Here is a 57,671-nt window from a genome sequence, read left to right on the forward strand (position 1 = left end):
CGTCGTCGACGTCAGGGACCGCGACGACGACGTGGTCTTCGCGGCGTGGTGGATGGTGGTGTTCTACGAGGCGCCGAGATCGCCGATGCGCAACCTCGCGCTGTTCGACGGGCTCGACCGGGTCTCCGACGTGGGCTGGCAGCAGGTCGAGCTCTCGGGCTTCAAGGTGCCCGACGCCGGCTTCGTGGCGAAGCTGGGCATCGTCGCGTTCGAGGGCGACAACTCGAGCTCTGGCGACAGCGTGTTCTTCAATCCCAAGAACCCTGGGAAGCCCGACGTGGCCGAGGCGCTGAGCGACGCGCTCAACCCTGCGGACAACTTCTTCAACAGCACCCGATCGGCCCTCGGAGAGCCGGTGTCGGTGGAGGGCGATCTCCCGAGGATCGCGGGCACGCCCCAGAGCATGTCGGGGGTCGACATCGACATCGTGGATGTCAGCTCGAAGCTCACGCCTGGGGACGATCGGGCGACGCTCGTCGCCACGAGCACGGACGAGCTGTACTTCCTCGCGGGGTGGGTGACGTCGATCTCCAACTTCGGGCCCGACTTCAGCAAGTCGACCAAGGTGGCGACCGACGTCGGCGGGCTGCCGACGTACCGCGGCGACGCCATCGAATACCGCATCACGGCGACGAACACCGGCAACGACGACGCCGTGGGCGCGGTGCTGACCGACGTGCTGCCGCCCGGCGTGACGTTCGTCCCGGGCTCGCTCTCGATCGTCGAGGGGCCGAACGCCGGTCCTCAGACGGACAGCCCTGGAGACGATCTCGGCGAGTACGATCCGCAGACGCGGACCGTCACGTTCCGGCTGGGCGAGGGGGCGGACGGCGCGAAGGGCGGCGGCATCCCTGTCGACGGGAGCGTCACGGTGCGCTTCGAGGTCACGGTCGACGCGGACGCGCCGAACGTCATCAAGAACCAGGCGCGGATCGCCGCGGCGGGCGCGCTCGGCGCGCCGGTGAGCGACGACCCGACGGACGGCAACGGCGCCGCCGCCGGCGCGCCGCCGACCGAGGTCGCGGTGGAGCCGGAGGATTTCTACGCCGCGGGGAGCGGCATGATCGGCCCTTGCGCGACCAGCCCGGGAGGCGGGGATGGCAGCGCCGGCTGGCTCGCGGGGCTCGCGCTGGCGGGGCTCCTCCGCAGGCGGCGCCGCGCGTAGCGCGAGGGGCGCGGCGTCAGCGGAAATGACATCGAGCGGTGCCGCGCAATTGCGGCAAGGGAATGCATGTCATCGCTCAATCGTCATTCACACGCGCGCCTGCGCTGCTCGCCCAGCGGTAGTGCTCAAATTTGCCCGGAGAGAGTTCACATGAAGGCGGGAAAGCAGGAAGATCATTGATCTTTTCTTCCCGCCTTCCCGCCTTCATGTTCAATTTTGAGCACTGCCCGCCCAGCTGGGTGGGCTGCGGGGTGGGCGCGGGCTGGTGTTTGAGCCCAATGGACGTCCTGTTTCCGGCGTGCGCAGCACGACGGGCACAGGGCATCTAAGGCGAGCTCAGCCCGCGCCCACCCCGCGCGACGAACCCCCTCTCCGGGGGCCGGGCGGCTCGGCGAGACCTGCGTGCCCGAGAGGAACCAGGAACGCGAGACCGGCTCGAGACGAGCTTCAGTTGATGGTGAACGACTTGCTGACCGAGACCGGCCCGCCGCCGAAGGCAGGCACGCGCGCGCCGCGGAACAACCGCGCCACGCAGCCGCCGACGCTCGTCCCGGCGAAGGGCGCGCCCTGCACCTCGGCCGACGTGACGTTGCCGCTCGGCGCGAAGGTGACCTTGACCTTGCCGGTGCCCGTCGGCCCCCCGGCCTTCTTGCAGCTCTTGGCGGACCCAGCCGCCGCGCCGAGCGCCGAGCTCGCGGCGCCGCGGTTGAACTCGCCGCCGCCGCCGGAAGGCGCCGGCTCCGCCGCGGGCTTCGGCGCCGCCGGCTTGTCCGCCGCTGCAGCAGGCGCAGGCGCGGACGACGGCCGCCCCTTGTCCGCCGGCTTCTCGGCCGCCGCGCTGGGCGCCGGCTGATCCGGGGCCGCCGCCGACGCGGCAGGCTCCTCGGCGGCCGGCGCCGCCGTCTCCGCGGGCGGCGGCGTGGCGGCCGCCGCCGTCTCGGTCGGCGTCGGCGCGGGCTCCGGCGTCGCCGCCGGGCTCGGCGCCTCTGCAGGGGCAGCGTTCGTCTGCTCCGGCGTGGTCGTGGACGTGTCCTCCTTCGGCGACTGCATGAAGAAGAAGGCGACGCCGCCGATCAGCACGACCGCGGCGACCGCGGCGGCGATCACGCCCAGGCGGCCCTTCTTGGCCGCGGGCTCCGGCGCCGCCATCGGGGAGAGCGGCAGGAGCGGCGGGGGCGGCACCGACGACTTGGCCGAGGCCGACAGCGACGGCGGCGGCCGCGAGTCCGTCACCGGCGCGAGCAGGGGCGGGGGCGCGAGCATCGGCGCGGAGGCGATCGCGCCGCCGCCGAGGTTCAGCAGGTCGTCGTAGCCGGTGCGCCCGTTGTTCTTCGCGGGGCGGCTCGACAAACGCCGGCCGGCCGGGGTCTCCTCTTGCTTCTCTTTGGCCGCGTTCTCGGTCGCGGTGAGCGCCGAGAGCGAGAAGAGGACGGAGTTCTCGTTGCGCTCGCCCACCTGACGATCGCCGCCGGGCGGCGGGGCCGACGGTGCCGGCTCGGTGGCCCGCTCGGCGGCGGCGGCGCTGAAAACGTCGACCGCGGCCCCGCGGCCCGGGCGGCGCGCCGCCGTGGCAGGCGCAGCAGCGGCAGGCGCGCCCGCGGCCGCGCCGCCGTCGGCGGCCGGCGCAACCGCGGCAGCTCCCGCGGACGCCGCCGCGGCAGCTCCCGCGGACGCCGCCGCGGCAGCTCCCGCGGACGCCGCCGCGGCAGCCCCCGCAGACGCCGCCGGCACCGGCGCGCGCTTCGCCTCCTTCATGACCACGGTCCCCTCGGGGCCGAACCTGAGCCCGGCCGGCGCCGGCGCCACGGGGACCGGCGCAGCAGCCGCCGCGGGCACCGCCGCAGGCGTCGGCACCGCCGCAGCCGCGGGCACGGCGGCAGGCGCCGGCGCGGGTGTGGCGGCAGGCGCAGGCACCGCCGCGGGCGCCGCCGCAGCAGCAGGCGCAGGCGTCGCGACCGCAGCGGCCGCCGCATCCGCCGCCGGCGCCGCATCGTCCCGGGAGGAAAATCGCTCCTTGAGCTCGGGGACGCTGGCGATCGGGAGCCAGTCGCTCATCCCCTCTTTCCAGACGTACGTGTCGTTGCTCAGCGCTCCGCGCCCGTACTCGGTCACGAGCTGGGCGGTCGTCATGGTCCGCTCGTCGCCCTCGGCGACGTTGACGGTCCACTCGTCGGCCGCCGCCGTCGAGGGCGCGCCGCCGGCGTCGGCCACGAGCTTCGCGTCGGCGTCCTCCGCGAGGTCGCCCTGCTGCCCCACGGTGGCGTCCTGCGACGGGGCCGAGGCAGCCTCACTCGCGCCGTGGACGACCATCGCGTGGTTGCATTTTTTGCATTTGATCTTGACCGTCTTGCCGACGACCTTCTCGTCCGCAATCGTGTACTTCGCCTGGCACGACTCACACGTAATCTTCATGCGACTGTCGCCCTTCCCGTTCCGGCCTGCGGGCATGGGTTCAACGACCACACACGCGCACAATCACGCGGCCCGGTCGGTTGACGGAGGATAGCGGGACCGCGCGAGACCGATCAAGGAGCCGGCCTTTTTTGTGTCCACCGCGGCGCGGTGCAGCGAGATGACGCAGCGCGTGTCCGTGCCCCGCGCGACGCGCGAAGGGCGCCGCGCTCAGTTGAGCAAGACCAGCTGCGTGCCGTCTTTGCCGCAGAACATCGCCTCGCCCGGATAACGGTCGCCGCAGGTAGGGCAGATCTTTCCACGAGCGCGCGGCGTCGGCCCGACCGGCCCCGCGCCGTCCGCGGCCGGCGCCGCGAGCGCGGCCCCGGAGGACGCCGGCGCATCGTCCGCCCCGGCGCCGCCGCGCTCGCCGAGGTCGCCGCCCGTCGAGGCGGGGCCTTCGAGCTCGCCGGCGCGCCGGCGGCCGCGGCGGAGCAGGATCAACCCCGCGAAGCCGAGGCAGGCGGCGACCCCGCCCACGATGGCGACGAACAGGTTCTTGCGCTCGCGCCCGACGTCCTCGCCCGAGGTCGTGCGCCCGCCGATGGTGCCGGCCGCGATCACCGCGACGGCGGCCTGATCGCTCTCGCCGGCCTCGTTGAGGCCGCTCGTGGCGAGGAGCGCGTCGTACCGATCGGGGCTCGTCACCTCGATCGCGACGGTCACGCCCTTGCCGGCGACGGACGCCACGAGGCCGAGCGACCCCTCGCCCGCGTCCGCGCCGAGCGAGAGGGCGCCCGTCGCGTCGACCGTCGCGGCGGACGCGAGCGGCCCCGGCGCGATCGACCACGCGGGTCTGGTCGGGAGCGCGCACCCCGCGGCGTCCATGACCAGCGCGCGAAACTGGAAGCGCTCGCCCGGCCGCATGAGCTTGCGCGACGGCGTGACCTCGAGGCGCGCGGGCTCGCCGGGGGCGTCGCAGGTGCGCGGAGGAGCGGGCTTCTTCTCGGAGGCGGCGGGCGGCGCGCTCGCCGCGGGCGGCGCGCTCGCCACGGGCGGCGGCGCGCTCGCCGCGGGGGGCGCTTCGCCCTCGCGCCGGACGAGCGTGTAGGTCCGCGTCCTCGTCACGGAGGCGCTGCAGGTCGTGTCCTGGATGATGAACTGGTACTGCCCCGTCTCCACCATGCGGACGCTGGCGTCGGTCGCCTGCGTCGTCGTGGTGACCACGGCCCGGCGGGGGTCGTTCGGCGGGGTCGTGCAGCGCGTCTGCCAGGAGCGCGCATCGCCGGAGGCCGAGTGCTTGCTGCGCGCGAGCCCGGGCATCTGCTCCCAGCACTCGGCGGTGCTCCACGACCGGCCGGCGCCCGAGATGGAGAGCTCCGAGCCGTGCTGCTGGATCTGCACGGCGCCGCCCGGGGCGCCCTGCGGGCGCGGCCTGGGCCCGCACGCCTCCCCCCACGCGTCGATGGACCACTGCTCGGAGAGCGCGCTCGCGGTCCAGGCCCCGCTCAGCGTCGGCTGTCCCTGCGCGGCGCTCGTGCCCGAAACCGCGAGCGACGCGAGCGACGCGAGCGACGCGAGGAGCAGGGCCGTCGAGGCGAGCAGCGGGCGTCCCACGGCCGAACCCTAGCAGCGCCCGCGCGCGCGCGGCAGCCGGCAGGCTCGGGGGCCCCCGCCCGCGCGGGCGCCCCGCGCGAGAGCCCAGGCGTGAGCGGGTTCGCTCGCTCCGTGGCTCCTTCGCGCGCCCTCGTCCAGGGCGGCGCGGGCGAAGCGCGGCAGCGCCCGCGCCGCCCTGGACGAGGGCGCCGGCGCCGCTCGTGCCCCTCTCGACGAGGACGGCGAGGCGGCGGGCGGCGAGGCGGCGAGGCGGCGAGGAAGGCCCCAGGCCGGCGCAACGCCAGCGCGAGCCCGGCGGGCGGCGGGTGTGGGCCTCTGCGGCAGGCGGTGGACAACCGGCGCCCGCCTCCCTCGCTCAAGCCGTAGGCCAAAGCACTCAATCAAGCACAAAACGCATCGCGCCCCGAAAAACGATCTAGACACGCGACGCGGAGATTCGTTATCTTGAAAAATGGTCTCGTGCGCACTCTGCATCAAATCTCGTCGGGCACTCCCGCGTGCATGATCCGATCGTGCTCGGCCCTGGGCCGAGCGCGATCGACGATCGGAGATCGAAGAAGCGTTGCCGCGGAGCCCGCTCGTCCCTGCGCTCCTCTTCGTAGGACGCAAACGGCCCAAAAGCGTCACCGCACGACCCAAGCACGACCCAAAATCGTCACTTCGCACCTCGGTGTTTTTTTGGCGCCTCCCCGAAAAAAGATCTGGACACTTCAAGGACCGAGTTGCAAGTTTGAACACTGTCCCTTTGCGCATCCGCTCTCCGATCGAAGCCAAAGCACCCGCGCACCTGATCTGATCCAGATCGGCCCGCGGGGCTCAGTCCGATAGGAGCCCGCGAAACCGACCTCGCCTGGCCCGTGCGCCATGGCGCCTGCTATTCGGATGACGCTCCCGCAATGGTTCACCCGTGAGGACCTCAAGGAGCTACCAATGAAGCAGATCGCAATCGCCTCCTCCGCCGCGCTCGCCACCCTGTTCATCACCGCGACCAGCCTCGCCAACACCGCTGCGCCGTCCCCCACGTGCACCGTGATCAAGCGGGGTGTCCTGGGCGACATCTACAACGCCGAGATCTGGAGCCTCGCCCCGAGCTACCACGTCCCGTCCCCCCATGAAGTCAACACCGGGTACTCCAGCACCGTCGGCGAGAAGCGCGCCCTCTTCCGCTTCGATCTGAGCCCCATCCCCGCCGGCTCGCTCGTCACGTCGGCCAAGTTCTACGCCCTGACCTACACGAGCACGGCCAAGACCGTGTACGTCCACCAGGTGCTCGCCCCCTGGGACGAGTCGCTGGTCACCTGGAACAACCTCGGCGCCATCGACCCCGCCTCGTTCACCTCGTTCGTGCCCAACGTCACGGGGTGGAGCTCGGTCGATCTCACCGGGCTCGTGCAGGACTGGGTGAGCGGCGTCTCACCGAGCTACGGCATCCTCCTCGAGGAGGGCTCCTCCGGAAAGACGTCTTATAAAGGCAGCGCCCACACCGACCTCTCCTACCGCCCGCTCCTCGAGGTCTGTTACACGGCGCCGAAGGGCACGATCGGCGACAAGGTGTGGTTCGACGCGAACGCCGACGGCGTCGAGGACGCCTCCGAGCTCGGCATCTCCGGCGTCGTCGTCGACCTCTTCGCCGACACGAACTGCGACGGATCCGCCGACGGCGCCGCCGTCCAGACGACCGCGACCGGCGCGAACGGCGTCTACCGCTTCAGCGAGCTCGAGGCGGGCTGTTACGTCGTCAGCGTCGACGACGCGACGCTGCCGCTCGGGCACCTCCTGACCACCGACGACGAGCCGATCGTCGTGTCCCTCGGCGCGGGCGAGAACGTGACCGACGCCGACTTCGGCTACGTGACGTACTCGTCGATCGGCGACACGGTCTGGCTCGACAGCGACGCCGACGGGCTCTACGAGCCGGAGACCGGCGAGCTCGGCGTCAACGGCGTCCGCGTCGAGCTCTTCCAGGGGGGCCAGATGCTCGACTTCACCGTCACCGGCAACAGCCCCTACACCGGCCAGCCCGGCTTCTACCTCTTCGACACGCTCCCGGCGGGCACCTACTCGGTGGTCATCACCGCCGACAACTTCATGACGAGCGGCCCGCTCGCCGGGCAGGAGCCGACGGCCGATCCGGACGGCGGGCTCGACAACGTGGGCACGGTCTCGCTCGGCTGGGCCCAGGACCTGCTCGACGCGGACTTCGGCTACCAGATCTCCTGCGGCAACGGCGTCTGCGGCGGCGACGAGAGCTGCTCCACCTGCGCCGTCGACTGCGGCATCTGCCCGCCCACGTGCGGCAACGGCACCTGCGAGGCCGGCGAGGACTGCGGCAGCTGCAGCGCCGACTGCGACGTCTGCCCGCCCGTCTGCGGCGACGGCACCTGCGACGCGAGCGAGAGCTGCGGGAGCTGCGCGGACGACTGCGGCGCCTGCCCGCCCGTGTGCGGCAACGGCACCTGCGAGGCCGGCGAGGACTGCGGCACCTGCTCGGACGACTGCGGCGCCTGCCCCGCGGTCTGCGGCAACAACGTCTGCGAGACCGGCGAGGACTGCGCGAACTGCGCCGGCGACTGCGGCGCTTGCCCCGCGGTCTGCGGCAACGACCGCTGCGAGGCGGGCGAGAACTGCTTCGAGTGCCCGAGCGACTGCGGCATCTGCCCGCCGGTCTGCGGCAGCGGCGTCTGCGAGGCCGGCGAGACCTGCGGGAGCTGCGCGGCCGACTGCGGCGAGTGCCCGCCGGTCTGCGGCGATGGCGTCTGCAAGGCGGGCTCCGAGGACTGCTCGAGCTGCGCGGCCGACTGCGGCGTCTGCCAGAGCGCGTCGCCCGGCACCGGCACCCCCGGCTACTGGAAGAACCACCCGAGCGCGTGGAAGGTCTCGCAGCTGACCATCGGCGGCAAGACGTACACGAAGGACCAGCTCCTCGACATCATCAGCCGCCCGACGAAGGGCGACGTCACGTACATCATCGCGAAGCACCTCATCGTCGCCAAGCTCAACGTCGGTATCGGCAACCAGTCGAGCTGCATCGAGAGCACCATCGCCGCGGCCGACGCCTGGCTCAAGAAGTACCCGCTCGGCAGCAACGTGAAGGAGGGCGGCAAGAACTCGCCCTGGACGACGGGCCAGCCCCTCGCCGAGACGCTCGACGACTACAACAACGGTCGCCTCTGCGCGCCGCACCGTGACTGACCGATGATCGATCGGTAAACCCGACCGGCAAAACGAGAGCCGCAGGCCAGCGCCCACCGCGAGCGAACCACCGCGAGCGCGACCGGCGCTGGCCCCCTCCTCCGCGCCTCCACGCATCCTCTCCAAGCATCTCCCTCCCCCGCTGCTCCACCGGACGATCTCGTCCTCAAAAGGCAGCCTCATCGCTGTACAGGCTCCTCGAGCACCGCGGCCGTTCCGGCTGTTCCAAGGTCGCTGACCCCTCCGGTGAGCGGCCTCCCAGGCGCGGGTCGATCGCCGCGCCCGCGATGCCCGACCGCCGCCGCCCCCCTGGAACGCCCCGGCGCGCGGCGACGAATCGCGAGCGCACAGCGATAGCCCGCCCCCCGCCGGGCAGGGCGCACGGAAGTGCCCCACGCGGGTGGGCGTGATCTGCCCCTTGCGCGGCAAATTGCCCCTACCGCCCGGAAGGTGGCTCCTGTCGACACTGCCTACGCCGCGGACAGCGGCCCGCGCGCGGCGCGACTCCATCGTCGAGCCCGCTCCATCGCAAAGCAGGACAGCGTGGCACGGGCGCTGCAAATCCTGCGGGGCTGAGCGCCGAGGACCGCGGTGAACGGCCCGAGGACGCATCCCGGGGCGGGCGAGAAGAAGGAGAAGCTGCCATGAACCTGACGGAAAGCTGGATTGGCGACAAGCCCTTGGTCCCGCCTTGCGGCCTGTTCGGCAAAGGCAAGCATATCGTCCTGGCCGAAGACGACGACGACATGCGCTCCACGCTCGCGCTGGCACTCCGCCGCGACGGGTTCGAGGTCTCCGAGGCGCGCAACGGCCTCGAGCTGCTCGACAAGGTGGCGCCCTGGCTCGGTGGCAAAGAGCCCCCAGAGCCGATCGACGTGATCGTCAGCGACATCCAGATGCCCTGCTTCTCGGGGATGGAGATCCTGGAGGGCCTCGCCGAGCTGAGGCGCCGGCCACCGGTCATCCTGATCACGGCCTTCGGCGATCCGCACCTCCACGCGGCCGCGCGCAGCCTGGGCGCCTCCGCGGTCTTCGAGAAGCCGTTCGAGCTGGATGATCTCCGCAGCGTCCTGTTCAACCTGAAGGACGCCCCCGGCTTCGACGGCGGCTACTGACGCCGCCGACGAGGTGCGCCGCCGGACGCCCGCGGCGCCCTGCGCGCGCCCCCGGACGGCCGCGCGTCGCCGCACGGCCGCGCGTCGCCGGACGCCGCTCAGCCGTCCGGACGCGGGAGCGGCGTCGCCTCGGCCCAGCGCGCGACGCAGATCCGCTCCTCCTCGGTCATCTCCAGCATGCTCGCCACCACGCCGTCCAGGTGGCGCCGGGCCTCCGCAGGCAGGCCCGCGTTCGCCGGGCCGAGCTCCCGCCCGAGCGCGTCGAGCGCGCCGATCAGGTCGGCGCGCGCCGGCGGGGGCGCCGGGATCGCCCGCAGGTGCGCGATCTTCACCTGCGGCATGCCCTCGCGCGCGTCTCGGTGTCGGGTGTAATGCCACCAGCGCACAGGAGAGGAGTTGAGGTAGCAGAGCAGCGCGAACTCGCTCCACGTGGCGTCGCAGAAGCCGGCCAGGATCGAGTTGCGGAACGGCAGGCCGTCGCTCAGCGCGACGATCGGGTAGCGGGCGGTCTGGCGGATGAGCAGCCGCACCGCCTTCCAGTCCTCGTCCTTGCGAAAGCGGCCCTTCACGCCCGCGCGATCGACGTGATGGCGCGGCGCGCGCGCGATGAGCTCGCCGACGTCGGTGCCCTCGCGGATGGGGCAGGTGTACGGCGGCACGGGGACGTCCGCGCGCCGGATGCGCTCGGCGTCCTCGGCGGTCGTCTGGAAGCCGCGCTCCCCGAACAGCGCGGCCGGCAGCGGGCGGAGCGCGCCGAGCCGATCGAGGAGCCGCCGGGACACGCCGTCGAGATCGGAGCGCGCGAGCGGCCAGGGAGCCGTCGCCGCGGGCCGGGGCGACGCGGGCGGGAGGCGGGTCGAGAGGAGGCCCATGCACGGCTGGAACACGCCCTCGAACGCGTCGGCACCGAAGCTCGGGAGATCGGGGTCGACGGCGCAGAGCGCGTCGTGCGCGCGCCGCGTTGGGCCGTAGCCATCGAGGTCCGACACCGAGGTGGGGATGACGAGGCCGAGCCGCCCGCCCGGCCGGAGCAGCGACGCGGCCCGGTGCACGAACAGACCGTGCAGCGAGCGGTAGCCGTGGAAGGCCGGGTTCCTCCGGAGATAGAGGTTGAAGACCTCGGGCGCGATCGGCTGCGCGGCCCGGCCGACGTACGCGACCCAGGGCGGGTTGCCGATCACGGCGTCGAAGCCGGGCTCCGGGCGATCGAAGGCGGCGGGGAACGCGAGCTCCCAGTGCAGGAACCGGCGCTCCTCGGCGATGCGGCGCGACAGCGCCGCCCGCGGGTCGGCCGGATCGCGCGCCGCGGTCATGTAGCGCGCGAACGTGGCCGGCCCCGGCGCCAGGGCCGCGAGCTCGCCCTCGGACGGCCAGAACCACAGGGCCATCCAGGCGTCGAGCGCCGCCTCATCGGCGTCCCCGTCGCGCTCCGGCGCATCGTGCGTCGCCCCCGCGGCGCGCGCCAGCTCCTCGCGCGTCGCCCCCTCGGCGAGCGCCGGCGTCCGGCGCGCTGGAGCCCGCCGCGACAGGGCCCGCCGGCCGCTGCGCTCCACCGCGGCGTCCGCGGGCCCGCCGCGCGACCACGCCGCGGCCGGGAAGGCGCCGACGTCCGCGCGCTCGGCGCCGATGAGGCTGTCGCCGCAGCGGAGCTTCGCGTCGACGAAGCTCGGCGGAACGCGCGCGTCCTGCACGACGAGCCAGAGGGAGATCCGGGCGAGATCGACCGCGAGCGGGTCGAGGTCGACGCCGTACAGGCAACGCTCGGCCACGAGCGCCATCGCGCGGCGGAGCGGCGGCTCCTCCGGGGCGAGCCCCGGCGTCGCGCCGGCGCGCTGCCAGGCGGCGACGAGGTGCGCGGCGAGCTGACGGCACGCCTCCACCAGGAACGCGCCAGAGCCCATCGCGGGATCGCACACCGCGAGCGAGAGGATCTCGTCCGGCGCCGGCGGGCGGCCGGCCCTCGCGAGCAGCGGCGACAGCGTGCGCTCGACGACGTGGCGCGTGATGTCCCGCGGCGTGTAGTAGGAGCCGGCGCGCCGCCGGAGCTGCCCCGGCTGGAGGTAGAGCGTGCCCCGCGCGATCCGGCCCGGCTGCCGCGGGGAAGCGCGGCGCGCGAGCGCCTGCGACAGCTCGGCCACGCTGCCCGCCGCGGCCACGCCGGCGGCGAGGCGCGCGCCGAGCCTGAGGTCCGCCGCCTCCTCGAGCCGCGCGAGCCGCTCGCCGCCCGGGAGGGCGAGGAGCGCCTCCAGGTCGACGACCACGTGGGACGGCAGGAGCGCCATCGACTCGCCCTCGGCCAGCTCGAGATCGAAGGCGATCAGGCCCTCGTAGAGCGTGCCGATGTGCTCGATCTCGAGCTCGGCGTAGCGCACCGGCGCGCCGTCGTGCACGAGGAGCGCAGCGAGCACGCGGTGGAGCGCGCCGTCGCTGAGCCAGGGTCGACCGTCCAGCAGGGGGTGCGCGCCGGGGTCGCAGAGGCCGCCGCGCGCGCCCGCGGGGCTGCGGCCCTCGAGCGCGCGGGAGAGCGCCGCGACGCGGGCCCACGCGCCGTGGCGGTGCTCGAGGTCGCCGCCCCCCCGCCGCTCCGCCTCCAGCTCCTCGAAGAGCCGCGTGAGCGGCGCGCCGCCGTCGGGCGCGCCGCCGTCGGGCGCGCCGGCGAGCAGGCCGCGCGCCTCGGCGTAGAGGAGGAGGATGAGCCGCATCAACGCGGTCACGAGGCCGGCGTGGAGCCGCCGTCGCCCTGCGGCGGAGCCGCCCGAGGCCGCGTCCCCGCCCTGCCAGTCGGCCGACTGGAAGCCGCGGAGGAGCTCGCCGAGCGCGCCCTGCGCCTGCTCGCGGAGCTGCCTGGCCACGCCGTCGGCCGGCGGATCGGGCGGCCGGAGGGGCTCGCCGAGCGCGCCCGCCTCGATCGCGCGGTCGCTCCGGGGATCGTGCGACGCGCCCGACGCGCGCGACGCGGGAGGGTCGACCCGTTCACGGTCGCAGCGCGGGGAGGCGCCGAGCTGAGGGCATTCCGAGGACACGCGGGATCCGCACGAGCATTGCGGATAGGACGGGGTGCAGGCAAGAGCCCCGGCGCCGGGGCGCGCCCGGCCGCGGCGGCGGCCCGGCCGAGCGCCCGCGCCGCCGGGGAGTCCCTCCTCGCCCAGAGGTCCTCGCCAAGCACGCTTTACCGGGATGCGCGTGAAAGCATTTCCGGCGCAGCGCCGCGCGGGGGGTACGGTTCGTGCCGTGTGTCGTCGAATGAAGCCCGAGACGATCGAACGACACGCACTCGCTCATTCACGCAAAGCACACCCTGGCGGCGCGGCGCGGCGCGGCGCCTTGCTCGCCGCGATCCTGCTCGGGATCCCGGCCTGTTACGGCGCCGGAGAGGCGCCGGAACAGGAGGCCACCGGCGCGGTCAGCGCGGGCCTCGACCTCTTTTCCGGCATTCCCCAGGACGGCGTCGTCCTCGGGGATCCGAACGCGCCGATCACGCTTGTCGAGTTCTCCGATCTTCGATGCTCGCATTGCCGGGATTACGCGCTCGAGGTCCTGCCCGTGATCCTCGATCGTCACGTGCGCACGAGCCAGGTGAAGCTCGTGTTTCGGAATCTCACGTTCCTCGGGCCGGGCTCCGTGCAGGCCGCGCGCATGGCCGCGGCGGTCGGGGCGCAGGATCGGCTCTGGGAGTTCGTCGACCGCTTCTTCCGGATCCAGGCGCGCGAGCGCGCGCCGGTCACGGACGAGCTCCTGCTGCGCATCGCCTCCGAGCTGCCGGGCGTCGACGCCGCGCGGGCGATGGCGCAGCGCGACGGCGGGGAGGTCGCGCAGCAGCTCGAGGCCGCGCGGGCCGAGGCCGCGCGCCTCCAGGTCCACGGCGTGCCGGCGCTGTTCCTGAGCCGCCAGGGCGAGGGGCTCCGCCGGCTCCGCCTCACCTCGATGTCGCCGGAGCCGATCTCCCGCGCGATCGAGCAGCTCCTGCGCGCGCCGCGCCCGCGCGGGTGAGCGCGGCGGCGCGGCGATCAGAGGCGCGCGGCGGCCGCAACATGGACCGGCCCCGCGCGCGGTTTTTGGTACGCTCGCGCGGGGATGACCGCCTCGCCGCTCGTGTTCCCTCCCCGCCCCCCCTCGCTGCACGGCCGTCGCCGCGAGCTCGCGACGCTCCTCTCGACCGTGCGCGCCTCGCGCCCGACGCGCCTCGCGCTCGTCGGCACGGGCGGCAGCGGCAAGTCGACGCTCGCCTGCGCGCTCGGGCACAAGCTCGCGGCCGAGCTCCCCGGCGGGATCCACTGGTTCCGGGTCGGCGCCTGGGACGCGCGCACGCTGCTCGGGATGCTGTCGCTCCGCTTCGGGGCCGGGCCGTCGCCCTCGCTGCCGGCGCTGCGGCGCCGCCTGCGCGCGCTCGGGGAGATGCTCATCGTGCTCGACAACCACGAGCACGACCGCGCCGTCGCCGAGCTGCTCGACGACCTCCGCGGCGAGGCGGTGACGTGGGTCATCACGGCGCGGCGCTGCCTCGTGGCCGGCGTCTCGATCTTCCCGGTCATCGCGCCGCTCGTGACCTCGGGGCAGAGCCCCTTCCCCGCGGTCGCCTCGCTGACCCGCCTGCTCCGCTGGAACCCGGTCTCCCTGGAGCTCGCCGACGCCATCGTCGCGAGCGGCGCGGCCGACGTCGACGAGCTCCACCGCTGGCTCGTGGCGGGCGGCGTCGACCGCGTGCAGGTCATCGATCACGAGGACGACCTCCCCGAGGTCGGCCTGCTCGTCGCCTGGATCTTCCGCGAGCTCTCACCGGCGGCGCGGCGGATGCTCGCGGTGCTTTCGCACTCGAACGGCGACCACATCGACGAGGCCTCGCTCGCGACGCTGGCGCGGGCGGGGCGGAGCGCCGGGGACGCGCTCGCGTCGCTCCGCCGCTTCCGGCTCGTGCAGGAGCCGCTCGCGGGCCGCTTCGCGCTGCACGCGACCGTGCGCCACGCCGCGCTGAAGCGCACGCAGTTCGACCAGCGCCGCTTCTTCGAGCATTACGTGGGGCTCCTCGAGCGCTCGCCGGAGCGGCTCGACCTCGAGCAGACCCACCTGTTCGCGGCCATGGACTACGCGCACGACACCGGGAGCGTCGCGGCCGCGATCCGCGTGAACGAGCTGCTCTCGCGCCTCTCGCTCTGACCGCCGCCCTCCCGCCGGCGGCGGCGGTCAGCGCGGCCCCCCCACGTGCTCGCAGCAGAGCTCGACGAGGCGCTTCAGCACCCACTGCCCCGCCGGCCCCAGCACGAGCGCCGGCCGGTGGACGACGGCCAGCGACAGGAGGTGCTCGTCTTCCCCCCACGCCTCCGGCCGGAGGCGGACCAGGCGTCCGGTCCTGAGATCCTCGCGGATCATGTGCTCTGGCAGGTTGCCCCACCCGAGCCCCGCGCAAAGGAGCTCTCGCTTGGTCTGGAGATCCACGACGCGCCAGGTGCGCGGGGACAGCACGGCCTGCTCCGGCGAGCGCGCCCCGCCGCGCTCGCTCAGCACGATCTGCACGTGCTCGCGCAGCGGCTCGGTGGCGACGCGCCCTTCGCGCCGCTGGGCGGCCGCGAGCGGGTGCGCCTCGCCGGCGACGGGCACCATGCGCACCGAGGTGAGGTGCCGGCGCTCGAGGCCCTGCGCCGCCGCCGCCGGGCCCACGACCCCGAGCTGGCATGTCCCGTCGAGGACCCGATCGGCGACGGCGGACATGGTCTCGGTGTGCACGACGAGCTCCACGGTGGGGTAGACGCGGGCGAACTCGACGCAGAGATCGACGAGCGCGGAGAGCGGAAAGACCGCGTCGACGCACAGCGAGACGAGCGGGTCGAGGCCGCCGGCGAGCCGCTGCGCCGCGCTGCTGAGCGCGTCCGCGTCGGCGCACACCCGCCGCGCGGCGCCGAGCAGGACGCGGCCGTGCTCCGTGAGCGCCGGGATCCGGGTCGATCGGTCCCAGAGGACGACCCCGAGCTGGCCCTCCAGGTTGGCCATCGCGTGGCTCACGGCCGACTGGACGCGGCGGAGCTTCCTGGCCGCGGCCGAGAAGCTGCCCTCGTCGGCGACCGCGATGAACGTGCGCAGCTGGTCGAGCGTGATGGAGTCGTGCACGGCGCGCGACCATGCCACGGCCCGCCGCGCGTCGCTCGACGTCGCGCCGGCCGCCTCTCGCCGGCCCTCCGGCCGCGGGCCTCCCGCCCTGGTGCGCTCGACAAAAACAGCGCGGCGGCCGGGACAGGCGAGGAGCGTCTCTTCAAGGGGTCTACCCTCCGGCCGGCCGCGCGGCCCGCGGGCGGGTAGACCCCTTTTTTCTACGCTCCTCGCCTGCCCCGGCCGCCGGCGCGCGCTCGATCGAGCTCGATCGAGCGCGCTCGTCACGGCCTTTCGCCCGCCGACGACGCCGATCAGAGCGGCGGGTTGGCGTTCTTCACGCACTCCACGAAGTACTCGTGGAACCACTGGCCCGCCTGCGGCGCGCGCGTGTCCGCGTTCTCCTTGCCGCAGAACAGGTCGTAGCGCGGCTGGCCCGCCTGGCCCACGCCGTCGGAGTCACCCGGCGGCTTGACCCACACGAAGGCGTCGAGGTTCGTCGCACCGCCCGGGTTGGCCTTGGGCCGCTCGCCCATACCGGCGCCCTTGTTGTTGCACCAGTAGCCCCAGTCCTCCCGGATGTTGCCGACGCCGTTGCGGCTCGTGTCGATGATGAAGTGCTTGTCGCTGAGGCCCTCGGCCGCCAGCGCCGAGGCCATGGCGTTGACGTAGTCGAACTCTCCGAAGCAGGGATTGTCCTGCTGATCGTAGCTCTCCGAGGTGTAGCTGAGCTGCGTGTAGTTCGCGACGTTGGTCGCGAAGCCGCGGACGTTGGGCGGGCTGCCGGCGGCCTTGATGACCTCGGCGAAGATCTTGGCGCCCTTCTTCTGGTTGTCAGGCCACCCGAGCCAGCCCGAGTGCGCCGCGTCGATGTACTGGTACACGTGCGGCATGTTGAGCTCCTTGAGCGCGTGCGCGACGTTGTCCCGGTAGGACTGCGCCGTCGCCTCGTCGCATCGCTTCCCGCCCAGGTTCGTCGCGATGTTGGGGAGCGAGTCGGGCTCGATGACCGCGGCGATGCGCTGGCCCGAGTGAGCAGCGAGGATCTGCTTGATCGGGGCGATGTACTCTTCCCGGTACCGCTGGGTGCCGTTTTGATCGAGGTGGAGCTCGCCGTTCGACGCCTCGGCGAAGCAGTCGCGGTTCGGAAGGTCGTAGATGACGATGAGCGCCGTGACCGGCTCGCAGGTCTCGTTCTGGCGCTTGAGCGCCGCGTCGAGGTAGGCCGGGAGCTCCTTGATCGCCTCGATCCGGTCGAGCCAGAACGCTGTCTGGATCTGCTTGACCTTCTCCATCTTCGCCTTCAGGGACGCATCCGTCACCTGCGCGATCGACGAGTCGACCTTCTTGACGTAACCGGGGTCCACGAAAAGCTCCGCGTCCGCGAACGGGTTGCCGTTCGGAGCCGTGATGTCGACCGCGGGGGAGCAGTTGCCGCCGCCCGAAGCCGCGCTGGTCGTCGGATCGATGGTGCCGGTGCTCGTCGTCGTCGGGTCGACGTTGCCGGTGCTCGTCGTCGTCGGGTCGACGTTGCCGGTGCTCGTCGGGGTGCCCGCGCCCACGCCGCTGCTCGTCGGGGTGCCCGCGCCCACGCCGCTGCTCGTCGGGGTGCCCGCGCCGCTGCTGCCCCCGCCCGTCCCGCTGGTGTCCCCACCCCCGCCGTCTCCGCACGCCGCGAGCGCGAGGATGACCGCAACCGACGTTGCCAACCCCAGCTGATGCGAATTCCTTCTCAGCATATTAAGCCTTTCACCTACTTCTGAAGAAACCAGGCAAACCCAACATATCGAAAAATAGCGGGGCGAATGTAGACCAACAGTTTCGCTGGGGCAAGAACAAACGACGGCTTTGCCATGTCCGCGTCTTCTCATCGCAAGTCGGCCGTGCGGTCCTTTTTTTTCACAGCGAATAGAAATGTCCGTCACCTCGCGACGCTCGACGCGCTCCGGCGCGTGTCACGAGCGCGTCACAACCGCGTTCAACAGCGGCCCGCACGCTGCTTTTCACGGGAGAACACGCTGCGAGAGAATCGACGCCGGCGCAACGCAGCGCGCAATCGTCGAGACAGGGGCGCGCGGCGGCGGCGTCCGGAAGTGACATGGCAGACGAGCAGAACTGTTTCGGGTTGATTTCCAAGTGCATCATCGACTGTGGTCTCACCGCTCTCCGAGGCGACGTGCCCAGATCAGGCGGAGAGTCGGACGTGCGGTGACGCAGGGAGGCGCCGGAGCACGCGCGGCGCCGGGCGGCGCGTCCTGCCGTGATCGTGGGGAGTGCAGCGCTCGCCCGCGGCGCGACCCAACACCGCGCGCCGTCGCCGCGCCGTCGCGGGGCGGCTTCTGGCCGGTCGTCGCCGATCGGTTAGGCTTCGGTCCCCCCTGCCCCGCAGAGCCCGCCATGCGCTTCCTCGTCGTCTCGCTGATCCTCATCGCCGTCCTCGGCCCCCTGGGCGTGTACGTGCACCGGCGCGCCTCCGGCCTGCTCGGCCTGGGCCCGCGCGGCCGGCGCGCGCTCGCCGGCCTGCTCGCCGCCGCCGTGCTGGCGATGATCTCCGCGCGGCTCTGGCGGGGCGCGCTGCCCGACGGCGTGGTCCGCGGGACGGTGCTCCTGAGCAACATCCTCTCGCTCACCGTCCTGCTCTCCGCGGTGCTGCTCGGCGTCGTGGACCTCGGTCGGCTGATCGCGCGGCTCGCGCGCGCCGCGCTCGAGCGCGCCAGAGCGGCGGCGCGCGCCGCCGACGCGGCGGACGGCCCCGCGGACGCGGCGCCCCGCCCTGGCGAGGACGCGGAGCGCACCGAGGCCGGCGGCGCGGGCGAGCCGCTCCCGCGCCGCGCCGCGCCGCTCCCGCCCCGCGCCGCGCCGCTCCCGCTGCTGCCGGCCGCTCCGCCGGCGCTCCCGCGCCGCGCCTTCCTCGCCAACGGGGCCGCCGGCTCGGCCTTCCTCATCGGGGGCGGCAGCGCGGTGTATGGCGCGCTCGTCGGGCGGCACGACTACGTCATTGAAGAGATCGCGATCCCGATACCGGGCTTGCCGCGCAGCCTCGACGGCTTCTCCATCGTGCAGCTGTCGGACATCCACCTCGGGCTGTTCGTGGGCGAGCCGGAGATGCGCGCCGCCGAGGATCTCGTGCGCAAGGCGCGCGCAGATCTCATCGTAATGACGGGCGATCTCATCGATTTCGATCCTCGGTATGCCGAGCACCTCGGGCGGCTCACACGGCGGCTCGGCCCGCTCGCCCGCGAGGGGGTCGCGGCGATCCCGGGCAACCATGACCACTTCGCCGGCATCGACGCCGCGCTCGACGCGCTGGAGCGCGGCGGCGCCCGCGTGCTGCGCAACCGGGGGCGCGTCGTCGGAGGGGCCGGCGGCGCGTTCGCGCTGCTCGGCGTCGACGACGTGTGGGCGCGAGGGCGCGTGCCCGGCGGCGGTCCCGACCTCGGCCGGGCGCTCGCCGACGTGCCCCGCGACCTGCCGCGCGTGTTGCTCTGCCACAACCCGGTGTTCTTCCCGGACGCCGCCGGCGAGGTGGCCTTGCAGCTCAGCGGCCACACCCACGGCGGCCAGGTCAACCTGCTCGTCCGGCCCGCCGACCTGGTGCTCCCCCACGGCTATGTCGCCGGGCTCTACCAGCGCGGCGGCTCGCACCTCTACATCAACCGAGGCTTCGGCACCGCCGGGCCGCCGGCGCGCATCGGCGCGCCCCCCGAGGTGAGCCGCATCGTGCTCGTCTCCGCCTGACGCGGCGCCCGGCGCTCCCGTCGCTGAGCCCGCCTGTCGCGCGCCGCCCGCGCGCGGCGGCGATCTCCGGGCGCTCGCGCCCCGCCGAAGGTTCTCGATGTATTTCGGGATAAGGCCCCTTCTCCGGTTCTTGATCCTCGCGCCGCGGGTGTTCAGGTTCTGGGGCGCGATGAGCGCGACGAGCCGACGAGCGCTGCCGAGCCGGGGCCCGCGACGGGCGGTCACCCTGCGAGGGCTCGCGATCCTCGCCTTCGCCGGCGGGTGCGCGGCCGCGCCGCTCGCGCCGGTGGGCCGCAGCGAGGCCCCCGTCGACCCGCCGGGAGACGCGCCCGCCCCCGCGCCCGAGCCTCCGCCGCTCGCGGAGGAGCCTGCGCTCATCGCGCTCGAGGTCCCCGGCTTCGGGCCCGCGGTGGTCGTGCCGCCGCGCGGCGAGGGGCCGCGGCCGGTGCTCGTCGTCGCCCACGGTGCGGGCGATCGGCCCGAGTGGCACTGCGAGATCTGGCGCGCGATGGTGCGGGGGGCCGGGTTCGTGCTCTGCCCGCGCGGCAAGCCCATCGACGCCCGCATGCCGGACGGCGGCCGGATCTTCTATTACCCGGATCACTACGCGCTGAGCCGCGAGGTCGCCGCGGCGGTCTCGGCGCTGTCGAACCGCTTCGGGGACCGGGTGGATCTCCGCGACCCGATCTACGCGGGGTTCTCGCAGGGCGCGATCATGGGCGCGCTGCTCTTGCCCGGGCACCCCGCGCGCTTCGCGCGGGCGGCGCTGATCGAGGGCGGCTACGGCGGCTTCGGCGAGTGGACGCTGGGCACCGCGCGGCGCTTTCGCAGCGGCGGCGGGGCGCGGGTGCTGCTCGCGTGCGGGCGGGCCGACTGCGCGGCGCAGGCGCGCAAGACGCAGGCGACGCTCGAGCGCGGCGGCGTCGCCGCGCGCGTCCTGCACGCCGAGGGCGCCGGCCACAGCTATGGCGGCCGGATGGAGCGCGCGCTCCACGAGGCATACCCGTGGGTCGTCGAGGGCGATCCTCGCTGGCTCGATGGCCCCGCGGCCTCGGCGCGCGGCGAGGCCGCCCCCTCGCCGGGCGCGGCCTTGTCCTCGCCTGGCGAGGGCTCGCCCCGGCCGCGCGCGGCCGGCGCCCCTTCAGGCGGACGCGGCGGCGAGGCTGCGCGCCCGCTCGGCCAGCCCCTGCACGACCGAGTGGAAGCTCCGCAGCTGCCGCACCTTGCCCTGGCCGAACCGCCGCTCGATGCCGCGCCGGAGGGCCGGCACCCTGGCGGTCCCGCCCGTGCAGCACACGACGTCGACCCCGTCGAACGACAGGCCGGCGTCCTGAACCGTCTGGTCGAGCGCCCGTAGGACCGCGTCGATCTGCCGCTCGCTCCCGGCCTCGAACTCCTCGCGGGCGATGCGCTCGCGGAGGTGCATGGACGGGTAATCGAAGCGGAACTCCGCGACCGCCTCGCTGGACAGCGCGCACTTGCTGCGCTCGATCTCCTCGAACACGCGGAACGCCAGCGAGTCTTCCACCAGGCAGAGCAGGTTGTCCATGCGCTGCCGGTCCTCGGCCCCGAGCGACCACGCCTTCACGTCGCGGAGGAAGGCGAGCACGTCGCGGTGCTGGAGCACCGTCATGTCGGCCGGGGAGCAGAGCTTCTCGACGATGGGCCGGGGCATGGTCAGCTGGTTCGAGCCGAGCGGGACGCGGTAGGTGACCTCGGCGCCGAAGTGGCGGGCGATCTTGTGGCGCATGAGGCTGCCGTCGAGCGCGTCCCCGGCGATGGAGACGCCGCCGAGCGAGAGCACGTCGGACGGCGCGAACCCCTCCGGCCGCATCCTGACGATCGTGTAATCGGACGTCCCGCCGCCGAAGTCGGCGACGAGGACGACGGCCCCGCGGTCGAGCTCCAGGTGGAAGTCGTGCGCGGCGGCGACCGGCTCGGGGCAGAAGAAGACCTCGCGAAAGCCGGCGATCCGTGCCGCCCGCTCGAGCCGCTCCTCGGCGAGGCGGTCGTCCGCCGGGTCGGTCGAGAACTTCGCCGGCCTGCCCAGCACGACGCGGCCGACGTCCGCGTCGAAGTGGCGGTTCGCCCGGTCGCGCATCTCCCGCAGGAAGCGGCCGATCAGGTCCTCGATGGTGACGACCCGGTGCCCGATCTGCGTGCCGGAGAAGCTCCGGTCGGGCAGGTATTTCTTGATCGATCGGATGAAGCGGCCCTGCATGCCGTTCGCGACGAAGTCGCCGATCGCCGCCGCCCCGCAGGAGAACCGCGCTTGCCCGAAGAAGAGCAGGCTGCGGAGGACGGTCGGGTCGGCCGCCGCGTCGTCGAGCGGGATGGGCGGGCAGGTCGCCTCCGCGCTGGCCGCCGAGAGCAGCGAGTTGGAGGTACCGAAATCGACGGCATACACCTCGGGCCTGAATCGTGCGGACATGATCTCGCCTCCTCGTGGGGTGCTTCGCGGGCTCGCGGATCTCGCCGATTCGACCGCCTATTTACAAGCTGTCGAATGCATGAGAGAATATTGGCGGGCTCGCGGGATGACCGGATTTCGCCGCCCCACCCCGGCGAGCGCGGCGGTCAGGACACGCGCGTCACCCGCCGCAGCGCCACGCCGAGCGCGACGAGCGCCATCAGCGTCGGCAGCGCGACCACGCCGACGTCGATCCAACCAAGCCAGTCGGTCGGCTCGAGCCCGAGCGCGGGGATCGGCAGCGCGAACGCGTTGTAGGCCGCGGCGCCGAGCGCGAGGGCGCCGCACGAGAGGAACAGCCACCCGAGCGACGAGAGGAGGCCCTTGCCGAGGCGCTCCATGGCCGGCCCGCTCCGCCAGCGCCCGATGACGACCCGGATCGTGCCGGCGAGCGCGACGAGCGAGAGCGCCCCCGCGACGCCCCCGGCGATGAGGATCTCGGTCTCGCTGAGCGCGCGCCGCTCGGTGATGCCGTAGACCATGCGCAGGACCATCGCCGCGCTTGTGAAGACCGCCGCGCCCGCGGCGAGGCTCACCGCGAAGGCGAGGAGCAGCGCGACCGGCCGGGCGCGCCGCGCCCTGCGCGTCACGTCGTCCGCCGTCTGCCCCTGGGCGTTGGGGATGACCACGGTCGCGATCTCGTCGTTCGGGGCGCCCTCGGTCGCGGCCGTGGCGAGCGCGCGCGCCGGCCCGAACGGGTCCTGCATGTCGAAGTCCGCGAGCAGGCGATCGAGCTCCTGCGCGGACGGCGGCCGATCCTCGCGCGTCCGGGCCATGGCGCGCTGGACCAGCGCCTCGAGCCCCTCCGGGATATTCTTGTCGATGTCGCGCGGGCGCCGCGGATCCTCGGTGAGCAGGCGGATCATGGTCCGGGCCGGCTCCTCCTCGGGGAAGGGGCGCTCGCCGGTGAGCATGCGGTACAGCACGGCGCCGACCGCGTAGATGTCCGCGCGGGAGTCGACGTCGGCCGAGCCTCGCGCCTGCTCCGGCGCCATGTACTGCGGCGTGCCGACCACGGAGCCCGTGCGGGTGAGATCGGCGCCGTCGAGCACCTTGGCCACCCCGAAATCGAGGATCTTCACGTGGATGCTGCCCCCCTCGCGCCGGACGAGGAACAGGTTCGACGGCTTGAGATCGCGGTGGACGACGCCGGCGGCGTGGGCCGCGGCGAGGCCCCGGCAGACCTGGCGCGAGATGGTGATGGCGGTCGGGAGCGGCAGCTTGCCGACCTGATCGAGGAGGCTGCCGAGGTCCTCGCCCTTGAGCAGCTCGGTCACCATGCACGGGCGCCCGTCCTTGAGGCGCACCACGTCCACGACGTCGATCACGTGCTCGTTGCCGACGCGCGCGATCGTCTGCGCCTCGCGCTCGAAGCGCGCCATCGCCTCGCGGTGGCTGGCGAAGTGCTCGTGCGGCACCTTGACGGCGAAGCGCTTCGGCAGGCGGATGTGCTCGGCGACGTAGACGCGGCCCATGCCGCCCGCGCCGATCACGCCGGTGATGCAGAAGCTCCCCGCGAGCAGCTCGCCGACCATCGGATCGGTCGCGGTGACGCCCTGGAGCTCCAGCGTGGTCGCGTCGATGGGGCAGACGAGGAAGTCGAGCGGGTACCGGACGCCGCACGCGGGGCAGCGTCGGGTGGGTCTCTCCGGGGGTGCCTGCCGCGCCTGGTCCGGGTCGGCGTGCCTGGCTAGCTCGGCCATCGACCGGCAGTCTAGATCGAGAAGCAGGCCCCGGCGCGACGGATCGGCCACGACGGACGTGCCGCGCGGCGCTGGCCGACCGCGCCGGCGCCGCGCGGCGCCTTCCGGCTCACGCGCGCTTTTCCAGCCTCGCCAGGCGATTTCCAGCCTCGCGCGGCGCCTTCCGGCCTACACGCCGCCTTCCAGCCTCGCAGGGCGCCTTCCGGCCTACATGCCGCCTTCCAGCCCCGCGCGGCGCCCGTCGGCGTCAGGCGGGGATGGCCTGGAGGTCTTCCCGGCCCCAGTGGCGGTGCCGTCGGATGGCGTCGATGAATGGTCGCCCGTCTCGATGGCCTCCCAGAGGTCGCGGCGGTGGAAGTCCGGGTCCTTGCCCGCGAGCTTCTGCGCCTCGTCCCAGACTTGGCCTTCGTGTACCTCGTCAGCGGCTCGTACGCCTGGAAGTAGCCGTGAGCGCCGGATCCGCGCGCATGGACGACGCGCTCCGGGATCCGCTCGTGGTCGAAGCGGGTTAATTTCTCGCGGAAGTGAAAGTCCTCGAGGAGCGTCGGGCCGCGCGGGCCGGGCCTCAACGAGTCGTCGGTATGGGAGACGGGCGTCTCTTGATCGGTGGTGAGGTGCATGCCCTCGGGGCGGGACCGCACGGCTTCAAGGGCCTTTACCTTGTCGTCCTGGTCGCTTCCTGGATCACGGACACTCATAGAGAGAAACCATACGTGGCCTGTCGGGGCCGGTAATGGGGGGAATTGCCACAAGAACGGCGGAGTTGAGGCAGGACTCCTCGACGCCGAGGGCGGGCCTGAGGGTGAGGATCGCCGACGCGTGACGCGCCCGCGCAAAGTCGAGCTTTAGTTGCAATTACAATTTTGTTGCGTTTACACGCGACGTCGGCTAGGCCGACGCCATGCACTCGCACAAGGAGGCTGCGCCGCACGGGCGCCGCGGCGCGATCTCGGCCGCTGTCTCGCGCGCGGCTCGGCTTCACCTCACGGCGGCGCCTCGCGCGCGCGGCGCCGGGGGGCGGCCGTGACCGGCGCGTCTGCGCTGCTCCTCGGGCTCGGGCTCGGCCTGCGCCACGCGACGGACGCTGACCATCTCGTCGCGATCGCCACGCTGCTCCAGCGCGAGCGCGGGCCGCGCCGCGCCGCGCTCGTCGCGGCGCTCTGGGGCCTCGGCCACTCCGCCACGTTCCTCGGCGTCGGGCTGCTCGTCGTCCTGCTCGGCCTGCGCGTCCCCGTGCCCTTCGAGACGGCGGCAGAGCTCCTCGTCGCGCTCATGCTCATCGCGCTCGGCGCATGGCAGCTCGCGCGCCTGCGGCGACCAGCGCTGGCGCCCGGTCACGGCGACGCTGCGCACGCGAGATCCGTCGCCGTCGGTCTCGTCCACGGGCTCGCGGGCTCGGCCGGGATCGCCCTGCTCGCGACGACGAGCATCCCCTCGCGGCTCTGGGCCGCGGCGTACCTCGCGCTCTTCGGCCTGGGGACCGTCGCCGGCATGGTCGCGCTGACCGTGATCCTCTCGTGGCCCATCGGTTGGACGCTGGCGCGAGGGGGCACGGCGCGCCGGACCTCGGTCGTCGCGGCAGCGCTGCTCGGCATCGCGACCGGCCTTCTGGTCGGAGCCGATGCCCTCTTCGGCGCGGGGGCGCAATGACCCGCTCGACCACGAACGAGACCCGGAATCGGAAGGGACCCATGAACCCAGGCAAGATCCCCGTCACCGTGCTCACCGGCTTCCTCGGGGCAGGCAAGACAACGCTCCTCAACCGCATCCTGACGGAGAACCACGGAAAGCGCATCGCCGTCATCGAGAACGAGTTCGGAGAGATCGGCATCGACCAGGCCCTCGTCATCAACGCGGACGAGGAGGTCTTCGAGATGAACAACGGCTGCATCTGCTGCACCGTGCGCGGCGACCTCATCCGCATCCTCGGCAGCCTCATGAAGCGGAAGGACAGGTTCGATCACGTGCTCGTGGAGACCACGGGCCTGGCCGATCCCGGGCCGGTGGCCCAGACGTTCTTCGTCGATGACGACGTGCGCGAGCTGTTCGCGCTCGACGCGATCGTCACGCTCGTCGACGCGAAGCACATCCACCTTCACCTCGAGGACTCGAGCGAGTGCAAGGAGCAGATCGCGTTCGCGGACGTCATCGTGCTCAACAAGGCCGATCTCGTCACCGGCGGCGAGCTCGACGCCCTCGAGCGGCGCCTGCGCGGCATGAACGCGCTCGCCCGCGTGCTCCGCGCCACGGGCGCCGACGTGCCGATCGCCGACGTGCTCGGCGTGGGCGGGTTCGATCTCGATCGCGCGCTCGCCCAGAGGCCGGCCTTCCTGGAGCCGGAGTACCCGTTCGAGTGGGCCGGCGCGTTCGATCTGGAGGAGGGCGACTGCGATCTCGCGCTGGAGCCCGGCCCCGACGAGACGATGGATGTCGTGGTGCTGCCCCTCGCGCCGTCCGAGGATCCGGGCGCGCGCGACGCGGCGGAGCGCGCCGTGCGGGTCTGGGCGGAGCCGCCGGCGCGCGTCGTGCCGGGCGAGCGCCTGGGGATCGGAGCGCGCCCGTCCAGGCTCGCCCTGCGCGCTCAGGGGACGACGCGATTCCGGCTCACCGCGCCGAAGCGCGGGCGTTACGGCCTGTATTTGCAGCACCTCCCGAGCGAGTTCGGGGCGCGGCTCGAGTCGGGCGGCGTCGTGGAGCCGGCGGGCTCGCGCGAGTTCGCGGCCGGGCACAGCCACGATGAGCAGGTGAGCTCCGTCGGGATCCACCTCGAGGGCGCGCTCGACCGCGAGCGGCTCACCCGGTGGGTCTCGGAGCTCTTGCGCGAGAAGGGCACGGACATCTTCCGGATGAAGGGCATCCTGAACCTCCGCGGCTGCGACAGCCGCTTCGTCTTCCAGGGCGTGCACATGCTCTTCGACGGGCGCGAGGAGCGGCCCTGGGGGAGCGAGCGCCGCGCGAGCGATCTCGTGTTCATCGGTCGTAACCTCGACCGCGAGCAGCTGACCCGGGGGTTCCGGCGATGCCTGGCGTGACGGCGCGGGCGCCGCGCGGCAAGGCCCCGCGCGGCAAGACCGAGCTCCCGCCGCGCTGGCGGCTCTCCGCGGGCGACTACGTGGTCGCCATGAGCGTGACGCCCGACGGCAGCCTGTGCGCGCTCGCTACCGGCGCCGGTGCGGTGCTCGGCGTCGACATGCAGACCGGCGCGGTGCGCTGGCGCAGCGAGGCGCACCGGAGCGGGGCCCTCGCGCTTCAGTTCTCCCCCTCCGGAGCGCTCCTGGCCACGTGCGGTCAGGATGGGAATGCGCGCCTCTGCGACCTGGCCGGCGCCCTCGTGGCCGAGCTCCCCGGCGGGGCGGCGTGGGTCGAGCACGTGGCGTGGGCGCCCGACGGCGAGCTCCTGGCCACCGCATCGGGACGCACCGTGCGCATCTGGACGAAGCGCGGCGAGCCGGTCGTCGAGACGGAGCCGCTCCCCAGCACGGTCGCCGCCCTCGCCTGGCGGGCGGATCGCGCCGAGCTCGCGGCGGCGTGTTACGGCGGCGTCTATCTCTGGTCGGTCGGCGCAGGGGCCACGTCGCGCCACCTCGCCTGGCAGGGCTCGCTCGTGTCCATGGCGTGGAGCCCCGACGGCAAGGTCATCGCCTGCGGGAGCCAGGACCGATCGGTCCACTTCTGGCGCCTCGCGACCGGGCAAGACTCCGAGATGCGCGGGTACCCCGCGAAGCCGAAGGCGCTCGCCTGGGACGCGCAGTCGCGCCTGCTCGCGACCGCCGGCGCGCCGGCAGTCACGGTCTGGGACTTCTCGGGCAAGGGCCCGGAAGGCACCCGGCCTGTCGAGCTCGAGGGTCACATGGACACGTGCGTCCAGCTCGCGTTCAGCCCGCGAAAGGGGGTGCTCGCGAGCGGCGCACGGGACCACGGTGTGCTGCTGTGGGAGCCGCGGCGGCTCGCGAAGCCGGTGCGCTATGCGTTCCTGGAGGCCGAGGTCACCGCGCTGGTCTGGCACCCCGCGCATGCGGGGCTCCTCGGTGCGGACGCGTCCGGTACGGTCGTGTGCTGGCAGGTGGAATAGCGGCGAGGCTGGCCGGAAGGCGAGCCCGTCCAGGTGACTGCCGTCCCAGAAAAATTTCAATGACTGACGCTTGCCGTGGGGGTAGGTTCGTTCACCTGGGCCCTCATTCTCGCGTGTGACAGCCGGGAGGTCGGGCCTTCAGCGGCTGAGGCGAGCAGCCTCTTCAGCTTCCGAGGTGCGTTTCCCCGACCGTTCGATCAAGGAGACCAGCATGAAGGACCACGCGATCCACGACGAGCACGCGCACGATCACGGCCAGGCGTGCGGACACCAGGCGATACGTCACGGCGACCACGTCGACTACCTGCACGATGGCCACCTGCATCACCGGCACGACGATCATGTCGACGAGCACGTCCTCTCGGTGGACAACGACAATCCTGCGCAGTGTACTCCGGACCACGCGTGCTCAGGGCATGACGTGAAGCACGCGCACGGCGACGGGTGCGGGCACCCCGCTGTCCCTCACGGAGATCACGTGGACTTCCTCGTGGACGGCCACCTGCACCACCCGCACGGCGGGCACTGCGACCATCACGGCGGCGTGCAGCTGATGCAGTAGCGTTCACGCCAGGGCGTCGAGCGTCACGACGACCCGTGGCGACGTTCCCGGCGGCGACCGGTGCACCGCGCCGCGGCCCTGGTTGCCTGGCCAGGCCTCGCCCTTGAGCAGCCCGACGTCGAACGGATCCATCCGGCGAAGGCGCGCACCGGCGCGCAGCACCCCCGAGATCTCATCGGCAACGCCGTTCGCGCGGTGTCCGAGCCGGTCCCGCCGGACGTCGGCGTGCTCTGCCCACTCCGTCCCTGGCCCGACATAAGTGGTCACCAGGCGGACGGTCACCATGTCGGCGTGGAGACGAGGGCACATGGGCTTGTCGAGCCGCGCGAGCCGCACGCCGATCCGAGGGCAACCCGTGAGATCCGCGAAGACCGCGATCAAGCCGCGCACGTCGTGGAGGAAGGCTTCACGCCCGGAAGAATGAGGCGCTCCAGCGGCCAGCGCCGCGACGTCGGGCGCGCCGGGATCCACGCGCAGCGCCTCGGAGAGCGGCCGCGGCAGCAGCCACGTTCGCACGAACGCCTCGACGTCGGGGTCGATCCCCCTCCGCAGCACGCACACGCTCACCTCGGGCGCCGCGAGCTCGGCCAGGTCGGCGAGCTCCGTCACGAGGCGCGTCGAGCTGCCCATCGCCGCGCGCGGCGATGCGAGATCCTCGGGGGCCTCAGCGGTCGTTGTCGTCATCATCTTGTGTTCGCCTTCTTCCGTGGGCGCCGCGGCATGAGCCGCCATGCCGCGGTGAAGCCTCGTGAATCATGATGCCATGGGGCGCACCGCTGATGCAATCTAGTTGCATCACCGGTCAGCTCGAGATAGTGGTGTCGCATCCAGCAGGTCCGCGGATCTCCTCCCGCGGCTTGCTGCCATGCGACAACAAGGAGGGCACACCGTGCGCGATATCATCAAGCTCGTCTCGTCTGCTGGGACTGGCTATTGCTATTACACGACGAAGAACAAGCGGACGATGACGGAGAAGATGCAGATAAAGAAGTACGACCCTGTCGCGCGCAAGCACGTGGTCTTCACGGAAGGGAAGATCTCGAAGGGGAGCGGCAAGTAAGCGCGTCGCCGTCGCGCTGCTGAGGTGCGCGACGCGCCCGTCGCGAGCGTGGGCTCGCCCAGCATGGGCCTGCCACCTGCGTGGGGCCTCACGCGTGGAGAGGCTGCGCAGGCTCGGCCTCGCTCTCCTGCTCTCTTGCCTCCTGCCATGCCGGGAAGGGATCCTCGAACCGGCACCAGCCGGAGGGCCCCGCCGCCATCTCTTCCTGGGTGAGCAAGCAAGCGTCGAGGCCGCGCGTGAGCTCCTCCCGGGCCATGTCGACGCCGATGAAGACGATCTCCTGCCGCCGGTCGCCCCAGACCGGATGCCACGCGGCGTCGAGCGCGGCGCGCTCCTCCTCGTCCTCCGGCCGCTGGTCCTCCGGAAGCGCCGCGTACCAGCGGCCGGCCGCCTCGAACGAGGCCGCGCCGCCCGCCTGCGACCAGGCGCCGGTGGTGTCCATGCGGGTCGCGAGCCAGAAGAACCCCTTGGAGCGGAGCACTCCATCCCAGGCGGTCGCGCCGTGGATGAACTCCCAGAGCCGCTCCGGGTGCATCGGGCGCGCTGCGCGGTAGACGAAGCTCTCGATCCCGTACGCCTCGGTCTCGGGCACGTGCTCTCCGCGCAGCTCCCTCATCCAGCCGGGCGAGCGCGCCGCTTCCTCGAAGTCGAAGAGCCCGGTGCCGAGGATCTCGCGAGGATCGACCTGGCCGCGGCAGGCCCTGACAATCCGGGCGCCGGGGTTCAGGTGCTGGAGCATCGCCGTGAGCCGCTCGACCTCGTCCTCGCCGACGAGATCCGTCTTGTTGAGCACGAGCACGTTCGCGAACTCAACCTGCTCGACGAGCAGATCCGCGACCGTGCGCTCGTCGTCGCTGTCCAGCGCGGCCTTGCGCGCCCGGAGGTCGTCGGCGCTCGCCCAGTCCGAGAGGAACCGCTGCGCATCGACGACGGTGACCAGCGTGTCGAGCCGGGCGACCTCGGAGAGGCTCTCGCCCGTCGCGGGATCGTCGAAGGTGAACGTCTCCGCCACGGGGAGCGGCTCCGAGATCCCGGTCGACTCGATGAGCAGGTAATCGAAGCGCCCTTCCCCCGCCAGGCGGGCCACCTCGACGAGGAGATCCTCCCGGAGGGTGCAGCAGATGCAACCGTTCGACAGCTCGACCAGCTTCTCCTCGACGCGGGAGAGCGCCGCGCCTCCACCCCGGACGAGCGCCGCGTCCACGTTGACCTCGCTCATATCGTTGACGATCACGGCGACGCGCAGCGCGTCGCGGTTCGCGAGGACGTGGTTGAGCAGCGTGGTCTTGCCGGCGCCCAGGAAGCCGGACAGCACGGTCACGGGGAGCTTTCGCGTCACGACGAGGCCTCTCTCGGCGGCGCCCGCGCACCGGCGCGGGCGGACGTTCACTGTATTCGATGGGAGCTGGTTCCAGTGGAGCGAGGGGCGCGGCGCGCCCGCGCGAGCTCCGGCGCGGCGCGCCCGCGCGAGCTCCGGCGCGGCGCGCCCGCGCGAGCTCCGGCTCGGCGCGGGTTCCACGATCGCGCGGTACTTCGCCGCGACGCCGTGGACCTCCGCCAGCACGAGCCGGAGCCCTGACGCCCGGACTCAGTCGAACGCGTTGCACCCGTTCTGGCGCTCGATCAGGAGCCCCTGCGACGCCGTCGTGTCCGACAACGTGATGCGGTATGTCGAGAACGCCGTGAGGGTGACGCCTATTGCCCGCGTGATATGGGCGCAGCCGCTCACCGAGATACTGTAGCTCGGAGTGATGCTGTTGCAAGACGAATCCAGGATCGTCACAGAAGCGTTCGGATCATTGAGGAAGATCACGTAGTCGTCCGTGACATCAGGGCGGAACTTCACGGTGCCCTGATAGGGGCCCGAGCCGGGAAGGGTCACGGTCCACCACTTGTGGGTCGCGTTGACGTTGGGGCTCGCGTTCGTAAAGCACTGGGTGGCGTCCGCGGTCACCGAACCGAAGGGACCAGACGTGGCGTGACCGCACGCGTGGCTGACCGCGGTGGCGCCGATCGAGGTGCAGACCAGGGCTTCCCCGGCCTCTTCGATCTCCTCGAGGGGCTCCCCCTCCGGATCCCACGCAGCGTCAGCGATGCAGCCGGAGGTGAGCAGGCCGAACATGGATCCGAACATGGAGATGGCTGCCAAGTGGACGATGGTCTTCATGGTTGCTTCCCTCTCGTAGAGATTCGCTTCATCGAAAGATACTGGATCAGTGCTCATGGTCGTGTCCGCCGCACCCCTCATCCAGGATGAGGAGCTCGACGCTCGTGGTGCCCGCCTGCCGGTCGCCCTTCAGCACGCTGAGCTTGAAGTAGTCGGCGACCACGTCGTCGCCCGCGGCGGCGCCGTCCGTGCAGGCCACGAACTCGTACTTCTCTCCAGCGGCGACGTCCGCGGGCGTCGTCGGGTGCCACACGCTCGCGCCGCCCTGGTAGAAGCAGTAGGTGAAAGGATCGCTCTCGCCATCGCGATGGGCGAACACCACCCAGCCCTTGCCGGCGTTGCCGCTCACGACCGGGATCTCGCTGGGCAGCTCGAACGTGAACGGGTGCTCGACGCCCTCCTCGGCGACCACCCATGACGACGGGCTGTAGTTCCGGGCCGCGGTGAGCAGGATGCCTTCCGGCGCGTTGAACTCCGCGAGGCTCTCGATGAGCACGAGCGCGCTCTGTTCGCTGCTCGGCTCGAACACGATCGTGTACGTCTCCGCCGACGAGAGCTCGACGACGAGGGCGCGGGAGAGCGAGGAGCACTCCGCGGGGTCGATGCTCACGTCCTCCTCGATCGCGACCGGCGTGCCCGATGAATCCAGGACCGACACGTTGACGGAGGGGTCCAGGAAGATCGCAAAATCGCCGTCCCCGTCGGGCGTGTAGACGACCGCTCCCCCGAAACCCGCGCCCGAGCTGATGAGGTTGACCGTGTACGCCGTGTGCCCAGCGCTGATGTCGGCCGTGGTCGTCGCGGGATCCGCGCCCGCGGTCACCGTCACGAACGGACCGAAGTTCGCGTGGAAGCACGTATGCTCGATGGCCTCCTCTCCGAGGAGAGGGCATTCGCCGCCCTCGAGCGCGCTCTGGCCCTCGTCGAGGCTCGCCGGCTCACCGCCGGCAGAGACCGAGCACGCCACGAGGAAGGGGATCGCGAGTGGGAACGCTGCGCGCGCAATTCTCATCTTTGCACTCCAGGTTGAAGCCAGGCCGCCGATCGCGGCGGGCCCGCAGACCCGCCTTTGATCGCGTCTCAATTGCATACGTAGATCACTTGCAACTCGATCGCAATTGATTTCATGGCGCCACTGGACCCGCGCGACGCCTTGACGCGCGGGTGAACGGAGGTCGTCCGATGTCACGGGACAGGTCGAACGGGCTGCACGCGCGAGACGACACCGCGAGCGACCCGCGGCGAGAGACCCCGCCGAGAACCCTAGGGGATGGCCCGAACAGCAGGTCCGGGGGTGCGGCGCGACGTCCGAGCGCCTCGGATTACAGGGCGCTCACCGTGCAGAGGCCGAGCCCGTTAATGTGCGCCTGCGAGGCGGATGCGGCGAGCACGAAGTGCTTGAGCGTCCTGGCTTCGAGCGGGATGCTGCCGGGGTTGTAGACGATCGGGGCGCCGCTCTCGTCCAGCAGCGGCCCGCCACCGAGGCCCTTCAGGTCCGACAGGCGCTGCGCGTCGAGCTCGTCGAAATCGATGTGCCCGTCGGCGCCCGCGGCCGCCGCCATCGCATCGAAGCGGAGGTCGGCGATCTCCGAGCCGAGGGTGTCCCAGAACGTGTGATCCACGTGCACGGTGATCTCCGCCTCGGTCGTGGCATGGCTCTTCACGACGAAGCCGTCCGTGCCGTCCAGGCCGTTCGTGCAGTTCGAGTTGCGCGTGGGGTTCACGAGGCCCCAGCTGAAGGTGTACGTCTCGCCGCCCTTCGTCGCCGCGCCCTCGATCCAGTAGTTGTACCCGTTCGACGCCATCCGCTCGATATCGGCCTGTGACACGCCGTTCAGGTTCACCGCCTCCGGCGTGGCAGGGAGGATCTTGAGGCTGAAGCGCTCCCAGCGGCGCGCCTCGAGCCCCTCGAACACCGCGATGGTCGGGTCGCCTCGATGGAGGTCGGCGACGTAGATGGACTCGTCCTTGAACGCGCTGGCGCCGTCAGCGCCCCTGAGCTCGATGTCCCCGATGGAAACGATGAACTTGTCGAACGTCACCGTCCACCCGTCCACGAACGCGAGCTCACGGCCGTTCTTGAGCACCGGGTAGCCCTTCTTGGCGGCGTCCTCGCCGCTCACGCGCAGGGCGAGCGATCCTTCCTCGGACGCCGATCCGCCGTCTCCCGCGACGCACCCGAACGCCGGCCCGACGAGGCCGCTCAGGACCGCGATCATCCCACGCCGCTTCCAGCGGCACATTCCCTTGTGCACCATGGCTGTCATCTCCATCCCCGGATGCCGGGGCTCACGCAGACCGGGGCCCGCGCGGCGGTCACAGGCTCTCTCCTTGATCCGCCGCTCGCGACCCCTTGGCCGAGAACGCCGCGGCGCCGCGCGCACCGATGAACCACGCCGTACCCGCCTGGGTCGAGCGGGTGATCAGGAACCGTCCGCGAGGGCTCTTCTCGGTGAGCCGATCAAAGTGCGCCTCGTCGAACCACGCCTCGAGGTGCAGCTCGATGGTCACGGACACGCCGTCATCGAGCTCGGCCGTGAGAGGGATCCCGGCGACCTCGCGCTTGTTGCCCTCCGCCTCGATGTCGAGCCCTCCCTCGAACGGGATCTCGAGATCCCCGCGGGTCGCCACGCCGACGACGTAGGCGTGATGGCCCTCCAGCCGGCCTGCGTCCCCTGCGATGGAGGTGCGCGGAGGGTGGAGCCCTACCGAGAGCGAGCGGACGCCGCCGGCCGTGCCGGGGATGTGGCCGAGCCGCACGCCGGGGGCGAGCGCGTCGAGCGCGATCTGGCCGAGCCACTCCCCTTTCACCTCGCCGCCATCGAAGTGTTCGCTGCCCGTGTGGGCGTGCGCCGGCGGGACGAGCGCGTCCCAGAGCCCTCCGGCCGGGCCGCGCGCGACGAGGTGGGGCGGGTTCTCGTAGAGGTAGACCGGTCCGAGCGCCATGACCGCCGACTCCAGGGTCACGTCCCAGCCCGTGCTCGTCGTGAACGAGCCGGCGGACCTGGAAGGAGCGGCCGCCGTCGCGAGCTCCAGGGTGAAGCGCACCTCCCGCCCACCGGTGCCGCTCGGCAGTTCGCACGCGGGCAGGAGCGTGAGCAGCAGCAGGGCCGCCGCGCGGCCGAGCGCGCGGTCAGGGTACGGTCGCATTCTTCGTCTCCTCCGGCTCGGGCGGCGCGTCGAGGTAGACCCGCAGCGTCCCGAGGAGCTGCCTGGGCGGCGCCGCCGCGAAATGACGCGCCGCCAGCCGCGAGAGCGGTGCATCCGGGCTCGCGAAGTTCGAGGCGTAGTTGAACTCGGCAGCGTGGTTGCGGCGGTCGAGCACGTTGGTCACCTCGAGCCCCACCTCGACCCTCCGCCACCGCAGCCGACCGGCGGCGTCGACGGTGAGCGTCTCGCGACCGAGCTGCTCGAGCGGCAGCGGCCGCGGCGCCACGTAGGAAGTGCCGAGCGCGAGGCCGGCCTGGAACCGCTCCCCCGCGAGCGCGACCTGCCGGCGCACCGAGGTGTCGAGCCGCGCGACCCATCGCGGGATGTAAGGCATCCGCGGCCCGGCGGTGAGCTCGTACCAGGAGGCGCCCGCGGGCGGCAGGTACGCCTCGGCATAGGTGAGGCTCGCCTGGGTGTCGACGCCGGCCGAGGAGACGAGCCGCGCCGTGGCGAGGGCGCCGAACCGGTTCGACGCGCCCGCGAGCACGTTCCGCCCGCGCGTCTCGTCCAGCACGAGGTCGCGCTCGACGCGGGTGTAATAGGCGAGGGCGCGCGCGCTGAGCTCGAGCGGGCCGCCGCGGCCGCGCTCGAAGACGAGGCCGGTCTCGGCGGCGTGCACCCGGGCGAACGGGGCGAACTCGCCGTCGGAGAGCGCCTGCGCGTCGCTGGAGCGGCTGCCCGCGCCGTAGCTCGCCACGACGCTCAGGCCGGGCGCGAGCGTCACGTCCGCCGAGAGCCGCGGCCCGAGCGCGACGCCGAGCGCCTCGACGATGTCCGACGGCTCGCGCTCGCCACTTCGATCGGACGTCGGGCGGTTCCGGTCCTCGACGGAGAAGAAGAACGTGTCGAGCCGCACGCCGCCCCGGAGCACCAGCGGGCGCCACGGCCTGAACCGGAAGGCCACGTAGCCCGCGATGTTGCCGATCCCGAAATCGTTGTCGAAGTCGACCCGGTACGGCACGCCGGAGGCGCGCCGGAGCCGCCTCTGGCGGGTCTCCCCGTCGTCGTACCGGGCGAAGAAGCCGATCTCCGCCTCCTGCCGGTGCGAGAGCCAGTCGAGCCAGCGGGTGTAGCTGCCGCGCGCGCCGACCGTGACGCCTCGGTAGATCTGCTCGGTCCCGTCGCCGCGCTGGGGCTCTCCGATCGCGCCGACGTCGGTCATGTACCCGGTCAGGTTCTCGCGGGCTCGCAGCCTGCGCACCGTCGCGAAGAGCTGTTCCGTGTCGGCGTGCGACTCTCCCCGGTGCTCCCGCCGCAGCGACGCGCCGAACCGGCCCACGGCGCCGCCCTGGTTGGGGTCGTACAGGCAGAAGAACTGGCTGTCCTCGTCCTTGGGGCAGTCGAGCGCTCGCGCCTCGACGTCGGCCTTCCGGATGACGCCGGCGCTATCGAACCGGGTCACGTAGCCCGAGGCGGCCACGAACACGCGGGTCGCTTCGTCGCGCCGGAGCTCGATCTGTCCGAGGAACCGCGCCGCCGCGTGCGCCCGGTTCGGCCCGAAGCCATCGCCCTGCTCGGCGTGCACGCCGGCGAACGTGCCCGCTGGCGTCCCGGCCGGCCCCCAGAGCACGAGCAGCTCGCGCGTGTTGAACGAGCCGTAACCCGCCTCGGCGATCACCCCCCGCGGCTCAAACCCGAGCTCGTAGGAGACCGTGCCGGCCACCGCGAAGTCGCCCTGGCGCGGATCGAACGGCCCCTCGACGATCCGGAGCTCCCGGACGAGCTCGGGGATGAGGAACAGCGAGTCGGCATAGCCGTGTCCGTGCGCGTTGGAGACCTCGTTCAGCGGCACGCCGTCGGCCACGAACTCGATGTCCTGCCCTTCGCCGGCGCTGAACCCGCGCAGGAAGACAGCCGACGGGTGTCCCTCGCCGGAGTGGTTCTCGAGATAGAACCCCGGCGCGAGCGTGAGCATCTGCTCCGCGGAGCCCCGCGGGACATCGCGGAGCTGCCCCACGTGGACCCGGAAGTCGCTGGCCGCTACGGGAGGCGCGGGGCGACGCGCTCCCGCGACGACGACCTCCACGGCAGAGCGCACGGGCGCCTCGCGGGCCGCCTCCATGGGTACGGGCGCCGAGGCAGGGGCGGGCGGCGCGGAGGCCGAGGCCAAAGCGGGGGGCGCGGGGGTGGGCGTGGACGCGGCGGCGGGCCCGGGCGGCGACGGCGCGCCACCGGAAGGCGGCGCGGCGACGCGCTGCTCCTCGCCCTGGAAGCGGACTGCAACCCGGATCTTCGCCGCAACCGGACGGCCGTCGCGAACGGCCGGCTCGAACCTCCACCGCCTGACCGCGTCGAGCGCCGCCGCATCGAGGCGCGGCTCCAAGCTCGTCTCGACCCTCGCGTCCTCGACCGTGCCGTCGGCCCGCACCGTCAGCTCGATGGGCACGAGCACGTCCTCCGGGCTGGGCGCGCCGCCCGGCCACGCCGGCGCCGGCGCCTCCATCGCCCTCGGCGGCGACACCTCGCCGCGCGCCGGGACCACCGCGGCGAGCAGGGCGAGCGCCGCCCCGGCGCAACCAAGACGCGAGCGCCCCCGCAGCGCCCCAACTCGCCTCGCCTCGAATCTCCCAGGACGTCTCAGCAACGCACCGGCGCATAACAATAATGCAAACCGATTGCAAATAAAAACGGATCGTGGTACTTGAGCCGCCATGAGGTCTCTCCTTTCCCGAGGCGGCCGCCTCGGGCTCTTGCTCTCGCTCGCGGCGGCCGGGTGCTCCGAGGAAGAGGTGCCAGAGGGCTGCCCTCCGCCGCCGCAGAGCGCCGAGCTGACCGAGGCGGCGGCCGATCATGCGTGCATGCACGTGGTGCACGGTCCATTCGAGTCGGTGGCGGCGTCCGCCGATCCTGAATCTCCCGGCGACGAGCTCCGCAACGTGCACACGGCCTACACGGTGGCGCTGGTGCGTGGGCAGGACGGCTACGGTGGAGCGAGCGTTTTCGAGCCTCGGGTCGACGCGACGTTCGCCTTCTTCGTCGCTCAGGACACCTCGCTCTCCCTGCTCGACGCGGCGGGCGAGGTGGTGTGCCCGCGGGCGGTTCAGCCCGCGAACGCGTGCCCAGAGCTCGGGCGCGCCGTGTTCTTCGACCTGCGCCGGAAGGCGCCGAACCGGCTCCTCCTCGGCTCCGCCGAGGCACCAGAGGTCCTGGTGATCATCGAGGAGATGGGAGGAATGTGATGATGAGGAGGAACAGGGGGCAAGACGGGGCGCGCAGGCCCTCCAGCGGGCGGCGCCACGGTCGCGGGCTCGCGCGTGAAAGCGGCACTTCTCTGGGGCTCGCGCTCTCGATCACCGTTCTCGGCGCCGCGCTCGGGTGCTCGAGCGAGGCCGAGCCGGGCACGAGCGCGGGCGCGGGCGCGGGTGGCCGGGCGGATGCGCCGGAAGCCGAGCGCCACACGTCCTGGCGGCGGGCGCGCGTGCTGGTCGGCGACGGCCGGAGCGGCAGCCTCCACGTCATCGACATCGAGGACGAGGAGGTGATCGCGGAGCTCGACGCCGGGGGCCCGGCGGCGCTTCACGGGACAGAGTCCGGGGACTACGCGGTCGCGGTGGGCGCGGAGGAGGTCCGGTTCATCCGATCGGGTGTGGCCATCGTGGATCACACGGATCACATCCATATCTACAAGTCACCTCCGAAGGTCCTCGACCTCTCGCTGCCAGGAGCGTCCCCAGGCGCGTTCGTGTCCCGCGAGGAGTGGCTGTCCATCTTCTTCGACGGGGCCGGGCAGGGTGAGGCCTCGGCGCAGGCCGTGATGGTCAAGGAGCCGTCGCTCAACGCCGAGGAGCCCGAGATCCTGTCGCTCCCTCCGGTGGAGCCGCACCGCGGGCTCGCGGCGCCGCTCGGTGACACGTTCCTCGTGTCGTTTCCGCCGGAGGATGAGCCAGGCGGCCTGCCGCTCGGGCTCAATGTCCTGAGCGCGGACGGCGAGGTCCTCGAGGGCGTCTCCTCGCCGTGCCCGGGCCTGCACGGCCAGACCGCGATCGGGGGCGAAATTGCCTTCGCCTGCGACGACGGCCTGCTGCTGGTCGGGCGAGACGGCGGCACGACCACGGCGCGGAAGCTCTCCTATCCCCGCGCGGACGCGCGATCGTTCACGCTGAGGTCGCACGTCGAGCGGACCACGCTGATCGGCGATTTCGGCGAGTCCACGTTGCTCGCCATCGAGCCAGAGGACGGCGCCGCGCGCCTGTTCGAGTTCCCCGCCCCGGTCTGCCACTTCGAGCTGGAGCCCGGCCGGGGCGAGCAGGTCATCGCGCTCGCCGCGGACGGGAACGTGTACGCGCTCGACCTCGCCAGCGCAGCCGTGACGGCGCACGCGGCGGCAGTCCCCGCGTTCCAGTGCGACGACGCGGTACGACCGGGCCTCGCGCTCGCCCCAGATTACGCCTATGTCACGGACCCCGCTGGCGGCGAGGTGCACGAGATCGGCCTGCGGAGCCTCACGATCACGCGCAGCTATCAGGTCGGCGGCGCCCCCAGCGCGGTCGTCATGATGGGACTGAACGTCAAGAACGTGAACGTCGCGCCCGGCGCGGCCCACGACTGAAGCGTGGGCCGGCGCTGCCCGGCGCCTCCGTCGCGGCCGCGCCGGCTGCGCAGCTACCTGGGCTCGATCACCATCTTGAGCGGCGGGCTGGAGACCGGACCGAACCTCGCGTGGTGCCAGACGTCCGCGGCGAGCGCCGCCTCGGCGTAGTGGGTGATCCCCGGGCATGCATCGGGCGCCGGACGGACGGTCAGCGATAGCGCCGCCATCGCGGCCGTGTCGTACAGCTCGAAGGGCACGAGCTGATTGAAGTAGAACACGCGCGTCCCGCCGCCCGGAACGCTGACGCGGGTATACCCCGTGGGCTCTCCGCCGCTCGAGGGCAGGTCGATCGTGAACTCCGTGTGGGTGGCGCTGGTCGATGGCGCGCCGTCCGGCGCCGCGGTCGCGCGCACGCTCTCGAACGGACCGAACAGCGTGTGCTGGCACGTGTGGTTGAGGCCGGCGTCGGACGCGATCGTCCTGAAGTTGAGGATTCCGTTGCCCAGGTACGGATGGCTCGTGTCGAGCGTGTTGCCCGCTGCGTCGCGGAGCGTCCGGAGGTCGAGCGCGTAGAACGCGTCCTCGTCGAGGGGGTGATCGGCGCCGTCCGACGCGAGGACGGTGAGCTCGATCGAGAGCGCATCGGGTGCCCAGGTCCCCGAGAGCGCACGGCCAGCGCCCGATGTCGTGTTGATCAGCCTCGCCTGCCTCACGCTAGAATCCATCGGCTCGCTGAACGTCACGCGGAGGCGCTTGCGCTCGGAGACGACGGAGTCGCTGTCGTAGATCTCCGTCGGGTAGACCCTCTGATCTCCCTCGGCGGGGTACGACGCAGTCGCGTGCGGCTTCAGCGTGTCTCGACCTGTCGTGAAGTCGAGCGCCCCGTCCTCGAGGTGCGGCGCCGGGTCGAGCGGGTTGCCATTCTGGTCGAGCAGGCCTGCGAGCAGCACGCTGTACGCCGCGCCGTCGCGCAAGAGCCCAGCGACGTCGAGCGAGAGCCGCAGGCGATCCGGCGACCATGCCATCGGGAGCGGGACGAGGCGCGCGTCGCCCGTGAGCGTCGCCTCGCCGGCCGTAGTGTCCATCGGCTCGCTGAACGTGATCTCGACCGCGCTTGTCAGGTGCACTGCGGCATCGCTCGACCCCTCCGCCGGCGCCGCGGTCACGACGTGGGGAGGCGTCGAATCCGCTCCGGTAGAGAAGTCGAGCTTGCCGTCCGCCAAGAACACGGCGCCGTCGAGCGGGTTACCGTCCAGGTCGCGGAAGCCCTCCAGCGAGAACGTGTAGTCCCGGTCGTCTTCCAGCCCGCTCACGGCGTAACGGACCGTGCGCTCGTCCCAGCGCTTCTCGCCGAGGACCAGATCGCCGCCCGTGACCAGCTCGCCCGCTGCGGGGTCCATCGGCTCGCTGAAGGTGATGGTGATCTCCTCGGTCGCGATCGGGACCAGCGCGGCGCCCTCGGTCGGCGTCGCGGCGACGACGTAGGGAGCGGCGACATCCTTGGTCCGGAAGCGGGCCGTGTACGGTGCGTCCATCGCGTTGCCGGCCCTGTCCTCGAAGTCCGCGTCGACCGTGAGCGTCACCGTCGCTCCGGAGGGCAACGGTGCGGAGGGCGCCAGGGTGAGGGTGGTCCAGTCGGCGCTCCACGAGCCAGCGTTGGACCGGAGCACCCCGTCCCCCGGCTCGATGCGGACGGTGCCGAGCGCTTCGTTCATCGGCTCGGAAAAGGCGATGACGATCGGCTCGTGCGGCGCCACGCCGGTCGCGCCGTCTTCGGGAGAGATCGACACCACCGTCGGACGTACCTGGTCGACGGCCTCTCCCCCGCCACCGCCACCGCCGCCGCTGCCCTCGCCGCCTGCGCCGCCGGGCCGCTCGGTTGGCGTGGATGCCTCAGGAGCGCACGCGCCGAGCGCGAGGGCGCAGGTGAGCGCCGCGGCGCCGAGCATCTCTCGTCGGCCTCTCTTCCATCTGATTCTCATGTCGGCACCTCGTCTCCCTCGGGCTGCGTGCCGAGGGCGTCAGTCCGTGCGCTCGGGCCGGAGGAGGATCCAGGTCGCCTGGACCTCGCCGCTCGGCAGGCGCTCCGGCGGCGTCTGCACGCGACCCCCGTGCCCAGGCACATCCTCTTTGAGGTGGCGCAGGGCCGCGGCCGCCCTCTCGTAGGCAGCTTCATCGGCGAAGCGCACGTCGACCTCGCAGCCGGCCCGGAAGCAGCGTGAGGCTTCCGGGTCCAGCACGGCGCCGGCGTCGTCCGGCATCGCGCGCTGCCAGAAGGCGAAGATCTCCGGAGCCGCGGTCGTCCAGCGCCCGCGGTCCTCTCCGGAGTCCTCGAGCGCCTCGAGCATCGCCTCGCGCCGGGCGACGGGGCTCGCGTGTTCGCCACGGATCGCCTGGATGATGGGCCGGCGAAGCTTCTCGGCCTCCGAGCGCGGGTCGCCGTCACCCTCGGGCTCCCCCGCGCCTTCCGGCTCTTCGGCGGCCGGCTGGAGAGGGAGCCGCTTCCCCGCGACCCGCCGCTCGTCTCCCCGCGCCAACGCCGCCGCCGACGCCGCCTCGATTTCGGCGGGATCCGGCAAGTCACGGCGCGCCACGCGCGGGCGCTGCGGGCGCGCCCGCTCGGGACGAGCCTCCTCCTTGACCTCCGCAGGTGGACGTTCTGCAGGCCGCTCTGTCCGGAGCAACAGCCAGCCCCCGGTCGCCCCCGCCGCCGTCAGGGCTGCCACGACGAGCCGCTTCATCCTCGCATCTCCCTGCTGGGGCGCGGGCGCCCGTCGCCGCGCCGCTGCCATCGACCACAGGCCCCGGGCCCGTGCTCATGCGCTCGCAGTCCAAGCATGGACGCCATGCTAGAGCCACCGCGATGCAATTGCAATCAGATTGCGGTTTGTGCTTGCGCGCCGCCGCCGCTCGTGAGAGGGTCCGCCGCCGATGCGGAGCATCCCTTGTGTCTCGGTTCTGCTGTCGATGCTGCTGACCGCCGCCTGCGGCTCCGGGGGTGGCGCAGCCGGAGGCGGCGGCCAGGGAGGCGCGGGCGGCTCAGGTGGCCTGGGGACCGGTGGACGGATGGATGGCGCCGGCGGCTCGGGCGGCGCGACCTCGACGGGCAGCGCCGGCGGCAAATGCGTGACGGCGGGCGACTGCCCTCCCGCCGCCGGTTCCTGCGACGCAGCTGCGTGCGTGGACGGGGCCTGCGTGATCCGCCCCGACCCGGACAGCGAGGGCACGCCGTGCGACGACGGCGACGCCTGCACCGAAGGAGAGGTCTGCGCGGGCGGCGCGTGCGGTCAGGGCACCCCTCGCGACTGCAGCGCGCTCGACTCGGAGTGTGCGGTGGGGCGCTGCGATCCGGCAGCCGGCTGCGCCGTTGACCCCATCAACGAGAACGCGGCCTGCGACCTCGAAAACACCTGCGGAGCGAGCGTCTGCCGCGCTGGGCAATGCGTCGTGGAGTCGGTCTTCGCTCCGGACGGGACTCCGTGCGACGACTCCAGGTTCTGCACCGTGGGCGACGTGTGCAGCGGCGGCGCCTGCGTCAGCGCTCCGAACCGATGCGGCGCGCCGGACGACGGCTGCACGGTGAGCAGCTGCGATGAGGCCGCTCGGACCTGTGTCGTCACGCCGGCCAACGAGGGGGGTGCCTGCGACGACGGCGACGGATGCACGGCGGGCACGACGTGCCAGGATGGCCTCTGCGGTACGCCGGCCAGCACGATCGCGGCCTGCATGACGGGCGATGGCTGCTGTCCATCCGGGTGCAGCGACACGGACGACGGGGACTGCCCGTTCTGGCGGTCGGGCGTGCAGGAGGGCGTCCTGGCCTCGTCCTTGAGCGGCTGGACCCAGTGCTTCAGCAACCAGTTCGCGGAGGGCGGGCCAGCGCTCTCGGAGATCCTCGCCCGCTGCAGCAAGCGGAAGCTGCTCCTCGCCTGCCGCCCGGTGGGCGCGGAGAGCTTCGCGCTGCTCGCGATGGCGCCGCGGGCCGACGTGCTGTGGCCGTGCGGTGACGCGGCAGGGTGCGTTCACGAGCAGAACGGCGTAGGGTGGTACTTCGACGAGCGCTCCTCCTGGGGCTTCGCACCGGCAGGAGAGCCGGTGACGCGGATGTTATGCGATGACGCGGAAGGGGAGTCCGCCCCGCATCAGCGGATGTGCTGGCATACGGTCGATGGATCGCTCGACGTGGGCTACCGCTGCGGGGACAACGACCTGAACTACTCGCCTCCCGACTGGGAACGCGTCATCTATCACGCGGATTGAGCCGTTTCAGGCGGCAGGCCTCCAGGCGACAGCTCGGCCCGCCGCCGGGCCGAGCGGAGTCGCGCAGCTACGGCACGGGTGCCGCGTGCCGCTCGCCGCCCGTAGCGCGTCAGGCCCCGCCGCTTGTACACGAAAAGCGCCGTGGCGAACGTAATCCGCGGAGGGCTCCTGCGTCTGCACCGGTCGACAGAGAGGTGATCATGTCGACCGCGTCCGTCTCCGTTCCCGCCCCCCACGACACCGATGGGGCCGCCGTCCGCCGCATCGACCTGCCCGTCGAGGGCATGACCTGCGCCGCCTGCGTCCGGCGCATCGAGCGCGCCTTGCTCGCCACGGGCGGCGTCAGCGGCGCGAAGGTCAACCTCGTGACCCGCACGGCCACGGTCACCTTCGACCCGGCCGCCGCGTCCGAAAGGGCGCTCGTCGCCGCCATCGAGGACGCGGGCTACAGCGTCCCGGAGCGCGCCGCCCCGCCGGACAGCGCCGCCGCCGCCCCGGTCGGCCGGGCGGCCGCCGCCGAGGAGAGCCTCGACGGCGAGCGGCGCGCCCTCTCCCGGGACTTCGCGATCTCGCTCGCCCTCTCGGTCCCGCTGCTCGCCCTCGGCATGTCGCACGGCCGCATCCCGGGCGCCGACGGCGCGGGCGGCCGGCTCGTCCAGCTCGCCCTCGCGACCGCCGTGATGGTCGGCCCCGGGCGCAGGTTCTTCCGGCTCGCCTGGGCCGCGCTCCGGCACCGCGCGGCCGACATGAACACCCTCGTGGCCCTCGGGACCGGCGCCGCGTGGGTCTACTCGGCGATCGCGGTCGTCGCGCCGCAGCTCTTCCCCCACGCCGAGCACGGCGCGCGGCCGCACGTCTACTTCGAGGCGGCCGGGGCCATCATCACCTTCGTCCTGCTCGGCAAGCTCCTCGAGACGCGCGCCCGCAAGCGGCTCACCGACGCGGTGCGCGGGCTCGTCGCGCTCCAGCCGAAGACGGCGCGGCGCCTGCGCGGCGATCGGGAAGAGGAGATCCCGGCCGCGGCGCTCTCGCCCGGCGATCTCGTCCGCGTCCGTCCGGGAGAGCGGATGCCGAGCGACGGCGAGGTCGTCTCGGGCGCCTCGGCGGTCGACGAGTCGATGCTCACGGGCGAGAGCCTCCCCATCGACAAGAGCGCCGGCGCGGCCGTGTTCGGCGGCACGCTGAACCAGAGCGGGCAGCTCACGGTGCGGATCACGAAGACCGGCGCCGACACCGCGCTCGCCCGCATCGTCGAGGCGGTCGAGCAGGCGCAAGGCTCGAAGGCGCCCGTCGCGCGCCTCGCCGACACCGTGAGCGGCATCTTCGTCCCGGTGGTCCTCGGCATCGCCGCGCTCGCGTTCGTCGCCTGGGTCGCGGCGGATCCGAGCGCGGCGGGGCTCGCCGCCGCGGTCGAGCGGTTCGTCGCCGTCCTCGTGATCGCCTGCCCCTGCGCCCTGGGCCTCGCGACGCCCGCCGCCGTGGCCGTGGGCACCGGCCGCGGCGCCGAGCTCGGCGTGCTCGTGAAGGGCGGCGCGGCGCTCGAGGCGGCGAGCCGCGTCGACACCGTCCTCGTGGACAAGACGGGCACGCTCACCGCCGGGCGGCCGCAGCTCGCCGCGGTGAAGGCGCTGGCGGACGTCCCGGAGGACGAGCTCCTGCGCCTCGTCGGGTCGGCGGAGCTCGGCAGCGAGCACCCGGTCGCGAAGGCGCTCGTCGAGGGCGCGCGCGCCCGGGGCCTCCCGCTCGCGGCGCCCGCGGCCTTCCGCGCCGACGCCGGCCGCGGCGTGGTCGCCCGCGTCGAGGGGCGGGAGGTGCGCATCGGCACGGCGCGGTACCTCGCCGAGCTCGGGATCGACGCCGCGCCGCTCGAGGAGCTCGCCGAGGGCCTCGCCCGGCACGGGAACACCCCGTCGTTCGTCGCCGTCGACGGCCGCCTCGCCGGCCTCGTCGCGGTCGCCGACCTGCCGACCCCCGAGGCCAAGGAGGCCGTCGCCGCGCTGCACCGGCTCGGCGTGCGGGTCGCGATGGTGACCGGCGACCGCGGGGCGACCGCGCGCGCGGCGGCGCGAGAGCTCGGGATCGACGAGGTGCTCGCCGAGGTCCGCCCCGAGGACAAGGCCCGCGTCGTGCGCGAGGAGCGGGAGCGCGGGCGCGTCGTCGCGATGGTCGGCGACGGCATCAACGACGCGCCGGCCCTCGCCGGCGCCCACGTGGGGATCGCGGTCGCGAGCGGCACCGACATCGCGGTCGCCGCGGCCGACGTCGCGCTGCTGCGCGGCGGCATCGCGGCGCTGCCCACCGCGCTGGGGCTCGCGCGCGCGACGCTGCGGACCATCCGCCAGAACCTCTTCTGGGCGTTCGTCTACAACGTGGTCGGCATCCCGATCGCGGCCGGCGCGCTGTACCCGCTGACCGGCTGGCTCCTGTCGCCGGTCCTCGCGAGCGCGGCCATGAGCCTGTCGAGCGTCTCGGTGCTCCTCAGCTCCCTGCGGCTGCGGCGGTTCGGGCGCGCGGGCTGACCTCCGCGCTCGACCGGGCGGCCTGGTCGCTCGGTCGGGCGCATGTACCCGTACAGGTCACATCGAATCCATCGTCCCTGTCGAATCCCGTCCGCCCAGGCCCGCTCCGAGCAGCGGCCAGTGCGCCGCTCACCGCGTGGGCGAGCAGGATGACACGAGAGCAGTCGCGACATCGTAGGCTCGTTCAGCCTCCTTCCGAGCCGCGGTTACGGAGCGCTCCGACATGAAAAATCTGGCCAGTCCGACATGAGGGATCTGGCCAGCTCGACAAGCCTGTCGACTCGGCAGCCGGGCTCATGTCAAGCGCGCACGACATGAGATCACGAATCGTCGAGAAGCATCATTGGAATCAAGGAGGGACACATGACCCACAAGGGAATCACGTCGAGCAAGGCTTTCGTGGACACGGCCACCCATGCCCAGAGCTGCCAGTCGATCTGCGTCCAGACGATCCAGCACTGCCTCCAGATGGGCGGCTCCCACGTGGAGCCTTCGCACCTGCGGCTCATGCAGGATTGCGCCGAGATCTGCGAGACGACCGGGACGATGCTGCTGCGCAGCTCGCCGCAGCACAACCAGGTCACGGCCGCGTGCGCGAGCATCTGCGAGCTCTGCGCTCAGAGCTGTGACCGGTTCACGGGCGACGCGCAGATGAAGGCCTGCGCCGACGAGTGCCGCCGCTGCGCCGCCGCGTGCCAGCAGGTCGCGCAGATGCGGCCGGGCGGGGCGGCCGGCGGACACCACAGCGTCCCCTGAGCGAGCCGTCGCGCCGCCGGGGGCCGGTATCTCGGGAGGCGAGCGCGGCCGCTACTCTTCCGGATACCATTCCGCTCGCCACGCCCTCATCTGCTCGATCTCCCGCTGCTGCGCCTCGATGGTGCACGGCGCCGAGGCCGCCTCGCCGCCGCCCGCTGCGCGGTGCTCGCCGTGATCGTCCGACGAGGAGTTGCTGCATGCGTTCACGAGGACCGAGCCTCCCGCGATGAGGAGGACGGCGAGGAGGCGGCCGGGGAACGCGCTCTGCCTGCGCCGCTCCGGCGCGGCGCGGCGCAAGGGAGGAGCGGCGCGGCGCTCACGGGCAGCGGCGAGCGTCACATCGGACTGGAGGAGGCGTCCGAGCCGGGAGGCGGACAGCCGGCGGCCGGCGAGGGGGAGTCGTGAGCGGCGCGAGCGTCAGCGGCCCAGCACCGCGGGTCGGAAATCCCGCCAGAGAAACCGGTCGATAGCGACTGGTCGCTGGAAACAGCAGCGATTTTCGTAGTTTCCGCCTGCTTCACCGCCGAGGGCGGCTCCGGTGTGGCCCAACGCGGCGCCCTCTTCCGCCGCATCGCCCGCGGTGAAGGGCCCGCGGCATCACCGATCGGGGTCGGCGACTGGCCTGGCGACGCAGCGCCGAAGGATTCTCCTTCGCTCGCCGCCCTGCTGCCCGGCCCTTCGAAGCGCTGCCGCCTGCTTCGGGATCGTGCCTGCGTCCCCAGCACTCCGCGCCGAGCTCTTGCGCCGCACATGTGCGATCGATGTCCTCGAGTGCCCAGCTTGCAAGGGACGGATGAAGCTCGTCGCCCTGGTGACCGAGCCAAGGAACATCGCCCGCTTTCTCTCCGCGCGCCGTCGGGCTGCCTCCGGGTCGCGAGGAGCTGCCAGAGGCTAGCTGTGCTAGCCTGACGGCGATGGCCGACGTCAAGGACAAGTTGCTCGCCGTAGCGTACCGGGTACTCGAGAGCGAAGGCCCAGCGGCGCTCACGACGCGGCGGGTGTGCGAGGAGGCCGGCGTGACGATGCCGACCCTCTACCACCACTTCGGCAACCGGGACGGGCTCGTGGCTGCGGTCCACGCCGTCGCGCTCGAGAAGTTCATGGCGAAGAAACGGGCGCTCACGCCGACAGACGACCCCGTCGCGGATCTCCGCACGGGCTGCGAGCACGTGCTCGAATTCGTGCAGGCCCACCCCTCCGTCACGGCCGCGTTGATGGCGCGCGGCATCGAGCAGCCGTCGATATTCGAGCCGAGCTACGCCCTGATGCGGCACCGCCTCGAGCGTTGCGCCAGGGCGGGCGCCCTGCGCGTGCCGATCGAGCGCGCTGCCGAGCACGTCTGGGCCGTCGTCCAGGGCCTCGCGCTCAGCATCGTCGCGAGCCCTTCCGGCGCACCACCGAGCCGCGCCACCTCGGCCGGGGCGCTCGACGCGGTGTTCCAAGCCATCGCCGACCAAATGTAGCGCCGCTATAGACAATCCGTGTAGCGATGCTATAGATGATCCTGGAGGGCGCGCCGGAGCGGGCCCGAACAGGAGAGATTCGTCATGGCAGAGACCGTGTTCGTCACCGGAGGCAGCGGCTTCGTGGGCCGCGCCATCGTCCGTGCGCTCATCGCGCGTGAGTACCGCGTCCGTGCCCTCGCGCGAAGCGCCGCCAGCGCTGCCAAGCTCGCCGCTCTCGGCGCCGAGCCCGTCCGCGGCGACCTCCACGACGCCGCCGCGCTCACCGAGGGCTGCACGGGCGCCGCGGTCGTGGTGCACGCGGCCGCGTCCCTCACCTCGGCCCTGCGCTGGGGCGAGCACGCCCGCACCAACGTCGAGGGCACCGGCGGCTTGCTCGCAGCGGCGCGCGCGGCCGGCGTCCGCCGCTTCATCTACCTCGGGGCTGCGTCGGTTGTCATCGAGGGCTCTCGGCCGAGCGAAGGGGACGAGGACGCTCTGCCGCCCAGGGTCGACCGCTCCTTGCCGTACAGCGCGACGAAAGCGCTCGCCGAGGCGATGGTGCTCGAGGCAGACAGCCCCGCGATGCGCACCGTGAGCCTCCGCCCACCGATGATCTGGGGCCCGGACGCGCCGACCCTCGACATCATCGCGGAGGCCTTCCGCGCCGGGCGCTTCGCCTACGTCGGCGGGGGCAAACACCTCTACAGCGTCGCCCACGTCGACAATGTCGCCGAAGCGGTGAGCTGCGCAGTGCGCAGTGACGTCGGCGGACGCGCGTATTTCGTGACCGACGACGAGGTCACGCCGATGCGCACCTTCTTGACGGAGCTCATGGCGACGCGCGGCGTGGACGCGAAGGCCTGGTCCGTACCCCTCCCCCTGGCGGTGCTGTTCGGGTGGCTCCTCACCAACCTCTTCGGGTGGTTCGCGCCGCGACGGCGCCCACCGCTCACCCTCGAGGACGTGCGGCTCCTCGGGCAAACGCTTCACCTCTCGTCTGCTCGGGCGAAGAAGGAGATTGGCTACCGCGCCGTGCGGAGCCGCGCGGAAGGCCTCGCCGCGCTCCGGGCCCATGGCAGCGCCGTTCGGCGGAGCGGCGTGAGCCCCGCGCTCGCGCATTGAGGCGCGGTCGGTGCCTGTACTGGTTCTCCGTGAGGGTGACAGCGGCTGGCAGAGAAGAAGAGAGAAGATGGAAAAGGCAAGAGGGCGCACGGTGGCGAGAGCGAGCTGCCATCGCGCCGAGGAGAATGCCACCGCGCTCGCTTCGGGCAACGTCGCGCCCTCGCCATCCTCGCGATGCTCGGCAAGCGCCTGCGCGCGGCTGCGGGCGGCTGCGGGCGCTCGGTTGCCCTGCATTGCGCGCGGCGGCCCCGCGACAGCGCTCCGGCGCTCGCTCGCCGGCGCCGCGCTGGCAGGCGCGCTCGCCTGGGGCTCCCCCGCCCGCGCCGCGGAGACGCAGAGCCTCGCCGAGGCGGGGATAAGCCCCGACCTCGCCTGGGCCGCGTTGCAGCTCATTCCGAGCCCCACCTGGCACCTCTACGCCGACGACACGCGCTTCGGCCTGCGCTGGCAGCTCACCCCCCTGCTCTACTCCTTCGGCAGAAATCGGAGGCTGTCCCCCTGGCGCAGCCTCCTCGCCGAGCCGCTCGCGCGGCATGCCGGAGCGCTCGAGATCCATGTCACGCCCGAATACCTCTTCTCCGGCGCCGGCATCGAAGATCACGTGCAGCTGACTGGCGGTGTGCGCGCCTACTTCCCCCTGCTCCACCGCGGAGAGTACCTTTCCTGCTCGCTCGGCGGCTCCGCCTTCACGCTCGGCGGCGAGGTCGCGGCGGCGTACGAGGCCGGCCTCTACACGCTCTTCGGTGTCATCGGCGTGCAGGTCGCCTACTCTCCGACGCGCGCGCTGCGCGGGACCACGTTGACGCTCAACCTCAGGTACTTCTGACCCCATGCTCCGCGCAGCAAGCTCCACCGCTCTCATGGCGCTCCTCGCCGCCTCGGCGCTGTCCTGCAACAGCATGCCGGGGCGCGTCCTGTCAGGCAACACGGGCGCGCTGTTCGGCGGCCCGGCGCCCGTCGCCAACAAGGTGCGAGAGCCCTACCGCAAAGACGCGCGCCTGGCCGTCCTCTGGGTCGGCCACGCGACGGCGCTCGTCCAGATCGACGACAAGCAGATCCTCACGGATCCGGTCTTCACCTCGACCGTGGGCCTCCTCTCCGCGCGGCTCGTCGAGCCGGGCCTGGACCCGGAGCACGTGCCGCCCCTCTCGGCGGTGCTGGTCTCGCACACGCACTTCGATCACCTGTCGCTCGGCTCGCTCGAGATGATCGAGGAGAAGACACCGGTGCTCTTTGTCCCCCGCGGCGCCCTCCCCTACGTGCCCGATTTCGCGTTCGACACGATCGAGCTCTCCACGTGGCAGCGCTGGGAGCACGACGGGCTGCGGATCACCGCCGTCCCGGTGAAGCACGGGGGAGGCCGCTACGGAGTCGACATCGCCCTCGGCTGGGGTGGATTCACGGGGTACGTCGTGGAATATCATGGGGTCACCGTCTACTTCGGCGGGGACACCGCTTACGATCGCAAGGTGTTCACGGAGACGCGGGCGCGGTTCCCCGCGATCGATCTCGCGCTGATGCCGATCGCGCCGATCGGGCCGCGCGATTTCATGCACTCGCGCCACGTGGACCCGGCAGAGGCGCTAGAGGCCTGCGAAGAGTTGGGCGCGAAATGGATGGTGCCGATCCATTTCGACACGTTCATCAACTCCTCGGACGAGCCCGGCCAGGCGGTCTCCGAGCTCAAGCGCGTGACGGCGGCCCGGCGGATCGCGCCTGGGAAGGTCCACATCCTCGCGCCGGGAGAGCAACGGATCTTGCTCGGCCGCTAGGATCGAGCGCCGGAGGGAGGTCGCTCCTACGCGCTCGCGAACGGGCGGCGCCGCGCGCGCTACGGGGCGCACCGGCGTGCCGTGGGCACACGTCCCGCCCCTGTTTGCATCGTCCGCGATCGATGCCCGGCGGAGCGAGGATCTCCACGTCCTTCAGGAGATCTACTGCGAGCTCACCCTCACGGTGCTTCCTCTCCGCCATCACCGGATCGCGGGTCACCACCGCCGTGAACGCTCCACCCTCGAGGCGCTCTCCGCTGGGCGTTTTCGACACGAAGTTAGCCAGTTTCCCTTCTGGCGCAGACAGCGCAAATCGCTCCGTCCACCGTTGCGGCGGAAGGCTCGCGAGCGCTTCCGGCGGAAACATCGCCCTCACGAGGTTGATCCCCGCGCTCTTGCCGTTCCCGCCCTCACCAAATAGAATCGAGCAGTGCTGAAGTCTGACGGCGTCGCCAGCGTAACGTAGACAATATTACACATCCGAGTGAACTCGTTGGATCTGTTGGTATTTATACGCGGATCAGTGGATCCGTATTTCTTGTACGTTATGCCAACTGCCGGTCGCTGGCGGAAAATTATCGACAGGACGGAATGGTTTCGCGCGGGCTATCCTCGGTGGCACGCCAGCGCGAACGCTTGGACGACCTCGGCCTCGTCAAGGCGAGCCCGCGGCGCCGCGAACGTCGCGACGAGCACCGGCGGTCCCTCGGGCCGCTCCTTTTCGCCGTCGTCCCGTCAGCTGGAGACAGCCAGTCTTTCGATCCATTCCAATACTTATTACACGGAGTTGAGATTGCCATGCTCAGTAATAAAGTGGTTTTGATCACCGGGGCCACATCGGGAATCGGGGCCGCGACAGCGATCGCGGCGGCGCGGGCCGGCGCCAAGGTGGTGCTGGCCGCGCGACGCCAGGAGATGGGCGACGCGCTCGTGGCCCGCATCAAGGTGGAGGGTGGAAACGCGCTGTTCGTCCGCACCGACGTCACCGTCGAGGCGGACATCCAGGCTCTGATCGAGCGCACCGTGGAGGCCCATGGGCGGCTGGACAGCGTCTTCAACAACGCCGGTATCGCCACCGCGCTCGGGCCGCTCGCGGACGTGCCGGTCGCCGATTACCTCGCTCTCATGCAGGTCAACCTGCACAGCATCTATCTGTGCATGAGGTATCAAGTGCCTGTCATGAAGAAGGGCGGCGGCGGCTCGATCGTCAACTGCGGCTCGATCGCCTCCACGGTCTCTGCGCCCGGGTTCGGCGTCTATGCCGCGACCAAGCACGCGATCCTCGGCCTCACCAAGTCTGCGGCCATCGACTACGCGGCGGACAAGATTCGCGTCAACGCCATCCTGCCCGGCCCGGTGGAGACCGAGATCTGGGATCATATGCAAAGCGGCGAGCAGGTGCTCGACGCCTTCGGCGCGGCCACGCTGATGAAGCGGTACGCGCACGCAGACGAGATCGCTCGACCGGCGGTCTTCCTGCTGTCCGACTGGTCGTCGTACATGACCGGCACGCAGCTGACCGTGGACGGCGGCTACACCGCAGTGTGACCCGGGGCAGCGCGCCTCGGAAGATCCAGGCGCGCTGCCGGCACCTCGCCGCGACGTCGTTCCCGAGGAGCGCATGCTCGCGCAGATCGTGAGCTGGCCCCTGAGACGGTTCGTTCGATGCTGCCGAACATCAGCCGGTAGAAGCGCTCGTTGGCGGCGCGCCCGGAGACCCAGGTTGGCGCCGGCGGCATGGTGGTGCGCATGTCTTCGTGGAACAACGCGACCAGGGCATCCAGGTTCGCCTCCTCGAAGGCGCGCACGTACTGTCGAGCAGACGCGGATCCACTTGCGTGGTCCTCGCGATGTCGACCGGACCAAAATCCCGGGGCATCCGACGTATCGCGACGGTTCGTCACCGCGGAATCGTCCCGCCAGAGAAACCGGTCGATGACGAGCGGCGGCCGGGACCAGTAGCGATTTTCATAGCTTCCGCCTGTTTCGCCGGCGAAGGCCGCTCCGGTGTGGCCCAACCGGGTGCCCTCCGGGACCAGTCCACCGGTACGTCATCGACGCCGAACGCGACGTGCTGCGTTGCCTTCGCGCGCTCCAAAGCTCTGTACGAGGGGCAGGAAGAGCTCGTCCACGATGGACTGGATGCGTGCGGGCTTCAGCGGCTTGAGATCCATGAGCAGGTCGTGTCGCACGAGGTCGTATGGCAGGGCGAGCACGGCGGAGGGAATGCGCTCGAGGTTGACCTCACCGCGGTCGTGGGCGCGTTGGTAGAGGATGCGGACACGCGGCTTCTGGGTGTCCATGACCTTGTCGCGCATCTGCCAGGGGGTCAGGCCGGTGCCGGCCAGCAACCCCGAGAAGGCGGCGGCTGCGGCGATGGCGAAGAAGCCGGCGAGGGCGTCGCTCAGGGCCGTCAGGTGGGCGAGCAGGTCGCTGCGCAGGGCGCCGGTGTCGGGGACCGCGACCGGGTTGGCGTCTCGGCGGTGCTGATAAGAGATCCATCGCTCTCTTCAACTGGAGACGGACGATGACGGATCCCGAGATGTGCGCAGCGCTGATCGTCGGCGCCGGCCCGACCGGGCTGACGCTGGCCTGCGAGCTCGCCCGCAGCGGCGTGTCCTTCCGCCTGATCGAGGCCGCCCCCGGCCCGCGGCCCGGCTCGCGCGGCAAGGGCATCCAGCCGCGCACGCTCGAGGTCTTCGACGATCTCGGCATCGTCGATCGCGTGATCGCCCACGGCCGGATGGCGATGCCGATCCTCTCCACGGCTCCCGACGGCCGGGTGACGCTGGGCGGCGCCATCCCCGAGACGTTGAAGGGTCGCTCCGACATCCCCTATCCGGCGAGCCTGATCACGCCCCAATGGCGCACCGAGGATTCGGGGCCGCCGTCGCGCCGCGACAGGACCCCGAGCTCAGCCTCGCCAACATGCGGGCGATCCTCGTGCGGCGGAGCGGCCGCACCGACCTCCGGCTCCACGAGCCGACGTGGTCGTCGCTGTGGCGCGCGAACGTCCGCCTCGTCGACAGATATCGCGAGGGTCGCGTGTTCCTCGCCGGCGACGCGGCGCACATCCACGCGCCCGCCGGCGGCCAGGGAATGAACACAGGCATCCAGGACGCGCACAACCTCGGCTGGAAGCTGGCGGCGGTCGCGAAGGGCGCCTCGCCGGCATTGCTCGACAGCTACGAGGCCGAGCGGCGACCGATCGCAGCCGGCGTGCTCGCGCTCTCGAACACGCGCCTCCAGCAGGTGCTCGAGCGGAACGACGTCGCCACCCGCCGCGATGCGAGCATCACCCAGCTCGACATCCACTACCGCGGCTCTTCCCTGGTGCGCGACGACCGCGACGAGACGGCCCTGCTCCGCGCCGGCGACCGCGCCCCCGATGCGACGAAGCTGACCACGGTGGAAGGTGAACGCCGGCTGTTCGAGCTGACGCGCGGCGGGCGCTTCACGCTGCTGAGCTTCGGGCCCGCGCCTGCGATCGGCGCCTCAGCCTCCGGCCTGCGGACGCTCCATGTCGTCGGACAGCCGGCGGGCCCCGACGACGTCGCCGACACCGCTGGCCATCTCGCCCACGCCTACGGCGCGACGGAGCGCACCCTCGTGCTCATCCGCCCCGACGGCTACGTCGCCCTGATCTCCGACGCCGGCGACGCCTCGGCAGTCTCGGAGCATCTCGCCGCGTTCAGCTGAGCGTTGCGACGGCGGGTCTGCGACGGGTGCGACAGGGAGCTACGACGACGAATCCCCCGCGCGCTCGGTCGAGAGCGGCAGCTCGACGCAGAAGGTCGAGCCCCGGCCGACCTCGCTCGACACGCGGATCCGGCCGCCGTGCGCCTCGACGATGGTGCGGGTGATGTAGAGGCCGAGCCCGAGCCCCCCGAAATGCTTCGATGAGACGCCGCGGCGAAATCGTTCGAAGAGCTGCGCCTGCACTTCGGCCGGGATCCCGATCCCACGGTCCGTCACCGAGAGCCGCGCGACCCGATCTTCCCGGGTGATGGCGATGTCGATCGGCTGGCGTTCCCCGAACTTGATCGCGTTGGTGAGGAGGTTGGTCACGACCTCCTCCAGGCGGTGCGGGTCCCACCGGCCGATGACCGGCTGCTCCGCGCGCACGGCGACCGCGCTGCCTGACTGCGCGATCTGATGGCCGAGGAGGGCGACGACCTCGTCCACGAGCGCGCGCAGCTCGACGGGCGCTATGTACAGCTCGAGCCTCCCCGCCTGGATCCGGGAGACGTCGAGGAGCATATCGACGAAGTTGGTGAGGCGCTTGACCTGACGGCCAGAGAGGGCGACCGCGGATCGCACGCGCTCGACGTCCATGCCCCGCGCCAGCCTTTGCCCCAGCGATTGGATGGCGAGCTGCAGGCTGGTGAGCGGGGTGCGGAGCTCGTGCGAGGCGATAGAAAGGAACTCGTCCCGCAGGCGCACGGCCTCCTCCGCTGCCATGCGCGCCCGCCGCTCGTCCAGGAGGAGCTGATCGCGCTGCTGCTCGGCGCGCACGCGCGCGGTGATGTTGCGGAAGCTCCAGACCCGCCCGACCACGCGCCCGCCGAGGCGCTGGGGCTGCGAATAACGCTCGAAGACGCGCCCGTCCGCGAACGGGATGGTATCGAAGCTGGACTCCTCGGGCGAGGCATAGAGAGCGCGGATCCTTCGCAGGAACGCCTCGGGATCGAGGACCTGGTCGCAGACGAACGTACAGAACGTGGCGTCCGACCCGGTGGAGAGGATCTCGTCCGGGATGCGCCACATCGCCGCGAACCTGTGATTCTGACGCACGACGTGCTGCTCGTCGTCGACGACGAGGATGCCGTCCGTCGTCGATTCGAGCGTGGCCTCGAGGAGCGAGTAGGAATGGCGGAGCACCTCCTCGGCGCGCCGCCGCTCCGCGTTCTCCCGCTGCAGATCCGCATAGAGGCGCGCATTCTCGATGGAGCTGGCCGCCTGGGCCGAAAGGAGCCGGATCACCTCGACGCGATCGGGGGTGAAGGCAGAGCGGGTGAGGTCGTTTTCGAGGTAGATCACGCCGGCGAGGCGGCCCTTGTAGACGATGGGCGCGGCGAGCGAGGAGCGCGGCGCACCGCCGGCGAAGCAGGGGTCGCGCCCGAACGGCCCGTCGATCGCGAGGTCGCCGAGCAGGACGGTCTCGCGCGTCCGCGCCACGTACGTGATGACGCTGGCCGGCAGGTCCTTGCGGCCCTCGAGGGGCGCCGCGCCGAGCACGTGGACCGACGCATCCCGGATGTGGTGCTCGGCCTCGACGACGAGCCGTCCGTCACGCAGGAGCAGGAGGACGCCGCGCCGCGCGCCGGCGTTCTCGACCATGATGCGCATGAGCGCGTCGAGCAGGCGGTCGAGGACGATCTCGCCCGAGATGGCCTGGGAGGCTTTGAGCACCGAGCCGACGTCGAGCGCGGCGCCGGCCTGCGGGCTCCTCCCGCCGCGGAGGCTCTCGCCCGGGACGAGGTCGGGGTACGCGCGCTCGAGGCGCCGCATCGCCTCCGTCGCGCCCCAGCGGCCGTACGCCCTGTGCGCCTTGGTCAGGTAGGCGCCGGCGATGGTCTCCTTGCCGAGCGCGCGGAAGCAGAGGCCCGCGAGCTCGTTGCCGAGCGCCTCGTCGTGGAGATAGCCGCCGCGCTGCGCGAGCGCGATCGCCTCGTCGTAGCGGTCCCCGGCGGCGCGCGCGTCGCCGCGGGCGCGCTCGAGCTCGGCGAGGAGGAGGGCGCGGCGGTGCGCCAGGTTCTCCGGGCAGAGCTCCGCCCAGCGCGAGAGTTTTTCGGCGGAGACCTCGGCGCGGGCGAGGAAGAGCGCGCGCTCCTCCGGGGAGACGACGTCCGCCGCCTGCGTGAACGCGATGCCTGCGTAGCAATGGAACGCGGGGTTGCCATGCCAGGCCGCCACGGCCGGGATTTCGATGTTCGGCAAGAGCGCAGCGCGCGCCGCTTCCTCGAACGCCCCCTGGAAGACGCAGAGGACGACGATGTAGAAGTGGGCGAAGAAGAACGAGGCCTGGTTGTCGATGCGGCGGGACTCCTCGATCACCTCGTCGATATCGACCCACGCCCCCTTGAGCGTGGCGGGGCGCTCGGTCTCGACCGAGAGCTGGTGCGCGATCTGTCCGACCGCGCCGACCGCCCAGGTGATGGCATTGAACTCGTCGAGCTTGCGCATCGGCTGGTAGCTCTGCGCCTCGGCGAGGAGGTCGGAGATCGGGAGGCCGCGCAGGAGGCTGTTCGTGATGCCATTGACCGTGTTGTAGAACGACCAGATGTACTGGCCCGTTTCGAGCCCGGCGTGCATCCCCGCGACCAGCGACGCCTTGCAGGTGGCGTAGCCCTCTCGCCAGTGCTGCACGAAGGCGCCCCACATATTGCGGAGCATCGCCTCGGAATTCTTGTCCGTGTAGCGGTCCGCGAGGTCGACGGCGGCGCGGCCGAAGCGGTAGCCGAGCGCGATGTCGCCGCGGGCGCAGAGGAGCATCCCGAAGTTCATGCAGCCGAAGATCGAGTTCTTCGAGAGCCCGTGGCGCAGCGTGTTCTCGAGGATCTGTGCGACCGTGATGCCGAGGTTGTTCGTGGCCAGGAAATAGCAGGGGAGAAAGAGCTCCTGGAGCACGTCCTGCATGGCGAGGATCTCCGGGTCCGCGAGCGGCGGCAGGCCTGGCAGCGCCTCGATCGTCCTCTCCCGGACGAGATCCATCGTCGCCCG

At 72.1% G+C, this 57,671-nt stretch carries 44 protein-coding genes and 2 pseudogenes (2 of these 46 cut by a window edge); 23 read left to right on the forward strand and 23 right to left on the reverse strand.

The window, feature by feature from the left end:
* A protein-coding gene (locus tag WME98_RS17840) for a DUF11 domain-containing protein (protein WP_437952378.1) crosses the window boundary here: on the forward strand, nt 1-1,165 show its 3' portion. The gene continues 566 nt to the left of window position 1, outside the view; only the last 1,165 of its 1,731 coding nucleotides appear in the window; the start codon falls outside the window, past its left edge; its stop codon occupies nt 1,163-1,165.
* Between the two features lie 447 nt (nt 1,166-1,612).
* Here WME98_RS17840 and WME98_RS17845 read toward each other — a convergent pair whose 3' ends face one another.
* Together WME98_RS17845 and WME98_RS17850 are read right to left on the reverse strand one after the other, a co-directional pair.
* Entirely contained in the window at nt 1,613-3,577 is a 1,965-nt protein-coding gene (locus WME98_RS17845; RefSeq protein ID WP_437952379.1) for a zinc-ribbon domain-containing protein, read from the reverse strand.
* A gap of 210 nt (nt 3,578-3,787) precedes the next feature.
* Nucleotides 3,788-5,173, reverse strand: a complete 1,386-nt coding sequence (locus tag WME98_RS17850; RefSeq protein WP_437952380.1) for a hypothetical protein — start codon at nt 5,171-5,173, stop codon at nt 3,788-3,790.
* A gap of 930 nt (nt 5,174-6,103) precedes the next feature.
* Between WME98_RS17850 and WME98_RS17855 the strand changes: the two genes are divergently transcribed.
* Nucleotides 6,104-8,365, forward strand: a complete 2,262-nt coding sequence (locus WME98_RS17855; protein ID WP_437952381.1) for an SdrD B-like domain-containing protein — start codon at nt 6,104-6,106, stop codon at nt 8,363-8,365.
* Between the two features lie 644 nt (nt 8,366-9,009).
* The gene (locus WME98_RS17860; RefSeq protein ID WP_437952382.1) at nt 9,010-9,480 is read left to right on the forward strand and encodes a response regulator; all 471 of its coding nucleotides are present in this window, start codon (nt 9,010-9,012) and stop codon (nt 9,478-9,480) included.
* Nucleotides 9,481-9,578: 98 nt separating this feature from the next.
* On the opposite strand, the gene WME98_RS17865 is transcribed toward WME98_RS17860, so the two are convergent.
* A complete protein-coding gene (locus WME98_RS17865; RefSeq protein WP_437952383.1) occupies nt 9,579-12,503 on the reverse strand; it encodes an Eco57I restriction-modification methylase domain-containing protein in 2,925 nt (974 codons plus the stop codon).
* Between the two features lie 301 nt (nt 12,504-12,804).
* Here WME98_RS17865 and WME98_RS17870 point away from each other — a divergent pair, with 301 nt between their 5' ends.
* Together WME98_RS17870 and WME98_RS17875 are read left to right on the forward strand one after the other, a co-directional pair.
* The gene (locus tag WME98_RS17870; protein ID WP_437952384.1) at nt 12,805-13,470 is read left to right on the forward strand and encodes a DsbA family protein; all 666 of its coding nucleotides are present in this window, start codon (nt 12,805-12,807) and stop codon (nt 13,468-13,470) included.
* Between the two features lie 84 nt (nt 13,471-13,554).
* Entirely contained in the window at nt 13,555-14,634 is a 1,080-nt protein-coding gene (locus tag WME98_RS17875) for a hypothetical protein (RefSeq protein ID WP_061621872.1), read from the forward strand.
* A gap of 27 nt (nt 14,635-14,661) precedes the next feature.
* On the opposite strand, the gene WME98_RS17880 is transcribed toward WME98_RS17875, so the two are convergent.
* Both WME98_RS17880 and WME98_RS17885 read right to left on the reverse strand, forming a co-directional pair.
* Nucleotides 14,662-15,582, reverse strand: coding sequence for a LysR family transcriptional regulator (locus WME98_RS17880; RefSeq protein WP_061621874.1), 921 nt, complete (start codon nt 15,580-15,582; stop codon nt 14,662-14,664).
* A gap of 293 nt (nt 15,583-15,875) precedes the next feature.
* A complete protein-coding gene (locus tag WME98_RS17885; protein WP_437952385.1) occupies nt 15,876-17,270 on the reverse strand; it encodes a glycoside hydrolase family 6 protein in 1,395 nt (464 codons plus the stop codon).
* Between the two features lie 688 nt (nt 17,271-17,958).
* Here WME98_RS17885 and WME98_RS17890 point away from each other — a divergent pair.
* Nucleotides 17,959-19,299 carry a metallophosphoesterase gene (locus WME98_RS17890; protein WP_437952386.1) on the forward strand — a complete coding sequence of 447 codons (1,341 nt, stop codon included), beginning with the start codon at nt 17,959-17,961 and terminating at the stop codon, nt 19,297-19,299.
* A gap of 1,141 nt (nt 19,300-20,440) precedes the next feature.
* Here the strand turns inward: WME98_RS17890 and WME98_RS17895 are convergent.
* The 4 genes and pseudogenes from WME98_RS17895 to WME98_RS17910 form a co-directional block, all read right to left on the reverse strand.
* A complete protein-coding gene (locus WME98_RS17895; RefSeq protein ID WP_061625450.1) occupies nt 20,441-21,730 on the reverse strand; it encodes an Hsp70 family protein in 1,290 nt (429 codons plus the stop codon).
* A 146-nt stretch (nt 21,731-21,876) separates the two neighbouring features.
* On the reverse strand, nt 21,877-23,472 hold the full coding sequence (locus tag WME98_RS17900; protein ID WP_437952387.1) for a serine/threonine-protein kinase: 1,596 nt from the start codon (nt 23,470-23,472) through the stop codon (nt 21,877-21,879).
* A 207-nt stretch (nt 23,473-23,679) separates the two neighbouring features.
* Nucleotides 23,680-23,985 carry a catalase gene (locus WME98_RS17905; RefSeq protein WP_437953998.1) on the reverse strand — a complete coding sequence of 102 codons (306 nt, stop codon included), beginning with the start codon at nt 23,983-23,985 and terminating at the stop codon, nt 23,680-23,682.
* Nucleotides 23,874-24,170 (reverse strand): annotated as a pseudogene (locus WME98_RS17910) (catalase); the annotation flags it as partial. The pseudogene WME98_RS17910 and the gene WME98_RS17905, both read right to left, overlap by 112 nt.
* 325 nt (nt 24,171-24,495) lie before the next feature.
* Between WME98_RS17910 and WME98_RS17915 the strand changes: the two are divergent.
* From WME98_RS17915 to WME98_RS17930, 4 genes are all read left to right on the forward strand, one after another.
* Nucleotides 24,496-25,122, forward strand: coding sequence for a high-affinity nickel-transport family protein (locus WME98_RS17915; protein WP_437952388.1), 627 nt, complete (start codon nt 24,496-24,498; stop codon nt 25,120-25,122).
* A 41-nt stretch (nt 25,123-25,163) separates the two neighbouring features.
* Entirely contained in the window at nt 25,164-26,504 is a 1,341-nt protein-coding gene (locus tag WME98_RS17920) for a CobW family GTP-binding protein (protein ID WP_437952389.1), read from the forward strand.
* Entirely contained in the window at nt 26,492-27,544 is a 1,053-nt protein-coding gene (locus tag WME98_RS17925) for a WD40 repeat domain-containing protein (protein ID WP_437952390.1), read from the forward strand. Before WME98_RS17920 ends, WME98_RS17925 begins: the two co-directional genes overlap by 13 nt.
* Before the next feature lie 211 nt (nt 27,545-27,755).
* Nucleotides 27,756-28,106 (forward strand): hypothetical protein, encoded by a 351-nt coding sequence (locus WME98_RS17930; protein WP_437952391.1) that lies wholly within the window; start codon nt 27,756-27,758, stop codon nt 28,104-28,106.
* Nucleotides 28,107-28,109: 3 nt separating this feature from the next.
* Here the strand turns inward: WME98_RS17930 and WME98_RS17935 are convergent, their stop codons facing one another.
* Nucleotides 28,110-28,793: a DUF1826 domain-containing protein gene (locus tag WME98_RS17935; RefSeq protein ID WP_437952392.1), complete on the reverse strand. Its 684-nt coding sequence runs from the start codon at nt 28,791-28,793 to the stop codon at nt 28,110-28,112.
* Between the two features lie 178 nt (nt 28,794-28,971).
* Here WME98_RS17935 and rpmG point away from each other — a divergent pair, with 178 nt between their 5' ends.
* The gene (rpmG, locus tag WME98_RS17940; RefSeq protein WP_437952393.1) at nt 28,972-29,166 is read left to right on the forward strand and encodes a 50S ribosomal protein L33; all 195 of its coding nucleotides are present in this window, start codon (nt 28,972-28,974) and stop codon (nt 29,164-29,166) included.
* A gap of 88 nt (nt 29,167-29,254) precedes the next feature.
* On the opposite strand, the gene zigA is transcribed toward rpmG, so the two are convergent.
* The 6 genes from zigA to WME98_RS17970 all read right to left on the reverse strand — a co-directional run bounded on the left by zigA (nt 29,255) and on the right by WME98_RS17970 (nt 37,127).
* The gene (zigA, locus tag WME98_RS17945; protein ID WP_437953999.1) at nt 29,255-30,505 is read right to left on the reverse strand and encodes a zinc metallochaperone GTPase ZigA; all 1,251 of its coding nucleotides are present in this window, start codon (nt 30,503-30,505) and stop codon (nt 29,255-29,257) included.
* 249 nt (nt 30,506-30,754) lie between these two features.
* Complete coding sequence (locus tag WME98_RS17950) at nt 30,755-31,333, reverse strand: hypothetical protein (RefSeq protein WP_437952394.1); 579 nt, start codon at nt 31,331-31,333, stop codon at nt 30,755-30,757.
* A 46-nt stretch (nt 31,334-31,379) separates the two neighbouring features.
* Complete coding sequence (locus tag WME98_RS17955) at nt 31,380-32,345, reverse strand: hypothetical protein (RefSeq protein ID WP_437952395.1); 966 nt, start codon at nt 32,343-32,345, stop codon at nt 31,380-31,382.
* Between the two features lie 310 nt (nt 32,346-32,655).
* A complete protein-coding gene (locus WME98_RS17960; RefSeq protein ID WP_437952396.1) occupies nt 32,656-33,591 on the reverse strand; it encodes a hypothetical protein in 936 nt (311 codons plus the stop codon).
* A 58-nt stretch (nt 33,592-33,649) separates the two neighbouring features.
* Nucleotides 33,650-34,483, reverse strand: a complete 834-nt coding sequence (locus WME98_RS17965) for a hypothetical protein (RefSeq protein ID WP_437952397.1) — start codon at nt 34,481-34,483, stop codon at nt 33,650-33,652.
* On the reverse strand, nt 34,467-37,127 hold the full coding sequence (locus WME98_RS17970) for a TonB family protein (RefSeq protein ID WP_437952398.1): 2,661 nt from the start codon (nt 37,125-37,127) through the stop codon (nt 34,467-34,469). Before WME98_RS17970 ends, WME98_RS17965 begins: the two co-directional genes overlap by 17 nt.
* 67 nt (nt 37,128-37,194) lie before the next feature.
* On the opposite strand from WME98_RS17970, the gene WME98_RS17975 reads away from it, so the two are divergent.
* Nucleotides 37,195-37,722 carry a hypothetical protein gene (locus WME98_RS17975; protein WP_437952399.1) on the forward strand — a complete coding sequence of 176 codons (528 nt, stop codon included), beginning with the start codon at nt 37,195-37,197 and terminating at the stop codon, nt 37,720-37,722.
* A 2-nt stretch (nt 37,723-37,724) separates the two neighbouring features.
* Nucleotides 37,725-39,092: a hypothetical protein gene (locus WME98_RS17980; protein ID WP_437952400.1), complete on the forward strand. Its 1,368-nt coding sequence runs from the start codon at nt 37,725-37,727 to the stop codon at nt 39,090-39,092.
* A gap of 53 nt (nt 39,093-39,145) precedes the next feature.
* Here the strand turns inward: WME98_RS17980 and WME98_RS17985 are convergent, their stop codons facing one another.
* Nucleotides 39,146-41,056, reverse strand: coding sequence for an Ig-like domain-containing protein (locus WME98_RS17985; protein ID WP_437952401.1), 1,911 nt, complete (start codon nt 41,054-41,056; stop codon nt 39,146-39,148).
* A gap of 39 nt (nt 41,057-41,095) precedes the next feature.
* Nucleotides 41,096-41,815: a hypothetical protein gene (locus WME98_RS17990; RefSeq protein ID WP_437952402.1), complete on the reverse strand. Its 720-nt coding sequence runs from the start codon at nt 41,813-41,815 to the stop codon at nt 41,096-41,098.
* 226 nt (nt 41,816-42,041) lie between these two features.
* On the opposite strand from WME98_RS17990, the gene WME98_RS17995 reads away from it, so the two are divergent.
* From WME98_RS17995 to WME98_RS18005, 3 genes are all read left to right on the forward strand, one after another.
* The gene (locus WME98_RS17995; RefSeq protein ID WP_437952403.1) at nt 42,042-43,334 is read left to right on the forward strand and encodes a hypothetical protein; all 1,293 of its coding nucleotides are present in this window, start codon (nt 42,042-42,044) and stop codon (nt 43,332-43,334) included.
* A 200-nt stretch (nt 43,335-43,534) separates the two neighbouring features.
* On the forward strand, nt 43,535-45,853 hold the full coding sequence (locus WME98_RS18000) for a heavy metal translocating P-type ATPase (RefSeq protein ID WP_437952404.1): 2,319 nt from the start codon (nt 43,535-43,537) through the stop codon (nt 45,851-45,853).
* 363 nt (nt 45,854-46,216) lie between these two features.
* Complete coding sequence (locus WME98_RS18005; RefSeq protein ID WP_437952405.1) at nt 46,217-46,609, forward strand: four-helix bundle copper-binding protein; 393 nt, start codon at nt 46,217-46,219, stop codon at nt 46,607-46,609.
* Nucleotides 46,610-46,660: 51 nt separating this feature from the next.
* On the opposite strand, the gene WME98_RS18010 is transcribed toward WME98_RS18005, so the two are convergent.
* Entirely contained in the window at nt 46,661-46,906 is a 246-nt protein-coding gene (locus WME98_RS18010; RefSeq protein WP_437952406.1) for a hypothetical protein, read from the reverse strand.
* Nucleotides 46,907-47,523: 617 nt separating this feature from the next.
* Between WME98_RS18010 and WME98_RS18015 the strand changes: the two genes are divergently transcribed.
* From WME98_RS18015 to WME98_RS18030, 4 genes are all read left to right on the forward strand, one after another.
* On the forward strand, nt 47,524-48,072 hold the full coding sequence (locus tag WME98_RS18015) for a TetR/AcrR family transcriptional regulator (protein ID WP_437952407.1): 549 nt from the start codon (nt 47,524-47,526) through the stop codon (nt 48,070-48,072).
* Between the two features lie 84 nt (nt 48,073-48,156).
* A complete protein-coding gene (locus WME98_RS18020) occupies nt 48,157-49,176 on the forward strand; it encodes an NAD-dependent epimerase/dehydratase family protein (RefSeq protein ID WP_437952408.1) in 1,020 nt (339 codons plus the stop codon).
* Between the two features lie 223 nt (nt 49,177-49,399).
* Entirely contained in the window at nt 49,400-50,002 is a 603-nt protein-coding gene (locus WME98_RS18025; RefSeq protein ID WP_437952409.1) for a hypothetical protein, read from the forward strand.
* A gap of 34 nt (nt 50,003-50,036) precedes the next feature.
* Nucleotides 50,037-50,948, forward strand: a complete 912-nt coding sequence (locus WME98_RS18030; RefSeq protein WP_437952410.1) for an MBL fold metallo-hydrolase — start codon at nt 50,037-50,039, stop codon at nt 50,946-50,948.
* Here the strand turns inward: WME98_RS18030 and WME98_RS18035 are convergent.
* Entirely contained in the window at nt 50,860-51,315 is a 456-nt protein-coding gene (locus WME98_RS18035) for a hypothetical protein (protein ID WP_437954000.1), read from the reverse strand. The two genes, WME98_RS18030 and WME98_RS18035, sit on opposite strands and share 89 nt — an antisense overlap.
* Nucleotides 51,316-51,746: 431 nt before the next feature.
* On the opposite strand from WME98_RS18035, the gene WME98_RS18040 reads away from it, so the two are divergent.
* Nucleotides 51,747-52,496, forward strand: coding sequence for an SDR family NAD(P)-dependent oxidoreductase (locus tag WME98_RS18040; RefSeq protein WP_187345819.1), 750 nt, complete (start codon nt 51,747-51,749; stop codon nt 52,494-52,496).
* Here WME98_RS18040 and WME98_RS18045 read toward each other — a convergent pair.
* Both WME98_RS18045 and WME98_RS18050 read right to left on the reverse strand, forming a co-directional pair.
* Nucleotides 52,481-52,852, reverse strand: a complete 372-nt coding sequence (locus WME98_RS18045) for a nuclear transport factor 2 family protein (protein ID WP_437954001.1) — start codon at nt 52,850-52,852, stop codon at nt 52,481-52,483. The two genes, WME98_RS18040 and WME98_RS18045, sit on opposite strands and share 16 nt — an antisense overlap.
* Nucleotides 52,853-52,999: 147 nt before the next feature.
* A complete protein-coding gene (locus WME98_RS18050; protein ID WP_437954002.1) occupies nt 53,000-53,446 on the reverse strand; it encodes a TetR-like C-terminal domain-containing protein in 447 nt (148 codons plus the stop codon).
* A gap of 44 nt (nt 53,447-53,490) precedes the next feature.
* Between WME98_RS18050 and WME98_RS18055 the strand changes: the two are divergent.
* Both WME98_RS18055 and WME98_RS18060 read left to right on the forward strand, forming a co-directional pair.
* A pseudogene (locus WME98_RS18055) lies at nt 53,491-53,763 on the forward strand (FAD-dependent monooxygenase); the annotation flags it as partial.
* A gap of 113 nt (nt 53,764-53,876) precedes the next feature.
* Complete coding sequence (locus WME98_RS18060; RefSeq protein ID WP_437952411.1) at nt 53,877-54,647, forward strand: FAD-dependent monooxygenase; 771 nt, start codon at nt 53,877-53,879, stop codon at nt 54,645-54,647.
* A 39-nt stretch (nt 54,648-54,686) separates the two neighbouring features.
* Here the strand turns inward: WME98_RS18060 and WME98_RS18065 are convergent, their stop codons facing one another.
* Nucleotides 54,687-57,671, reverse strand: partial view of an AAA family ATPase gene (locus WME98_RS18065; RefSeq protein ID WP_437952412.1) — the 3' portion only. It continues 2,568 nt past the right edge of the window; only the last 2,985 of its 5,553 coding nucleotides appear in the window; the start codon falls outside the window, past its right edge — the gene reads right to left on this strand; its stop codon occupies nt 54,687-54,689.

Source organism: Sorangium sp. So ce296 (assembly GCF_051529605.1).
Classification (GTDB): Bacteria; Myxococcota_A; Polyangia; order Polyangiales; family Polyangiaceae; genus Sorangium; species Sorangium cellulosum_D.

Coding starts and splice junctions, on each gene's coding strand:
- WME98_RS17895 (WP_061625450.1), bottom strand. CDS start 21,730: ATGTCCGCACGATTCAGGCCCGAGGTGTATGCCGTCGATTTCGGTACC.
- WME98_RS17925 (WP_437952390.1), top strand. CDS start 26,492: ATGCCTGGCGTGACGGCGCGGGCGCCGCGCGGCAAGGCCCCGCGCGGC.
- WME98_RS17965 (WP_437952397.1), bottom strand. CDS start 34,483: ATGCGACCGTACCCTGACCGCGCGCTCGGCCGCGCGGCGGCCCTGCTG.
- WME98_RS17860 (WP_437952382.1), top strand. CDS start 9,010: ATGAACCTGACGGAAAGCTGGATTGGCGACAAGCCCTTGGTCCCGCCT.
- WME98_RS17875 (WP_061621872.1), top strand. CDS start 13,555: ATGACCGCCTCGCCGCTCGTGTTCCCTCCCCGCCCCCCCTCGCTGCAC.
- WME98_RS18040 (WP_187345819.1), top strand. CDS start 51,747: ATGCTCAGTAATAAAGTGGTTTTGATCACCGGGGCCACATCGGGAATC.
- WME98_RS17960 (WP_437952396.1), bottom strand. CDS start 33,591: ATGGTGCACAAGGGAATGTGCCGCTGGAAGCGGCGTGGGATGATCGCG.
- WME98_RS18060 (WP_437952411.1), top strand. CDS start 53,877: ATGCGGGCGATCCTCGTGCGGCGGAGCGGCCGCACCGACCTCCGGCTC.
- WME98_RS18005 (WP_437952405.1), top strand. CDS start 46,217: ATGACCCACAAGGGAATCACGTCGAGCAAGGCTTTCGTGGACACGGCC.
- WME98_RS17900 (WP_437952387.1), bottom strand. CDS start 23,472: ATGGCCGAGCTAGCCAGGCACGCCGACCCGGACCAGGCGCGGCAGGCA.
- WME98_RS17930 (WP_437952391.1), top strand. CDS start 27,756: ATGAAGGACCACGCGATCCACGACGAGCACGCGCACGATCACGGCCAG.
- WME98_RS17975 (WP_437952399.1), top strand. CDS start 37,195: ATGAGGTCTCTCCTTTCCCGAGGCGGCCGCCTCGGGCTCTTGCTCTCG.
- rpmG (WP_437952393.1), top strand. CDS start 28,972: ATGCGACAACAAGGAGGGCACACCGTGCGCGATATCATCAAGCTCGTC.
- WME98_RS17995 (WP_437952403.1), top strand. CDS start 42,042: ATGCTGCTGACCGCCGCCTGCGGCTCCGGGGGTGGCGCAGCCGGAGGC.
- WME98_RS17935 (WP_437952392.1), bottom strand. CDS start 28,793: ATGATGACGACAACGACCGCTGAGGCCCCCGAGGATCTCGCATCGCCG.
- WME98_RS18030 (WP_437952410.1), top strand. CDS start 50,037: ATGGCGCTCCTCGCCGCCTCGGCGCTGTCCTGCAACAGCATGCCGGGG.
- WME98_RS18015 (WP_437952407.1), top strand. CDS start 47,524: ATGGCCGACGTCAAGGACAAGTTGCTCGCCGTAGCGTACCGGGTACTC.
- WME98_RS17980 (WP_437952400.1), top strand. CDS start 37,725: ATGAGGAGGAACAGGGGGCAAGACGGGGCGCGCAGGCCCTCCAGCGGG.
- WME98_RS18035 (WP_437954000.1), bottom strand. CDS start 51,315: ATGTTTCCGCCGGAAGCGCTCGCGAGCCTTCCGCCGCAACGGTGGACG.
- WME98_RS17845 (WP_437952379.1), bottom strand. CDS start 3,577: ATGAAGATTACGTGTGAGTCGTGCCAGGCGAAGTACACGATTGCGGAC.
- WME98_RS17950 (WP_437952394.1), bottom strand. CDS start 31,333: ATGAAGACCATCGTCCACTTGGCAGCCATCTCCATGTTCGGATCCATG.
- WME98_RS18020 (WP_437952408.1), top strand. CDS start 48,157: ATGGCAGAGACCGTGTTCGTCACCGGAGGCAGCGGCTTCGTGGGCCGC.
- WME98_RS17890 (WP_437952386.1), top strand. CDS start 17,959: ATGCGCTTCCTCGTCGTCTCGCTGATCCTCATCGCCGTCCTCGGCCCC.
- WME98_RS17855 (WP_437952381.1), top strand. CDS start 6,104: ATGAAGCAGATCGCAATCGCCTCCTCCGCCGCGCTCGCCACCCTGTTC.
- WME98_RS18000 (WP_437952404.1), top strand. CDS start 43,535: ATGTCGACCGCGTCCGTCTCCGTTCCCGCCCCCCACGACACCGATGGG.
- WME98_RS17920 (WP_437952389.1), top strand. CDS start 25,164: ATGAACCCAGGCAAGATCCCCGTCACCGTGCTCACCGGCTTCCTCGGG.
- WME98_RS17990 (WP_437952402.1), bottom strand. CDS start 41,815: ATGAAGCGGCTCGTCGTGGCAGCCCTGACGGCGGCGGGGGCGACCGGG.
- WME98_RS17955 (WP_437952395.1), bottom strand. CDS start 32,345: ATGAGAATTGCGCGCGCAGCGTTCCCACTCGCGATCCCCTTCCTCGTG.
- WME98_RS17985 (WP_437952401.1), bottom strand. CDS start 41,056: ATGAGAATCAGATGGAAGAGAGGCCGACGAGAGATGCTCGGCGCCGCG.